Genomic DNA, 57,509 nt, shown 5'->3' with positions numbered 1-57,509 from the left:
TAATAATTAACTCATTCGAACACAACGAATTAAAAAAATGACCTATTACCAACGCACATCACGCTAGGTGTGTGTAGCAGACATCCATTCCCGTGGATGGAAGCAGTTGGTTATGCTAGAAAGAGCGTATGGTGGATGCCTTGGCACTAAGAGCCGATGAAAGACGTGATAAGCTGCGAAAAGCTTCGGGGAGGAGCAAATATCCTACGATCCGGAGATATCTGAATGGGGAAACCCGGCGGAGCAACCCTCCGTCATCTTAACGCGAATCCATAACGTTAAGAAGGGAACCCGGTGAACTGAAACATCTAAGTAGCCGGAGGAAGAGAAAGAAACATCGATTCTGTGAGTAGCGGCGAGCGAAAGCGGAAGAGCCCAAACCGACCTGCGTGCAGGTCGGGGTTCGGACTGCAAAATTGACGAGCGAGTCTAATGGAAAGGTTTTGGGAAAGCCTGCCAGAGAGGGTGAAAGCCCCGTACATGAAAGACGAGTGAGCATGGCAGTATCCAGAGTACCACGAGACACGAGAAACCTTGTGGGAATGAGCGGGGACCACCCCGTAAGGCTAAATACTCCTTAGTGACCGATAGCGCATAGTACTGTGAAGGAAAGGTGAAAAGGACCCCGGGAGGGGAGTGAAAGAGAACCTGAAACCATATGTTTACAAGCTGTGGAAGAGCTTTACATGCTCAACCGCGTACTTTTTGTAGAACGGTCCGGCGAGTTGCGCTGGCTGGCGAGGTTAAGGACTGAAGGTCCGGAGCCGAAGGGAAACCAAGTCTGAATAGGGCGAATATAGTCAGTCGGAGCAGACCCGAAACCGGGTGATCTACCCATGTCCAGGTTGAAGTTGCCGTAAAAGGCAATGGAGGACCGAACGCACATCCGTTGAAAAGGGTGGCGATGAGGTGTGGGTAGGGGAGAAATTCCAATCGAACCCGGAGATAGCTGGTTCTCCTCGAAATAGCTTTAGGGCTAGCCTCATACGAGTCTTGCGGAGGTAGAGCACTGAATTTCCTAGGGGGCGTCAAAGCTTACCGAAGAATATCAAACTCCGAATGCCGCGTAGATGATGTATGGGAGTCAGACTATACGAGATAAGTTGGATAGTCGAAAGGGAAAGAGCCCAGACCACCGGCTAAGGTCCCAAAATGTGTGTTAAGTGGAAAAGGATGTGGGATTTCGAAGACAACCAGGATGTTGGCTTAGAAGCAGCCATACATTAAAAGAGTGCGTAATAGCTCACTGGTCGAGAGGTCCTGCGCCGAAAATGTCCGGGGCTGAAACACACTACCGAAGCCGTGGAATCATCGCAAGATGATTGGTAGAGGAGCATTCTTAAAGAGAAGAAGCTGTACCGGAAGGAGCAGTGGATTTTTAAGAAGAGAGAATGCCGGAATGAGTAGCGAGAGGAAGGTGAGAATCCTTCCGGCCGAATATCTAAGGTTTCCAGAGTAAAGCTGATCTGCTCTGGGTAAGTCGGGGCCTAAGGCGAGGTCGAAAGACGTAGTCGATGGATAACAGGTTGAAATTCCTGTACTATGATATGACAGAACTGTGGGGACACGTGTGGAAAGCGGAAGCCGGGAATGGAAAGACCGGTGCAAGCAAGGTAGGAGACTGGTTGGCAAATCCGCCAGTCAATCTGAAGATGTGATGCGTACTGAAATATAAGTAAGGAAGTCCGTGAGCCATGCGTCAAGAAAAGCCGCTATTGTTCATATCGTACCCGTACCGTAAACCGACACAGGTGGATGAGGAGAGAATCCTAAGGCCGACGGGAGAAGCATTGTTAAGGAACTCGGCAAAATGACTCCGTAACTTCGGGAGAAGGAGTGCCAGTGAGAGCTGGCCGCAGAGAATTGGCCCAAGCAACTGTTTAGCAAAAACACAGGTCTATGCAAAACCGAAAGGTGAAGTATATGGGCTGACGCCTGCCCGGTGCTGGAAGGTTAAGGGGAGAGGTTAGCAGTAATGCGAAGCTTTGAACTTAAGCCCCAGTAAACGGCGGCCGTAACTATAACGGTCCTAAGGTAGCGAAATTCCTTGTCGGGTAAGTTCCGACCCGCACGAAAGGCGTAATGATTTGGGCACTGTCTCGACAATGCACCCGGTGAAATTGAAATACCAGTGAAGATGCTGGTTACCTGCGCCAGGACGGAAAGACCCCATGGAGCTTTACTCCAGCTTGATACTGGGATTCGATATTGCATGTACAGGATAGGTGGGAGACTAGGAAGCGGTGACGCCAGTTGCCGCAGAGTCGCTGTTGGGATACCACCCTTGCAGTATTGGATTTCTAACCAGCAGCCGTGAACCGGCTGGGGGACAATGTCAGGTGGGGAGTTTGACTGGGGCGGTCGCCTCCGAAAGGGTATCGGAGGCGCTCAAAGGTTCCCTCAGAATGGTTGGAAACCATTCGAAGAGTGCAAAGGCAGAAGGGAGCTTGACTGCGACACCGACGGGTGGAGCAGGTACGAAAGTAGGACTTAGTGATCCGGTGGTATAAAGTGGGATTGCCATCGCTCAACGGATAAAAGCTACCCTGGGGATAACAGGCTTATCACTCCCAAGAGTTCACATCGACGGAGTGGTTTGGCACCTCGATGTCGGCTCATCGCATCCTGGGGCTGGAGTAGGTCCCAAGGGTTGGGCTGTTCGCCCATTAAAGCGGTACGCGAGCTGGGTTCAGAACGTCGTGAGACAGTTCGGTCCCTATCCGGCGTGGGCGTAGGATATTTGAGAGGAGCTGACCTTAGTACGAGAGGACCGGGTTGGACTGGCCGCTGGTGAATCTGTTGTTCTACCAAGAGCATGGCAGAGTAGCCAAGCCGGGAAGGGATAAACGCTGAAGGCATCTAAGCGTGAAGCCCCCCTCAAGATGAGATATCCCATAACGTCAAGTTAGTAAGACCCCTTGAAGACGACAAGGTAGATAGGACAGAGGTGGAAGTGCAGTAATGTATGCAGCTGACTGTTACTAATCGGTCGAGGGCATAACCAAAAGGTGATAGGAACAAGAAGGATGAAGAGAAAGCTTATCAAAGTGGATTGTATGTGATTTTGAAGGTACATAATATTTGGCCCGGTGGCTCAGTTGGTTAGAGCGCCGCCCTGTCACGGCGGAGGTCGAGGGTTCGAGTCCCTTCCGGGTCGTTTGTATCATTTGATACATAGAATTTAATATCTCATGGGATCATAGCTCAGCTGGGAGAGCATCTGCCTTACAAGCAGAGGGTCATAGGTTCGAGCCCTATTGGTCCCATTTATTATTGAAGTAGTAATAAACTTCGCCGATGTGGCTCAATTGGCAGAGCAGCTGATTTGTAATCAGCAGGTTATCGGTTCGAGTCCGATCATCGGCTTTTTGGATGGATTCCCGAGTGGCCAAAGGGGGCAGACTGTAAATCTGTTGGCACCGCCTTCGAAGGTTCGAATCCTTCTCCATCCATTAGGAATATAAATTCCGAAAGATAATGTATATTTTATAAATATATGCATATAATTAATTAGATATTGACGCGGGGTGGAGCAGTCTGGAAGCTCGTCGGGCTCATAACCCGAAGGTCGTAGGTTCAAATCCTGCCCCCGCAATTTTTTCTGCCCAGATAGCTCAGTCGGTAGAGCAGAGGACTGAAAATCCTCGTGTCGCTGGTTCGATTCCGGCTCTGGGCATTGCTACTGAAAGGTAGTACAAGTTAATAGTTGTGGAGCATTAGCTCAGTCGGTAGAGCACTTGACTTTTAATCAAGTTGTCCGGGGTTCGAATCCCCGATGCTTCATTTATTTTAACATTTAAGAGATTTCTTAGATGTTTTTTTATATAAAAAATTGCGTTCTATGCAATAAAAAAAGAGATAAGCTATCTCTTTTTTTATTGTCCATCTTTTGTTAATTTACAAAGAAGAATTCCACCTGTACTGTTTCCTAAGATCATGACAATCAAAGGTAAGAAGTATTTTGTTGGAGTACTAACAAGTCCAAGATAAAACATATTTGCAATACAGTGTTCAAATCCGGCTAGAATAAAAACAGATACACATAGAAAAACCGCGAGTGTTCCAAGGATATTTGGCTGTTTTTTAAATGTTGCAACTGCAATGAACATTAGCATTCCGCAGAAAACCGCAAGAAGAAATAAACTTATGTAGGTATCTGAGAGTTTGTTATCCACAATTGGTATGGCTTTTTCCACTAACCGATCATTAAGACGGGTCTGTTTGATAAGGAATGCCATGATATTTACGCCAATTGCATTGCCGATCAGAGTAATGAGAATTTCAATGTAGTTGTTTTTTCCGAGATAGCCAATCTTTCCGGTAAATAGGTTCAATTCTAGATTGATGATCGTGAAGAGACCTAATCCAAACAGAAAAGAAGCGGCGATCGAATTATCCATATTGAGATATACGGTACATCCAATCCCGATTAAAACTCCTGCAACAATTGCCTTTTTTAATGCGTTTAAGTGTTTCATAATTCCCCCTATATTCTTTTGTAATAAATTCCAGCGTTTAGTATATCATAGATTTGAACAGGTTTGTAGAAAAAATAACAAAAATATAAAATTCTTGCCTGTTAAGGCAACGAAGGAAGGGAGTTTAATTAGTAATTGACATCGCTATCACCAACATGTATAATATTTGGTGATAAAAATTTATGAGATTACGGAATAGGAGGAGAATAGATATGTCAAAGAGAGAAGACATTAAGAAAGTACTTATTATTGGTTCAGGTCCTATTATTATTGGGCAGGCGTGTGAATTTGATTATTCGGGTACACAGGCATGTAAAGCTCTTAGAAATTTAGGTTATGAAATCGTACTCGTGAACTCGAATCCGGCTACTATTATGACAGATCCGGAGACAGCTGATGTTACTTATATTGAACCTCTCAATGTTGAAAGACTTGAGCAGATTATCGCAAAAGAAAGACCAGATGCATTACTACCAAACCTTGGAGGACAATCGGGTCTTAATTTATGCTCGGAATTAGCTGAGGCGGGAGTTCTTGAAAAATATAATGTAGAAGTAATCGGTGTTCAGGTAGATGCGATTGAGCGTGGTGAAGACCGTATTGAATTTAAAAAGACTATGGACAGTCTTGGAATTGAGATGGCAAGAAGTGAGGTTGCATATTCGGTAGATGAGGCGCTTGCAATCGCAGATAAATTAGGTTATCCGGTAGTACTTCGTCCGGCGTACACAATGGGTGGAGCAGGAGGCGGTCTTGTATATAATGTAGAAGAATTAAAGACTGTATGTGCAAGAGGTCTTCAGGCGAGTCTGGTAGGCCAGGTACTTGTTGAAGAATCTATTTTAGGTTGGGAAGAGTTAGAGCTTGAGGTGGTTCGTGACTCTGAAGGTAATATGATTACAGTATGTTTCATTGAAAATATTGACCCGCTTGGTGTCCATACAGGTGACTCATTCTGTTCAGCTCCTATGCTTACAATCTCAGAAGAAGTACAGAAACGTTTGCAGGAAAAATCTCATAAAGTTGTAGATTCTGTTAAGGTAATCGGTGGATGTAATGTACAGTGGGCGCATGATCCAAAAACAGACAGAGATATCATTATCGAAATTAACCCAAGAACATCGCGTTCGTCGGCACTTGCTTCTAAAGCGACAGGTTTCCCGATTGCTTTGGTATCAGCAATGCTGGCAACAGGGCTTACATTGAAAGATATTCCATGTGGAAAATATGGAACATTGGATAAGTATGTTCCGGATGGAGATTACGTTGTAATCAAATTTGCTCGTTGGGCATTTGAAAAATTCAAAGGTGTAGAGGACAAACTTGGTACTCAGATGCGCGCCGTAGGTGAAGTTATGAGTATTGGTAAGACATATAAGGAAGCATTCCAGAAAGCAATCCGAAGCCTTGAGACAGGTCGCTATGGACTTGGACATGCAAAAGATTTTGATACAAAATCAAAAGAAGAATTGTTGAAAATGTTGATTACACCGACTAGCGAACGTCATTTTATTATGTATGAGGCACTTCGCAAAGGTGCAACTGTGGATGAAATTCATGAATTGACAAAAGTAAAACACTGGTTCATTGAACAAATGAAAGAACTTGTGGAAGAAGAAGAAGCTCTTTTAGCTTATAAAGGAAATCTTCCTTCCGATGAAGCTTTAACTGCAGCGAAAAAAGACGGTTTTTCAGATAAATATTTGAGCCAGATTTTGGAAGTAGATGAAGCCGATATCAGAGAAAAGAGAATCGAGATTGGTGTAGAGGAAGCTTGGGAAGGCGTACATGTAAGTGCTACGAAAGACAATGCTTACTACTATTCAACATACAATGCAGAAGATAAGAATCCGGTAAGTGAAGAAAAACCGAAGATTATGATTCTTGGCGGTGGACCAAACAGAATCGGACAAGGTATTGAGTTCGATTACTGCTGTGTACACGCTTCTCTTGCACTTAGAAAACTTGGATTTGAAACAATTATTGTAAACTGTAATCCAGAAACAGTTTCTACAGATTACGATACATCTGACAAGTTGTATTTTGAACCACTTACATTGGAAGATGTACTTAGTATTTATAAGAAAGAAAAACCGGTTGGAGTAATCGCGCAATTTGGTGGACAGACTCCATTGAATCTTGCTGCTGATCTTGAGAAAAACGGTGTGAAGATTCTTGGAACAGCTCCTTCTGTAATTGATCTTGCAGAGGATAGAGATTTATTCCGTGAAATGATGGAAAAATTAGATATTCCGATGCCGGAATCAGGAATGGCTGTTAATGTAGAGGAAGCATTGGAAATTGCTGAGAAGATTGGTTATCCGGTTATGGTTCGTCCGTCATACGTACTTGGTGGACGTGGAATGGAAGTTGTATACGATGCAGAAAGCATGGTTGGATACATGAATGCTGCAGTTGGTGTGACACCGGATCGTCCGATTTTGATCGACCGTTTCTTAGGACACGCAACAGAGTGTGAGGCGGATGCAATCAGCGACGGAACACATGCATTTGTGCCGGCTGTAATGGAACACATTGAGCTCGCGGGAGTTCATTCAGGGGACTCTGCTTGTATCATTCCGTCAAAATATATTTCTGAGGAAAACGTAAAAACAATTAAAGAATATACAAGAAGAATTGCAGAAGAAATGCATGTAAAAGGTCTTATGAACATGCAGTATGCAATTGAAAACGGAAAAGTATATGTTCTTGAGGCGAACCCAAGAGCATCTAGAACTGTGCCGCTTGTATCAAAAGTATGTAATGTCAGAATGGTGCCTCTTGCAATTGATATTGTGACAAGTGAATTGACAGGAAGAAAATCTCCGGTACCGGAATTGAAAGAACAGGATATTCCTTACTATGGAGTAAAAGAAGCTGTATTTCCATTTAATATGTTCCAGGAAGTAGACCCTGTACTTGGACCTGAGATGCGTTCAACAGGTGAAGTACTTGGACTCTCAAGATTTTACGGAGAAGCATTCTTTAAAGCACAGGAAGCAACACAGACAAAACTTCCGTTGGAAGGAACTGTGTTGATTACGGTAAATGACAAAGATAAAGATGAAGTAGTTGATCTGGCGAGAGACTTCGCGGATACAGGATTCAAGATTCTTGCATCTAAGCATACAGGAAAATTGATTCAGGATGCCGGAATCGAAGTAGAGATTGTGAATAAACTGCAGGAAGGAAGACCAAATATCCTTGACCTGATCACAAACGGAAAGATTGATTTAATCGTTAATACTCCGATTGGAAAAGACAGAAATGTAGATGATAGTTATTTACGTAAAGCTGCAATTAAGAAAAAAGTGCCGTATATGACAACAATGGCAGCAGCGAAAGCAACTGTAAGTGGTATTCAATCATTGAAGAAACCGGGCTGCGGTGAAGTGAAATCATTGCAAGAACTTCACAGTGAGATTAAAGATAAATAAAATATGTTAAAATAAAACTCTGATTTTTGTTGTGGTAAAAGTCAGGGTTTTATTTTTTAGTAGTCTCCTTTTTTACAATTATTTAAAAAAGTGTTTACAGAAACAAGATAGAAAAACAAAGAGTTAAGGAGTATTTTTTATATATCAGATAAAAATATAGTTAAAAAAGTATGAGGAGACAAAAATGAAGAAAAGAAGCAGACAACTGGCAGTTTTGGGAATTATCGGACTGCTGGCAGTTCAAGGGGGAAGTATAGAAACTAAAGCAGCAAAACAGTTAGCACCATCAAGTGTGAAAGCTCCGACATTGACAATTACAGAAATTCTTCCTGACAGTTCTAATGTAGAGGGAGCCGATGCATATGAATTTGTGGAAATCTGTAACAATGCAAACAAAAGTATTAATTTGAAAGACTATCGTTTGTCATATACATATCCGGATACGGGAGTGCAGACTGTATGGTGGGAAACTGCAGAAGATAAAATTCTCGAACCAGGTGAAACTCTTATATTTTGGATTAAAAATGGTTCCAACGATGGTCTGACACTTTCGGATTTTAATAGTAAATTTGGTGTCAGTTTAACAGAGGATCAATTGATTGACATCTCTGTTGGAGGAATGGCAAATAGTGGAAAAAGAGGCTTGTGCCTTACGACTAATGTAGGCGATATGGTAGATAATGTGGTGTATAATGATAATAATGCAGATAATACAACAGCAGATAAATCTATTACTTTCCAGAATCAGTATGTAAATGATGTCTTTACAACAGCAATGACTTCTGACGAGGAAACACCTACTCCTGGCACAATTACAGATAAAGAAAAAGCGATGTACCAGGCATCGATAACAGCACCGGTGAAACAACCGGCAGTAACAGATTATACAGAAACGACATTTAATAATGAAACAGATTCTTTGGCATTTTCAGTGGAAGCTATTTCTGAAGAGTCTACAGTTAAAACAGTCACATTATATATGAAAGACAGTAATCAGTCAGATTATAAGAGTTATAATTTGACACGAAGAAGTGCGGGGGAAAATCGCTTTGAAAGGATATTGAGTAATGTTGATCTTTTAAATAAAAAGAGTTTTTCGTATTATTTTGAAGTGAGCGATGGATATTCTGTCATTACAACGGAAGAAAAGACCGTTAATAATACAGACAGTGAAATGTCTCAAGGGTTAAACCTGAAGAACGGTGATGTCATTACAGACAAACAGCAGATTATAGCAAATGGTTCGCAGCTGCTTATAGATGGAACTGACTATTCAAGTAAGGCTCAGAAATCTATTAGCGGCAGCGGAAAAATTGCTTTTGAAGCTACAGACACGGATGTATTCTTCAAAAACGCAGTGGCAGTAGACGGAGATGTGGTAGGAGTATTCAATGAGGGAACGTATAGTAATGTTGCAACTTATGTATACGATATAAATGCGGACAAGTTTGACGCAGAGAAGAAAACAATTACTGTGGAATTCCATGCGGGAAATAAAGCAAACGTATTAGAGCATAATATTGAAAATAACGATGACTTTACGCTTCGCAATATTCGTATGATTTTGCCGAATGGAAAAACACTGACACCAGTCTCTTATGAAGCCAAGAAAGGTTTAGGTGAAGTGGAGCATGACAATTTGGATCAAGTTCCAAAAGTAAATGTTAATATTCCGTCACAGGAATCCAATATCTCAATGGGAGACGGTGCTTCAAAATATGAAATTCTATATGCAAATTTCCAACTAGAGGATAGTGACTTTGAAGCTATGCGCTATCTTTGGGATACAACAGAAACCACGGATGGAGAGCATACCGTATCCAATGGAGATGAGCAGGTATCGGTAACAGTAGACAATACCGCACCGGAGATTACAAGCAATATTGAGGAGGGAAAGCAATATCACAATGGAACAATAGAGGTTACAAGTAAGGATGCAATTAGCGAGAGCGTTTCAACAGTAGTAACACTTGACGGTAAAACAATTTCTGTTCCGTATGATTTCCGTGCATTGGAAATGGTGGCAGGTGAACATACGATTCAAATTACAGCAAGAGATCAGGTGGGAAACAGTGCACAAAAGGAAATTCATTTTACTACACCGGAAGAATCTGCAAGTCTTGAGGAAAATGTATCACCGGAAAATGGAATGACTGTAAATAGGGCACCGGTTCTTTCTGTGACACCAAAAGACGAAGCAGGGGATGAAATGACTGTTACCTTCAAGAAAGGTGAAAAATATGAGCTGGGAGATACCAATATTGTACAGGACAGTGGTGTAAGTGCAGAGAGTGGAAGCATTGAAAAGGCATTTGAGGAAAATACAGGAAATGGATTTCCTTACGACAGTTTCCAAATACAGCTTGATGAAGAGGCAAATGAAAACACAGTCATTACAGCTCAATGGTCAGGAGAATCAAATAATACCAAGACATTTATGTATGTGTATAACACAGAATCAGAAGAATGGGAGAAGGTAGATGCAAAGCAGACAACAGAAGGTGATAAGATGACACTGGCAGGAGAAGTTGTCTTGAAGAATCATATTGTAGACGGAAAAGTCAGAGTGATTGTGCAAAATGGAGAAGGATACACACCACCACAAAATGGTGATATTCCAGAGATAGCTTCTTATGCAATGAACGAAACTCCGGATAATGTGGAAACACATAATCAAAACGATACTCCACGCGAAGACTATGATTTTACCTTTGCGGTAGAGAGTGATACACAGTATTATAATGAAGATTATGATGGAAATACTGATCAGTCTAATGACGGACAATATCAGCATCAGATGAATATTCATAATTGGCTGCTTGGCAACAGACAGAGAATGAACATTCAGTATTTGTTCCATGATGGAGACATCATTGATGATGAGCCGAATATACAAGAATGGGAACAGGCAGACGCGGCTTATAAAAAATTAGATGTGGCTAAATTCCCGTATGGAGTTCTTGCGGGAAATCACGATGTGGGACACTTAAATGGAGATTATTCAAACTATACACAGTACTTTGGAGAAAATCGTTATTTATCAAATCCATGGTACGGTGGAAGTTACAAAAATAACCGTGGTCATTATGATTTGATTTCTGTAGACGGAATTGACTTTATTATGCTTTACATGGGCTGGGGTATCGGAGATGAAGAAATACAGTGGATGAACGATGTGTTGGCACAATATCCGGAAAGGAAAGCGATATTGAATTTCCATGAATATTTGCTAGCAAGCGGTGGACTTGGCGAGGAACCACAGCGAATCTACGATGAAGTTGTCTCGAAAAATGAAAATGTCTGCATGGTTCTTTCCGGACATTATCATAATGCGAAGACAAGAATTGATACATTTACAAATGCAGATGGAAGTACAAGAAAAGTGTACAATATGCTGTTTGATTATCAGGGACTTATGGAAGGAGGAGCCGGATATATAAGACTGATGCATTTTGATGTAGAGGGACAGCGTATGATTGTAAGAACATTTACCCCTTCTTACGGTGGATCAGATTTTAGCAATTATGGAGATTACGATGCAAAACCATCAGAAACACCAAATCCCGGAAATGAGTTTTCTGTAGAAAATGCTAATTTAAATGATGCAGAAAGCTTTGAAGTGCCATTTTCTGAACTTGGAATTGTTCCAAAAGTGAAAACATTGGAGACAGATGATTTTAAAGTAAATGTGTATAAGGAAGATGTTATAGGAAGTGTAAACCATGTTGAAAGTGGAACAACAGCATCCTATGAGTGGAAAGATGCACAAGAGGGTATCAATGGCTGGTATGCTGAAGTTACAGATGAAAACGGAGGTTTGTCCAGAACGAATGTTTATTATGTAAATGTGCAAACAGATACAGAAAAGCCAGTGCTAACGGTTCCGGAAAAAACAGTTTTAAAAGAAGGCGATACTTTCGATGAAATGGGAGGTGTTACTGCGAAAGATAATGTAGATGGTGATATCACTCATAAGATTATCGTAACAGGAAAAGTGAATACCAGCGTAGCGGGCACATATGAGCTTGTCTATGAAGTAACTGATGCAGCAGGAAATAAAGCACAGGTTACAAGGGAGATTATAGTAGAAACAAAAAGTGCTGCAGATTTAAATTCACAAGACACAAATAAATCGGAGGGAAGCAACAACCATGTTTCAACAACACCAAATGCTGATATAAAGAGTCAAAGTAGTGTTAAAACCAGTGATAAATCGAATATTAAGACGCCATTGCTTTTCACAGTTTTCTCTTTAGTAATTGGAGGCGTGTTTGTAACCGGAATAAAAAGAAGAAAATAGTAGCAATTATAAAATATCTGTATTTCATTTTGTTTGAATTTGTGTTATAGTATTTCAAGAATCAAACGATTGAAAATATTATGATAAATATGAAAAGCATAAATAAAGAAATGAGCTGCATCCTGTGATGTGGCTCATTTTAGTAGGGAGCTGAACATGAAGACAATTTACAATTATCTGAACGAATATAGTGAGAGTGATTTCTATGGAATGCATATGCCGGGGCACAAAAGAAATGAAAAAATGATGGAGAATGATCTGCCTTATAAAATTGATATTACCGAAATAGATGGGTTTGATGATCTCCACCACGCAGACGGGATCATTCGGGAGGCGCAGGAACGTGCAGCGAGATTATATGGTGCAGATGAGACACATTTTCTTGTAAATGGAAGTACGGTTGGAATTCTGAGTGCGATTATGGGAGTGACTGACAAAGGAGACCAGATTCTTGTAGCCCGTAATTGCCACAAATCTGTGTATCATGCCATTTATTTAAATGAGCTGGAACCGGTGTATGTCTATCCGGAATACGATGAGAAAACAGGATTAAACGGGGAAGTAAAAGCAGATGAGATTGCGTTGTTATTGGAAAAAAATCCAAATATCAAGGCAGTTATGATTGTATCACCGACATATGACGGTGTGGTATCTGATGTGAAAAAGATTGCAGAAGTGGCACATGCACATGAGATTCCGTTGATTGTGGATGAGGCACATGGAGCACATTTTGGATTTGATCCGTATTTTCCGAAAAATGCGAATGAAAATGGTGCAGACATTGTCATACATAGTGTGCACAAGACACTTCCATCGCTCACACAGACCGCATTGCTTCATATCAATGGAACGTTTGTAAATAGAGAAAAAGTGAGGATGTATCTACACATGTTACAATCCAGCAGTCCGTCGTATGTATTGATGGCAAGCATAGATGAATGTATGGAATTGATTGAAAAAAAAGGTGAGGATATCTTTTCGGCTTATGTGGATAACTTGCAAAAAATGCGGGAAGAGTTGGGAAAACTTTCTTGTTTGAGGCTTGTCGAGACTTCACATTATGACTGCTCTAAATTTGTGATTTCAGTGAGAAATACAAATATTTCAAGCAGAGACCTTGAAAAAATATTGCGTAGGAAGTATCATTTGCAGATGGAGATGACCTCGGGAGACTATGTGCTTGGAATGACGGCAGTAGGAGACACGAAAGAAGGATTGGAAAGATTTACACAGGCATTGTTAGAAATTGATTGCTCCTTGTCTGCCATGAACAAACAACGAGTGTGGAGAGAACTTCCGAGAACGAGACTTTGTGCAAAAAGTTCTGACGTACTGCATAAAAAGTGCGGAAAACTTTGTGGATGGAAAGAGAGTATCGGAAAAATTTCGATGGAATATGCGTATTTGTATCCACCCGGAATCCCGATTATTGTGCCGGGAGAGCAGATTACGGAGGATGTGATTGCATATTTGGAAATGTATGAGCAGTTAGGATTTTCGATTGAAGGTCTGGAAGTGGATAAACAGATAAAGGTGTGGATAAATGAGTAAGATTTTTTATTTTATGGGGAAAAGTGCCTCCGGGAAAGATACAATTTTTAAACAGATCAAAGAGAGGATGCCAAATCTTAAGACAATTGTAATCTATACAACACGTCCGATTCGGGAAGGTGAGCAGGAGGGTGTGGAATATTATTTTGTCGATGAAAAAAGATTGGCTGAGCTCGAAGCACAAGGAAAAGTAATCGAGCTTCGCGCATACAATACGGTACACGGAGTGTGGAAATATTTTACGGTGGATGACGGACAGTTTGACGGAGATGAGAATTACATTGCAATCGGGACTTTAGAGTCATATGCAAAGATGCTCGCATATATGGGGACGGACTCATTGGTACCTATATACATTGATGTTGACGATGGAGTGCGATTGTTAAGGGCGGTAGAACGAGAAAGAAAACAGAAAGAGCCAAAATACGAAGAACTGTGCAGGAGATTCCTTGCAGATGCAGAGGATTTCTCTGAGGAAAACTTACAAAGAATGGGGATAACTCACCATTATTTTAATGACAATATGGAAAACTGCATCCAAGAAATTATGCTATGTATTCACCAAGAATTATGATATAATGTTCACGTAAGCAAAGCGATGGCAAGGTTGCACGTCGAGTGAAACTGTATAAGAAAGTGCGTAATAGAAAGGTAATAATATGAGCGGATTTAAAGATGTTGTAGGACACAAAGACATAATTCAATATATACAAAATGCCGTAGAGCAGGATAAAGTATCTCATGCATATATCTTAAATGGCGCAAAAGGCTCTGGAAAAAAGATGCTTGCAAAATTATTTGCAATGACTCTGCAATGTGAGAACAGCCAGTCAGAACCTTGTGGTGAGTGTCGTTCCTGCAGGCAGGCAGATAGCGGGAATCAGCCGGATATCATTACGATACAGCATGAAAAGCCGGGGTCAATCAGTGTAGATGATATACGAGAGCAGCTCAATGGTGACATTATGATCAAGCCATACAGCAACCGCTATAAGATATACATTATTCCGGAAGCGGATCTGTTGACTGTGCAGGCGCAGAATGCACTGCTAAAAACGATTGAAGAGCCACCGGAATATGCCATTATTTTTCTGCTGACAGAGAATGCAGACAGTTTGCTGCCGACAATTCGTTCAAGATGTGTCATGTTGAAATTGAGGAATATTAAGGATACTTTGATTAAAAAGTATTTGATGGAGCAACTGCATATTCCGGATTATCAGGCAGATATCTGTGCCGCATTTGCACAGGGAAACATGGGGCGTGCCATTATGCTGGCAACGTCAGAACACTTTAATGAGATTAAAGAAGAAGCAGTTCAGTTGTTAAAATATATTGATGAGATGGAACTGAACGAGATTGTCAGTGCGATAAAAGAGATTAATAAATATAAATTAGAAGTGACAGATTATCTGGATCTGCTTACTGTCTGGTACCGGGATGTTCTGCTTTATAAGGCAACAAAAGAAGCAGGAAAAGTTGTATTTGGTGACCAATTGACTTACATCAAGGAGAAGGCAAGCAAAAGTTCTTATGAGGGAATTGAGATTATTCTGGACAGTATCGAAAAGGCGAAAACACGCCTGAAAGCGAATGTAAACTTTGATCTGGTAATGGAATTATTGTTGCTTACGATAAAGGAGAACTAGAATATGACAAGAGTAATCGGAGTAAGATTTCGTCCGGCAGGAAAGATTTATTATTTTGCACCAGGTAAATTTCACATCAGACAGGGTGATAAAGTAATTGTGGAGACAGCAAGAGGCATAGAGTTTGGAACTGTTGTGACAGGACCGAAAGAAGTGAAGGACGAAGAGGTCATGCAGCCGCTAAAATCGGTAATTCGAATTGCCACAGAGGAAGACAAAAGAGCGGAAGAAAAGAACCGAGAGAAAGAAAAAGAGGCATTTGAAATTTGTCTGGAAAAAATAAGAAAACACAATCTGGATATGAAGCTGATCAATGCCGAATATACATTTGACAATAATAAAGTGCTGTTTTATTTTACTGCAGACGGAAGAATTGATTTTCGTGAGCTTGTAAAAGATTTGGCAGCAGTATTTCGTACAAGAATTGAGCTGCGTCAGATTGGTGTGCGTGATGAGACAAAGATTCGGGGCGGAATCGGAATTTGCGGACGTCCGCTTTGTTGTCACACATATTTATCAGAGTTTGCACCGGTATCAATCAAGATGGCAAAAGAACAGAACCTTTCTTTGAATCCGACGAAAATTTCCGGTGTGTGTGGAAGGCTGATGTGTTGTCTGACCAATGAGGAAGAGACGTATGAAGAATTGAACAGCCGTCTTCCGGCAATCGGGGACACAGTTACAACGAATGAGGGCTTGAAAGGAGAAGTACAGAGTGTCAGTGTGCTTCGCCAGCTTGTAAAAGTAGTTGTGACGTTAGAAAATGATGAGAAAGAGATTCGCGAGTACAAAGTGGATGAGCTGAAATTCAGACCGCGAAAGAGAAAAAATGATGTGAGACTTTCCAAAGAAGAGATGAAGGAACTTGCAGCATTGGAGAAGAATGAAGGAGCGTCAAAATTAGATGATAACTAATCTGAAATCAGACGAACGTCTGGATGACTTACAGATTAACGGGTATGAGATCATACAGCATCCGGGGAAATTCTGTTTTGGAATGGATGCCGTATTACTTGCCAATTTTGCCCGTGTAAAACAGAAAGAATGTGCGCTGGATCTTGGAACAGGAACAGGGATCATTCCCATTTTACTTACGGCAAAGACCGAAGGGATGCATTTTACCGGACTGGAGATACAGGAAGAAAGTGCTGACATGGCAAGAAGAAGCGTAGCCCATAATCATTTGGAAGAGAAAGTTGACATTGTGACGGGAGATATCAAAGAGGCAGCCGAATTATTCGGACCAGCCTCTTTTGACGTCATAACAACAAATCCGCCATATATGATTGGACATCACGGTATTGAGAATCCGTCGGATGCAAAGGCAATTGCAAGGCATGAGGTGCTTTGTGATTTGAATGATATTTTGCGGGAAAGCGCAAGAATTTTAAAGCCGAGAGGTCGATTTTATATGGTGCACAGACCGTTTCGATTGGCGGAAATCCTGTCAAAGATGATACAGGTAGGAATTGAGCCAAAACGTATGAGAATGGTACATCCATTTGTACATAAGGAACCGAATATGGTGCTGATTGAAGGAATGCGTGGGGCGAATTCACGTATGCGCGTGGAGCCGCCATTGATTGTCTATAAAGAGCAGGGCGTATATTCAGAAGAATTGCTTTCGGAGTATGCGATGAAATAAGAAGGAGGCACAAATATGTCAGGAAAGCTGTATTTGTGTGCGACACCGATTGGAAATCTCGAAGATATGACATATCGTGTTGTGCGTACATTGGGTGAGGTGGATTTGATCGCAGCGGAGGATACGAGAAATAGCATAAAGCTTTTGAATCATTTTGGAATTAAGACTCCGATGACAAGTTATCACGAATATAATAAGATAGAAAAAGGTAAAAAGCTCATTGAGAAGCTGAAAGATGGGATGCAGATTGCACTTGTGACGGATGCAGGAACACCGGGGGTATCAGATCCGGGGGAAGAGCTTGTGAAGATGTGCTATGAGGAAGGGATTGAAGTCACATCTCTGCCTGGAGCAGCAGCATGTATTACGGCATTGACGTTGTCGGGACTTTCGACAAGAAGATTTGCGTTTGAGGCATTTCTGCCGACAGATAAAAAAGAAAAGCAGTCTGTATTGAACGAACTTGTAAATGAGACACGGACAATGATTTTGTATGAGGCGCCGCATAGACTTGTTCGTACACTGCGGGAACTGTTGGAGAGACTTGGAAACCGAAGAATTACGGTGTGCCGGGAATTGACCAAAAAGCACGAGACTGCATTTGCAACAACAATTGAGGAAGCACTTGCATATTATGAGGCAAATGAGCCAAAGGGTGAGTGTGTGCTTGTCATTGAAGGAAAAAGCCGCGAGGAACTTCGTCAGGAAGAAGTTGCAAAGTGGGAAGAGATGAGTATAGAGGAGCATATGGACTTCTATTTGGATCAAGGTATGGATAAGAAAGAGGCAATGAAAAAAGTGGCAAAAGATCGGGGAATCGGGAAACGGGATGTGTATCAGATGCTTATTTCGTAAGATTCGTCGACTTGACGAGACAACTGAAAAAAATTTGTTCAACTTTGGCATAGACCCTAATTGGCTTTTTTTATATACTTTAGAAAGAGTTAGAAAACGAAAGCTTTTAGGAGGAAGATTGAAATGGCAAGTTTATCATTGAAACATATTAATAAAGTTTATCCAAATGGATTTGAAGCAGTAAAAGATTTCAACCTTGAAATTGAAGATAAAGAATTTATCATCTTTGTAGGACCATCAGGATGTGGTAAATCTACAACACTTCGTATGATTGCAGGATTGGAAGATATTTCTTCTGGAGAATTAAGAATTGGAGATAAGTTAGTAAATGACGTAGAGCCAAAAGACAGAGATATTGCGATGGTATTCCAGAACTATGCGTTATACCCACATATGACAGTATATGACAACATGGCATTTGGTTTGAAATTAAGAAAAGTGCCAAAAGATGAGATTGACAAGATGGTTCGTGAAGCAGCTAAGATTCTTGACTTGGAAGCATTATTAGATCGTAAACCAAAAGCATTATCAGGTGGACAAAGACAGCGTGTTGCTATGGGACGTGCTATCGTTCGTAATCCAAAAGTATTTCTTATGGATGAGCCTTTATCAAACCTGGATGCAAAATTAAGAGGACAGATGCGTATCGAGATTTCTAAATTACACCAGAGATTAGGTACAACGATCATCTACGTTACACATGACCAGACAGAGGCTATGACACTTGGAACAAGAATCGTAGTTATGAGTGGCGGTATTGTTCAACAGGTAGATACACCACAGGTATTATACGATACACCATGTAACTTATTCGTAGCAGGATTCATTGGATCACCACAGATGAACTTCGTAGATGCAGTATGTAAGGTAAAAGGAGATAAAGTTTATCTTCAAGCAGGACCTTCTGCAATTGAACTTCCACCAGCAAAAGCGAAAAAACTCATTGAAGGAGGATATGATGGAAAGACAGTTGTACTTGGTATTCGTCCGGAAGATGTACATGATGAGCAGATGTTTATTGAAGCTTCACCAAATACAGTAATCGAAGCTACAATCCGTGTATACGAGATGCTTGGTGCTGAAGTTTACTTATACTTCGATTACGAAGGAACAAGTATGACAGCAAGAGTAAACCCAAGAACAACAGCAAGAACAGGCGATACAGTGAAATTTGCATTAGATGCAGAAAAAATTCACGTATTCGATAAAGAAACAGAAAAAACAATCACAAACTAGTGAGAATGAAGTTTTAGGGCAAGGTGGAAATCCTTGCCCTTTTTGTGCGATAAGGAGTGACTATGGAAAAGAAAGTAATTCAGAAAAATCTTATCAGGGATTGTCTCCCGACGGTGTTTTCACTGATGCTGTCAGGACTTTATTCCGTAATGGACGGATTATTTGTAGGACGGGCAGCGGGAGATACCGGACTTGCAGCAGTTAACCTTGCATGGCCGCTTGTTGCAGTGATTACTGCAACAGGGATAGGGATTGGAAGTGGCGGCAGTGTTTTGTTTTCGAATTTAGCTGGAAAAGATGAGAAACAAGAAAGTGAAAAAACGTATCATCTGACGGTGTGTCTGCTTGTGGGAGTCGGAATTTTATTAAGTGTAATATTGTTTTTGACGTATCCGATCTTATTACAGCTTCTTGGTGCAAGAGGAGAGGTACTGATGCAGGCTGAGGCCTATGTGCAGATTATTATTTTAGGATGTGTTTTTCAGATCATCGGTTCAGGAATGATACCGTTGCTTCGAAACAGAGGGATGGCAGTCAGCGCTATGGTGAGTATGGTCACAGGGATGTTCGTAAATCTTGCATTGAATTATGTATTCATTTTTAAAGTGGGACTGGGAATTCGGGGAGCTGCTCTTGGCACGATTGCAGCGCAGATATCCGTGATTTTTATTTGCATTTACTTAATTTATATCAAAGGAAAAACAAAGGTACAGTTGGTTTGGAACTGGAAAAGAAGTGTGAAAATTTTTCAGATTGGGGTGTCTGCATTTGGACTGTCTCTGGCACCGTCGATTGTGCTGATTTTTACAAATCTGCAGTGCCTGAAATACGGTGGTGATGCAGCGGTTGCGTGTTATGCAGTGATTTCTTATATTGTATTTCCGGTGCAGTCGATGCTGGTAGGTGTGGGAGATGGTTCTCAGCCGCTTATGAGCTTTTACTGTGGCGCAGGAAAACGAGAGGAACTTGCGTATATTAAAAGAGTAGCGTCAGCAAGTGTCATTGTTTTAGGAGTAGTTATGCTTGCAGTTGTCGTGTCAGTATCGGATTTCTTTCCGGCTATTTTTGGAATGTCAAAGCAGTCAGAGCAGTTTTTTCATGTGGGAATGAGAATTAGTGCGGTGTCGTTTTTGTTTACCGGACTTGCAAAATTTCATATATCTTATTTAAATGCAACATTGAAAGTAAAGCCGGCTATGGCGTTGATCTATGGGGAGACATTGATTGTGGCACCGATATTTCTATTTTTATTGCCGGCTGTGTTCGGGATTATCGGAATTTGGTGGTCGCTTGCGGCGACGCAGGTTATGATGCTTTTGTTGTATCAAATTGTAAAAGAATTAAAAATTACAGTTGACAGAACCAAAAAAGTTGACTATAGTATTTTATAGATAAAAGGGAGTAACTAGCGTTACTAAACGTTTACGATGTCGTCAATACGATGAATTTCATCCGTATCGTAATGAAATAGTGAGACTTTTATTGCATAATTAACGTGCAATAAAGGTCTCTTTTTATTCTCTTTTGTAATTTTTTATAAAAAGGGTGAAAATGTAAACAATAGAGACTAGGTAGTGCACGGAAGAATGGAGGATTTTGGAATGAAAAATTATTATCAGCTCTCACAAAATGAAGTGAGGCGGGAAGTCAATGGAAAAGAAGAGGCATTGACTTCAAGTGAAGTGCAGCAGAACCAGGAAAAGTATGGTCTGAATGAACTTGTAGAAGGAAAAAAGAAAAGTACGATTCAGATATTTCTGGAGCAGTTCAAGGATTTCCTTGTCATTATTTTGATTGTTGCAGCAGTCGTATCGGGGATACTTGGAGATGCAGAGAGTGCAATTGTTATTTTGATCGTAATTACGATTAACGCAATTCTTGGAACGGTTCAGACAGTAAAGGCAGAACAGTCGTTGAATAGTCTGAAAGAATTATCGGCGCCACTTGCGAAGGTACTCCGTGATGGCAATGTGATTCAGATTCCGTCAAAAGAGGTAACAATCGGTGACGAAGTTTTTCTGGAAGCAGGAGATTATGTTCCGGCTGATGGACGTATTTTGACAAATGCGAGTTTGAAAATTGACGAAAGTGCACTGACAGGAGAAAGTCTTGCGGTAGAAAAGTCAGAAGATACGATTACTGGCGAAGTGCCATTAGGTGACCAAACCAATATGGTATTCTCAGGAAGTTTTGTGACATATGGACGTGGTTCTTTCCTTGTAACAGCTATTGGAATGGATACAGAGGTAGGTAAGATTGCTACACTTTTGAAGACGACATCTGAAAAGAAAACACCTCTTCAGATGAACTTAGATGAATTTGGAAAGAAATTATCAATTGTAATTTTAATTTTCTGTGGCATTTTGTTTGGTGTAAATGTATTTCAGGGAGTCAACATCGGAGATTCCTTTATGTTTGCAGTAGCGCTGGCTGTTGCAGCGATTCCGGAAGCACTCAGTTCTATCGTGACGATCGTGCTGTCATTTGGAACACAGAAGATGGCAAAAGAGCATGCAATTATCCGTAAATTACAGGCAGTGGAAGGTCTTGGAAGCGTGTCTATCATCTGTTCAGATAAGACAGGAACACTGACTCAGAACCGTATGACTGTCGAAGACTACTATGTAAATGGAAAACGAATTCCGGCGGCAGAGATTGACCGTCAGGCACTTGGACAAAAAGAACTTTTAAGATATAGTATTTTATGTAATGACTCTACAAATGTAGATGGTGTGGAAATTGGGGATCCGACAGAGACAGCCCTGATTAATCTAGGAACAAAGCTTGGAGCAGAAGCAGGTTATGTAAGGGGAAAATTCCCTCGTACAAGTGAGATTCCGTTTGACAGTGACAGAAAATTAATGTCTACAGCACATGTGCTGGAGAATGGACCGGTTATGGTGACCAAAGGTGCGGTGGATGTACTTTTAAATCGTGTTACAAAGATTCAAAAGGGAACAGAAGTCTGTCAGATTACACAGGAAGATAAAGAAGCGATTGAAAATCAGAATCAGGAATTTTCAAGAAGTGGTTTGCGAGTACTTGCGTTTGCATATAAACCGATTCAAAAAGATCAGGTGCTGCAGTTAGAAGATGAGGATGACTTGATCTTTGTGGGATTGATTTCGATGATGGATCCGCCGCGAGAGGAGTCTAAGGCAGCGGTTGCAGATTGTATCCGTGCGGGAATCAAGCCTATTATGATTACGGGAGACCATAAAGTAACAGCGGCAGCTATCGCAAAACGAATTGGTATTTTGAAAGATGAGTCAGAAGCGTGTGAAGGCTCTGTGATTGATAATATGTCTGATGAAGAATTGATGGATTTTGTAGATGGAATTTCCGTATATGCGAGAGTTTCTCCGGAACATAAGATTCGCATCGTGCGTGCATGGCAGAATAAAGGAAATATTGTTGCGATGACAGGTGACGGTGTAAATGATGCCCCGGCATTGAAGCAGGCGGATATCGGTGTTGCGATGGGAATTACAGGAAGTGAAGTATCGAAAGACGCAGCGGCAATGGTATTGACAGACGATAATTTTGCAACTATCATCAAAGCAGTTGAAAACGGAAGAAATGTATATAAAAACATTAAGGGGTCTATTCAGTTCCTGCTGTCAGGTAACTTTGGTGGAATTCTTGCAGTATTATATGCTTCGCTGGCAGGACTTCCGGTTCCGTTTGCACCGGTACATCTGTTGTTTATCAACTTGTTGACAGACAGTCTCCCGGCAATCGCACTTGGATTGGAGCCGCATACGAAGACTGTCATGGATGAGAAACCGCGTCCAATGAATGAATCGATTTTGACAAAAGACTTTTTGATTAAGGTTGGAACAGAAGGTTTCTGTATTGGTCTGATGACAATGTTAGCATTTTTGATTGGTTACCGTGGCGGTGATGCAGTGCTTGCAAGTACGATGGCATTTGGTACATTATGTACAGGAAGACTTGTACATGGATTTAACTGTAAATCAGACAGACCGATGATGTTCAGTAAAAAATTGTGGAATAATATTTACCTGATTGGTGCATTTTTGATTGGCTTTGTATTGATTACAAGTGTATTGACAATTCCGGCATTACAGAATGTATTTAAGGTTGTTCCGTTGAATGTGACACAATTATTTACTGTTTATGGTCTTGCACTTTTGAATCTTCCGGTGATTCAGCTTCTGAAATGGATTCGTAAAAGACGATAGGAAGGCGAGTAAATGAATTTGGATAAGGAAACGATTAAGAAAATAAGAGGATTGATTGTTTTTACAGCAATTATACTGATTGGACTATGGAACTACGAAGTAGTGCTAGATGGTCTTGGGTTTATCGGCAGAGTAATTTTTCCGTTTGTACTTGGTGGTGCGATTGCATTTGTACTCAATGTGCCAATGCATTTCATTGAGGAAAAGTTTTTCGGAAGCAAGAAAATGAAAAAAAATAAATGGGCAAATAAATTTGCCAGACCTGTAAGCTTTCTGGTTACGATTTTGTTTGTACTTGGAATCATTGGAATCGTTGTGTTTGTCGTAGCGCCGGCGCTGGGAGATACGGCGATGAATCTTGGAAGAAATATTCAGGCGTTTATTCCGCAAGTACAGGAGTGGGCGGAAAACATTTTTCAGGATAATAAGGAAATCGTGAAGTGGATTGGCAGTATGGAGTTCAAGTGGGATGAGATGATTAAAAGCGGTATTGATTTCTTTAAAAATGGTGCCGGAAGCGTGCTTGGATCTACATTTGAGGCTGCAAAAAGTATCGTAAGTGGTGTCACGACATTCTTTATCGCTTTTGTATTTTCTTGTTATATTCTGCTTCAGAAAGAAAAGCTAAACATTCAGGTTCGCAAGGTAATGTACGCATTTATGCCAAAGGACTGGACAGAGATTTTGCTCGCACTTAGCTCACTGACGTATAAGACTTTTTCTAATTTCTTAACCGGACAGTGTGTTGAGGCAATTATTCTTGGAAGTATGTTTTTTGTGACGATGACAATTTTTGGAATGCCATATGCACTGTTGATTGGAATCCTGATTTCATTTACGGCACTAATTCCGATTTTTGGAGCATTTATCGGATGTGTAATCGGAGCACTTTTGATTTTTATGGTGAACCCGATGCAGGCATTGATCTTCGTGGTAATGTTTCTTGTATTACAGCAGATCGAAGGAAATTTGATTTATCCGCATGTCGTTGGAAATTCTGTGGGGCTGCCGTCTATCTGGGTGCTTGTTGCAGTCAGTATCGGAGCGAGCCTGATGGGCATTGTCGGAATGTTGATTTTTATTCCGATTGCTTCGGTGGTTTATACATTGTTTCGTGGAATTGTACATCGGAGATTGAAAGAAAAAGAGATAGAAGTTTAAATTGGGGACGTAGTAAAATTTAATTTTACTACGTCCCCAATTGAGTATTGTGGTGTCCCAAAACGAAAATAGCCCTGTCCCTTTTTGACAAGTTAAAAAAAATTTATTAAAATAAATTTGTAGTTTTTTGAAAAATTTTTAGAGGTAAAATAATAAAATGGAAAAAGATTTTCAAAAGTATGAGTATAAAGTAAATGACAACAAAGCCCGAATTACAGGAGCTTTTTGGAATAGTATGGCTATAGAAGTACCAGAAAAAATTGATGGATTTGAGGTGACGGAGATAGGAGATTATGCATTTTCGCAACCAATCGGGGACGTAGTAAAATTAAATTTTACTACGTCCCCGATTGAAGAAATCATCCTTCCAAACTCTATTAAAAAAATTGGGCGATATGCATTTTACAATTGCCGCGATTTAAGGAGAATACAATTTTACAATACGTTGAAAGATATCGGTGCGGGAGCATTTACGGGGTGTCACAAGGTGAGGGAGATTGATGTGACTTTTGTGGAGAATGAGAGGTCTTGTCTGCGTGAGCTTTTGATGGAACTTCCAGAGGAGCAGACAATTTTTTATCACAGTAAACAGGGGGAAGCGAAACTGATATTCCCAGAGTTTTTTGAGGAGGCGGTCGAAAATACGCCTGCGAGGATTTTGGAGACACACACGCATGGCAGTGGTATGATGTACCGGAATTGTTTTGTTCGGCAAGAACTTCAGTTTCATCTGTACGATGAGCGGTTTGAATGGGCAAAAGGAAGGGAATATGAAGATACGTTATTTCGGCTTGTGTTCGGAAGGCTTTTATATCCGTATCAGTTAAGTGAGAAGGCAAAGAAAAAATATATAAGCTTTTTGAAGGAGCACATTGAAACATGCATAAAATGGGCAGCGGAAGAGATGCGGGAGAAAGAATGTAAATTTTTGGCAGAGCATTGTATTTCAGAGCAAAAGACGCTGGAGTATTTAATCGAGCAGGTTAATAAAAAAAACAGAGTGGAACTTACAAGCTATCTGATGGAGTTAAGGCGTCAGAAATTTCAAGCGAAAAGGAAGATATTTGAACTATGAACCCGATTCAAAAACAACAGCAAAAAGAACTGGAGAAAATCGAGATTTGCATAGATATTTTGAAAAATGCACGGAATGAGCTATATTTGTCCATGCGCTTTTTTGATGTGATTTTAAGTGGATTTGAGTTTCTGCCGGACACGAAGATTTCCGGTATTGGGACGGATGGATTTACAGTTTATTTTTATCCAGACTATCTGATTGGGCTGTACCAGAGGACGCCGGTGCAAGTAAACCGTGCGTATCTTCATATGATTTTTCACTGTCTTTTCGGGCATTTGAAACAGCCGGACCATGCGGATGAACAGTATTGGAATCTAGCTTGTGATATTGTTGTGGAGTCAATCATAGATGAACTCAATGAGCACAGTGTCCGCAAATATGTGCCTCCATATCGAAAGGGAGTTTACCAAAAATTGAGAGAAAAGATGGAAGTGTTGACGCCAAAAGGGGTGTACCGGGAATTGCTGGGGATGCATTTAGAAGAAGAGCATTGTGGAAAAATGCAGGAAGAATTTTTTGTGGATGATCATGTTTTGTGGAACGAGAATGTGCCCCCTGAAAAATGCGTGGAGCGGGAGAAAAAGTGGAAAGAGCAAAATGAGAAATTGCAGACGGAGATGGAGACATTTTCAAAGGAGGCTTCTGAGAATGCGGAAAATATTTTAAATCAAGTACAGATTGAAAATCGTAACCGATATGACTATCGAAAGTTTTTGGAAAAGTTTGCGATTTTAAAAGAGGAAATGCAGGTGGATCAGGATAGCTTTGATTATATTTTTTATAATTACGGAATGGAAATGTACGGGAATATGCCGTTGATTGAGCCACAGGAAACAAAAGAATTGCGTAAAATTGAAGATTTTGTCATTGCGATTGACACATCGATGTCTTGTAAAGAAGAGTTAATAAAAAAATTTCTGGAGGAAACGTTCAATATTTTGGGTAAATCAGAAAGTTTCTTTCGAAAAATAAATGTACATGTCATTCAGTGCGATGATAAAGTACAGTCGGATGTAGTGATTACAAATCGGCAGGAATTGGATGAATATATGGAGCATTTTGAGGTAAAAGGATTTGGAGGGACGGATTTTCGTCCGGTGTTTGGATATGTCAACCAATTGCTAAAGGCGAAAGCATTTCACAGATTAAAAGGGTTAATTTATTTTACGGATGGGTATGGAACATTTCCGGAAAAGCGTCCAAACTATGAGGTTGCATTTGTATTTCTAAAAGAAGATTATCGGGATGTAGATGTGCCGGTTTGGGCGATAAAACTGATTATAGAACCGGAAGAGTTGGAGGAAAAAAGAATAGAATGAATATAAAGAGAGCAAAACAGGAAATAAAACATGCAATAGAGGCATATTTGTTGAAGGATGAAGAAGGAAATTATGAGATTCCATCGCAGAGACAGCGGCCGATTTTTCTGATTGGGGCGCCGGGAATTGGAAAAACGCAGATCATGGAGCAGATTTCTAAAGAGTGTGAAATTGGTCTTGTCGCATATACAATTACGCACCATACGAGACAGAGCGCTATCGGGCTTCCGTTTATCTCAACGCACATATATGATGGAAATGAATATTCAGTGACGGAATATACAATGAGCGAAATTGTTGCATCGGTGTACAATAAAATTGAAGAAAGTGGCCTCAAAGAAGGAATTTTGTTTATCGACGAGATCAACTGTGTTTCGGAGACATTGGCGCCGGCGATGCTTCAGTTCCTTCAATATAAAACATTTGGAAATCATGCCATTCCGGAAGGGTGGATTATTGTGGCTGCGGGAAACCCACCAGAATATAACAAATCAGTGCGTGAGTTTGACGTGGTGACTATGGATCGTGTGAAGAAAATTGAGGTGGAGCCGGATTTTTCGGTTTGGAAAGAATATGCGTATGTGCAGGATATTCATCCGGCGGTGATTTCTTATCTGACAACGAGAGTGGCATATTTCTATCAGATGGAGACAACTGTGGATGGAATGTTGTTTGCAACTCCGCGAGGATGGGAGGATTTATCACGTCTGATTCAGGTATATGAAAAACTCGAAATCACAGTAGACTGGGAGGTTGTAGTGCAGTATATTCAGTATCCGAAGATAGCAAAAGATTTTGCAAATTATTTGGAGCTTTATTATAAATATCAGGCAGATTACCAGATTGAACAGGTGATGCAGGGAAAAATCGATCCGATTCTTGTGAAAAAAGTCGGACATGCATCGTTTGATGAAAAGTTAAGTGTTGTAAGTCTTGTACTTGCAAAGACAGTAGAGGCATTTCGACAGACATACAAGAAAGAAGCGAGCATCACGGTTCTGTTTGAAAAACTGAAGGGCTATAAAAGTGGGTCACTATCTCTGAAACAGATTTGCGAGGAGATGGAGCAGACATTGAATTCAAAGAAAAAAGCAAAAATACTAAATCGTGAAGAAGGGTATGCGTTGAAGCAGACAATTGAGAAATTGGAGCAATATGAAAAGTTACTAAAAGAAGCAGGAAATCCGGAACATGAAGCGGCATTTGAACTTGTGAAAAAGGAATTTGCCAAAGAAAATGAGGCGTATCAAAAAGAACTGGATGCGGCAGGACAAATGTTGGAGTATGGATTTGATTTTATGGAGATTGCATTTGGTAATAGTCAGGAGATGACCGTGTTTGTGACAGAGCTCAACACTAATTTTTACAGCGTACAGTTTTTGCAAAATTATGAGTGCAAGCGTTATTATCAATATAACAAGAATCTGCTATTTGATGAGAAGAGAAAGAATATACTGAACCGGATTGATAATTTGGTTACAGCTCACACATCAGTCAATAGCAAATGAGTTCATGTTTACATGAGGATTCATTTACTGCGAATGGCGTGGTGTGAACAGGAACATAAGTTGAAAACCTCCTGCATACATTTTATAAAAAATAAATGTGGTGAAATGATGCTAAATTACCTTTGGGCAGGTATGATTGTAATTGGAATTTTGTTTGGAGCATTTAACGGAAAGATGCCGGAAATTACGAATGCGGCATTGGATTCTTCTAAGGAGGCAGTGACGCTTTGTATTACGATGATGGGAGTGATGTCTTTTTGGGTCGGTTTGATGGAAATAGCAACAAAGGCAGGAATCATTAAGGCAGCATCGAGAAAAATCCAGCCGATTGTGCGGATTTTGTTCCCTGATATTCCAAGAGGGCATAAAGCGAATGAACATATTACAACAAATATGATTGCTAATTTTCTGGGACTTGGCTGGGCAGCGACACCGGCAGGATTAATGGCGATGAAGAGCCTTCAGGAAATCAATCCGAATCGGGATAAGACAATTGCAAGCCGGGATATGTGTACATTTTTAATCCTGAATATTTCCTCATTACAGTTGATACCGATTAATATTATCGCATATCGCAGCCAATATGGAAGTGTGAACCCGGCTGGGATTGTAGGTGCTGGGATTGTGGCGACAACGATCAGTACGGCTGTGGGTGTGGTGTTTGCGGTGGTGATGGGAAAAAGGCGAAGAGTTTGAAAATTTTAAGAAATGTTTTGAGCGTAAAAGTTGTATGTTTACAATACGCTCAATAAGTGGTATGAAATGAATAAAACTAAACCCAATATTATTTTATGAAAAGGGAGACAGAAGCAGATACAAATGTTATAATGAAGAAAAATTATAGTGAAAGGGGAAGCATGAGCGGATTTGCTCATAGAAGATTACGATGAAGAATTTATTGATTTTAGGTGCTGGCGGATTTGGTCATATGATTCAGGAGACGGCAAAAATACTTGGATATGAAGAGGTTGTCTTTTTAGATGATGCTGTTATAGGAACAGATATTATAGGGAAATGCTGTGATTACAAAGCATTTCTGGAAAAGTATGACACTGCAGTGGCAGGTCTTGGGGATAATGGAATGCGTCTGTATTGGACAGAACAATTGATGGAGGCTGGATACAATGTTCCGGCAATTATTCATCCGTCTGCAGTAGTAAGCCCGAGTGCAAAGATTGGCGAGGGAAGTTTTATTATGCAGAATGCGGTAGTGAATACAAATACTGTGATTGAGCATGGTGTTTTGGTAAACAGTGGCGCTGTAGTGGATCATGATTCTTTTGTGGGATGCGGCGCACATATCGGTCTTGGAAGTGTGGTAAAGGCGAACTGTACAATTGAGTCAAAGAGAAAAGTAGAAGAGGGCGAAGTTGTATTTTCGACTAGAAGAAAGATAGATGGAGTAGGCAAGAACAGAAATCTTGAAGATGCATTGTATGCGTTTGGTTTTGGAACACAGTGCAGCTATGTAAAGCCATTTGGTGAAGGACATATCAATGAGACATATGCAGTATATATGCCGGTAGATGGAGAAGATGAGTTGTGTTATATTTTGCAGAGAGTAAATAACAATGTATTCAAAGATCCTGCCGGAGTTATGGAAAATATTTTCCGTGTGACTGAGTATTTGAGAAATGTGATTCGAGAAGAAGGCGGTGATCCGGATAGGGAGACACTTGCTGCGATTAAGACAAAGAATGGGTGTACATATTTTGAGGATAACGAGGGACAACCTTGGAGAAGCTATCATTTCATCCATGACTCGGTATGTTTCCAGTTTGTGGAGAAACCGGAACAGTTCTATCAGTCAGGAAACAGTTTCGGGCATTTCTTAAAACAGCTTGGCAATTATCCGGCGTCTGAGTTGAATGAGACAATCCCGGATTTCCACAATACGGTAAAACGATTTGAGGCATTCCAGATGTCGTTAAAGCGTGATATTAAGAACAGAGCAGCTTCCTGCAAGAAAGAAATTGAGTTTGCATTAAACAGAAAAGAGGACTGTGGAGTGCTTGTAAAACAGCAGGAAGAGGGAACACTTCCGTTGCGTGTTACACATAATGATACAAAATTAAATAATATTTTATTTGATGCCAAGACTGGAAAAGGACTTTGTATTATCGATTTAGATACAATTATGCCTGGTCTTGCGGCAAATGACTTCGGAGATTCGATTCGCTTTGGTGCTGCCACAGCGGCGGAAGATGAGAAGGATCTGGATTTGGTTCACTTTGATATTTCTCTGTATGACACATATGTAAAAGGCTATTTGGAAGGTACTGGTGATGTGTTGACACAGGAAGAAAAAGAAAGCTTGCCTTGGGGGGCAAGACTGATGACATTAGAGTGTGGAATCCGTTTCCTGACAGATTATCTTCAGGGAGACACTTACTTTAAAACAGCGTATCTGGAACACAATCTGGTTCGCGCCCGCACACAGTTCAAACTGGTGGACGAGATGGAACAGCAGTTTGATAAAATGCAGGAAATCATTCAAAAATATTGTTAAAACATTCAAAAGGGGACGTAGTAAAATTCAATTTTACTACGTCCCCTTTAAGAAATTCTTAATAACCTAATTCTTCGCCAACTAAGATAACTTTGATTCTTCCGGTGTGTCTGGAGTGTCTTGTAATGACAACCTGACAGCACATACAGTCAGGAGAATTGCAGTTGCCACAATGTCCGACTGCGCCACAAGGAGTTCTTGTTCCGAGACGAGCGGCATTTGCAGGGGAAGCGATGTTTCTGACGCGGGCAACTCCGGATTCTACATCTGTGACTACTTTGTTCATCCCGACAATGAGGATGACGTGCTCCGGACCGTGAATGAGACAGGCAACGCGGTTACCGTTACCGTCGATATTGATTAACTCTCCGTCAATCGTAACGGCGTTGGAACTCATCAAAAAATAATCTGCCATCGCATTTTTAAAATACATCTCTTTTTTCTCTTCCGGAGTCTTTGCAGTATTCCGGTCAATTAAAGTCAAAGAAGAATTCTTGATTGTATCTAAAATTCCGATTTCGTTCAATGTCTCAGAACCGCCAAAACCGACGGTATTGCCATCTTTCATCATTTCCATTGCCAATGAAACTGCTTGATTTCGATCATCACAATAGAAAGCCTCGATATTTCTTTGGGAAAAATTTTTGATCATGGTATCTGCAAGTTTTTTGTAAGCTTGTTGTTTTGCACCCATAAAATAACACCTCCTAATTTTCTAAATACTATTTTAGTGCAATAAAAAGGGAAAATCAATGGAGAAAAATATTGCGATTCTAAGCTGAATTGTCTAAAATGGGGAGAGATAAGACAAAATAATGGAGAAAAAATATGAAATACGATTATTTGATTGTGGGAGCAGGACTTTTTGGTGCAGTTTTCGCACATGAAGCAAAGAAAAGTGGAAAAAAATGCCTTGTGATTGAAAAACGAAATCACATTGCCGGAAATATTTATTGTGAAGAAATAGAAGGAATTCAGGTGCACAAGTATGGAGCACATATTTTCCACACGTCCAATAAAGAGGTGTGGGATTATATCAATCAGTTTGCAGAATTTAATCATTATATCAATTCGCCGATTGCTGTTTACAAAGATGAACTTTATAATTTGCCGTTTAATATGAATACATTCAGCAAAATGTGGGGGATCAAAACGCCACAGGAGGCGAAAGAAAAGATTGCGCAGCAGGTGGCTGAGACGGGAATTACAGAGCCAAAGAATCTAGAAGAGCAGGGACTGTCTCTTGTCGGAAAAGATGTGTTTGAAAAACTGGTAAAGGGGTACACCGAAAAACAGTGGGGAAGAGAGTGTAAGGAACTTCCGGCATTTATTATTCGCCGTTTGCCGGTGCGTTTTACCTATGACAACAATTATTTTAATGACCGTTTTCAGGGAATTCCCATTGGCGGATACACAAGAATCGTGGAAAAGATGCTGGATGGGATCCCGGTGAAGACCGATACGGACTATTTTTCCTTTATCAAGGAAAATCCGGACATTGCAGAAAAGACTGTGTTCACAGGCATGATTGATGAGTATTTTTCCTATCAGTTGGGGGCGCTTCAGTATCGTTCGGTAAGATTTGAGACAGAAGTATTGAATACGGACAACTATCAGGGAAATGCAGTTGTGAATTATACGGAAAGAGAGGTTCCGTATACGCGTATTATCGAGCACAAGCATTTTGAATTTGGAATGCAGGAAAAAACGGTTATTTCAAGAGAGTATTCGCTGGAATGGAAAGTGGGAATGGAACCGTATTATCCGGTAAATGATGAGCAGAACAATCGGCTGTTTGAGCAGTATCAGGAGCTTGCAAAGAAGGAGAGGAATGTGATATTTGGAGGGCGTTTGGGAAGCTACAAATATTATGATATGGATAAGGTGATTGAAGCTGCGCTCAATTTGTGCAGAGAAGAACTAACGAGGGGGGGAATTATTGATGGAAAGGGATATGACAGTAGGAAATCCTGCAAAAGTGATTTTTAATTTTACAGTTCCAATCTTTTTAGGGAATGTATTTCAGCAGTTTTACAGTATGGCGGATACGATCATAGTTGGAAAGTTTGTTGGAACAAAAGCATTGGCGGCAGTCGGATCGACGGGAACGATTATGTTTCTGATCATTACAAGTCTGATTGGACTGACTGCCGGTTTTACGGTGATGACTGCGCAAAGATTTGGTGCGGGAGATATGAAAGGGATGCGAAAGACGGTTGCGATGGCAGCAGTGCTGTCGGCGGTGATTTCGGTTGTGATTACGATTATAAGTATGCTGGGAATGCATAAGCTTTTGGCATTCATGAATACACCGTCTGATATTTTTGCAGATGCCTATGAATACATTATGATTATCTGTGCCGGGATTGTGGCACAGGTGCTTTATAATCTGCTGTCAAGTATTTTGCGGGCACTTGGAAACAGTAAGGTGCCGTTGTATTTTCTGATTTTGGCAGCACTGCTTAATATTGTCTTGGATTTGGTATTTATTATCGTGTTTCATATGGGAGCTGCGGGAGCTGCGTATGCGACTGTTATTTCACAAGGAGTATCAGGAATTCTTTGCCTTGTGTATATTATAAAGGCAGTTCCGGTGCTTAAGATGCATCGTGAGGACTGGACAATGGATTGGAAAATGGCAAGAATTCAGTTGAGTATAGGACTTCCTATGGCATTTCAGTATTCAATCACGGCGATTGGAACAATGATGGTACAGTCTGCGTTGAACGTGCTCGGCTCTACAATGGTAGCTGCATTTACAGCAGCAAGTAAGATTGAGCAGTTGGTGTCACAGGCATTCGTTGCTATGGGGACGACGCTTGCCACCTATTCCGCACAAAATGTGGGAGCAGGAAAAATCAAACGTATTCGAGATGGATTTAAGTCAGCAACATTGATTTCATTTGCATATGCAATCATGACAGGAGTTTTGATTGCTACGGTTGGGAAATACCTGACGGTATTGTTTTTGTCCGGAGATTTGACAAATATCCTTGGTTCCGTAGACGTTTATCTAAAATGTGCAGGTGTATTCTTTATCCCTTTGGCAGTGGTCAATTTATATCGAAACGGAATTCAGGGTATGGGATTTGGTTTACTTCCGATGATGGCGGGAATTGCGGAGCTTGTGGGAAGAGGTGTGACAGCAATTGTTGCTTCACGATATAAAAGCTATTTTGGAATCTGTATGGCGAGTCCCATAGCTTGGATTTTGGCATCGTTATTGCTGATTGCGATGTATTTTTACATAATAAAGAAGAAACTATAAGAAGAAAAGCGGGAACGGAAGTTGTATTATTTATTGATAATTTGAGGGATTTTCTCAGAGAAGGTGATTGATTTAGTATGTTTAGCTAATGAAGTACATATATTTTATAGATTACGAAAACAGGAGTAATTTATGAAGCTTCTTTTATATTTATCAGATTTTATTGTTCCGGTTACTATTTTAGGAATTGTTGCTTATGGTGTATTTAATAAAGTGAATGTATATGATGACTTTATCAAGGGAGCAAAAAGCGGATTTTTTACAGTGATTAAAATTATGCCGACGTTAATCGGACTTATGGTGGCAGTCGGAATATTGAGAGCTTCCGGCTTCTTGGATTTTTTGTCAGAAATAATCGGGAAAATGACGGCATATGTTGGATTTCCATCACAGTTGGTTCCGCTTGCGATTGTGAGAATGTTTTCTTCCTCGGCGGCAACGGGATTGGTACTAGATATATTTAAAGAATATGGCACGGATTCCAGAATTGGTTTGATTGCTTCGATTATGATGAGCTGTACAGAGACAATATTTTACACGATGAGCGTATATTTTATGGCGGCGAAAGTGCGAAAGACCAGATATACACTTGCCGGGGCACTTGCTGCAACGCTGGCTGGGATTATGGCAAGTGTATGGCTGGCAACTAATTGAGGATATGGAGGAGTTAATGGTTTACAGAAATCATTAACTCCTCCATTTTTTTCTTTGTTATATGTTATAATGCAACTATGTAAAATTTGGATGAAAATAACAAAGATGCAGGAGGTTCAATATGAGAGATTATACGTTAGCGCAACAATACGCCCTTGTGGGATTAAATGGACTTGAAAGTATTCACATGGACATGGCGAAAAGTGCTGTAATTCGAGCAATTGCAATGGCCCAGTCTTTGGAACGTTTTTTATCGGAAGATGAGACGGCGGAACAATTGTAGGGGGATGAATCGTTATTAAAATATGAGCCATACACGCATTTCTAAAAATACAATGTACAAACTGCTGAAAAAAACAAATGATATTCGTCAAATTATTCGCGGATTGCGGATTGTATCTCAAAATCAAAGTTGTATAATAAGTCGAACGAAAAATGAGGAAAGGGAGTGAATAGATACGGAAAATTTAGGAACGCAATTATTAGAAGAATTAAACTGCGAGACAGCATTTACTATTCCGATTTTCGGAGGTATTCCTATTTCAGAATCGGTTGTAGTTACCTGGATTATTATGGCAGTCGTCACGTTGCTATGTATCTGCCTCGTTAGGAATCTGTCGGTCGAACGTGTAAGTAAAAAACAGCTTATTTTAGAGACGGCAGTTGGCGGAATGAACCACTTTTTTGAAGAGATTATTGGAAAAGAGGGAAAGAGATACATTCCGTATTTGATGTCAGTTGGCATTTATATTGGAATTGCTAACTTGATAGGGCTTCTAGGATTTAAGCCGCCGACAAAGGATATGAATGTGACTGCAGCGCTTGCAATTATGAGTATTATTTTAATTGAGTACGCAGGGTTTCATCAGAAAGGGTTAAAGAAATGGGTAAAGAGCTTTGCGGAGCCGATGCCTATTATCGCACCAATCAATGTCCTTGAGATATTTATCAAGCCATTGTCATTGTGCATGCGTCTTTTCGGAAATGTTTTGGGAGCATTTGTAGTAATGGAATTGATCAAGATTATCATGCCGGCTTTACTGCCGATTCCATTCAGTTTTTACTTCGACATTTTCGATGGATTGATTCAGGCGTATGTGTTTGTATTTTTAACATCACTATTTATAAAAGAAGCACTAGAATAATTACAAAAAGAGAAGAAAAGGAGAAATTATTATGTCAACAACATTAATCGCAATTGGAGCAGGTATTGCAGTTTTAACAGGTATTGGAGCAGGTATCGGTATTGGTATCGCAACATCAAAAGCAGTGGATGCAATCGCAAGACAGCCGGAAGCAGAGAGCAAGATCAGTAAATCACTCTTACTTGGATGTGCCTTAGCCGAAGCAACAGCTATTTACGGTTTCGTTATCGCATTATTAATCATCTTATTCTTAAAATAATTTTTATAGTTCACGTATCAGACAACGGTGTGAATATTAACAAATAATATACAGGAAGGCAGGTTATCAGGATGCTTAGTTTAAGTGTTTCAAACCTTGTTATCACCATTATTAACATATTGGTACTGTATTTGCTGCTGAGAAAGTTTTTGTACAAGCCGGTTATGGGAATCATTGAGAAAAGAGATGAAATGATCAAAACTCAGCTTGAAACTGCAAAAAAGACGGAACAGGATGCTATGCAGTTGAAAGCTCAGTATGAGAATTCGTTGAATGATGCACATGACGAATCTTTGAGAATTGTGGAAAATTCAAAGGCAAGAGCACAGGAAGAATATTCAAGAATTGTCAAAGAGGCAGATGAGCAGGCTGGAAAAATCATTGACAATGCGAGAAAGACTGTGGAATTAGACAGAGAAAAAGCAGTGCGCGGCATGGAAAAAGAAGTTGCCAATCTTGCACTTGTGGCAGTTTCAAAAATGCTTGGAGAGCAGAAAAATGCGGCGGCAAATCAGGCACTATACGGACAATTTTTATCCCAGGTAGGTGAGCAAAATGACGCAAACGGCAATTAATTATGCGAAAGTTCTTTATGAGTTAGGAATTGACAAAACGATCATAGAAGAGACAGAAGAAGCTTTCAAGAAAGTGCCAAAGCTTAGAACCTCCCTGATGAGTCCGATTATTCCAATTCAGGTAAAACACAGCATTATAGAAAAAGTATTTCAAAAGGAAATCAAAAATTTCCTGAAAATTTTATGCGACTACCATAGCGTAGAAGTAATTGAAGATATATTTTCCGCATACAAAGAGTACTATAACGAACAGAACGGAATTTTACCGGCAGTTCTTACGTATGTGGATTGCCCTAGTGAACAGCAGTTAGAGCAAATGAAAACATTTTTATGTAAAAAGTATCATGTAAAAGAAGTAGAGTGGCAGCTTGAACAGGATGATAAGCTGCTCGGAGGATTTATTTTGCATGTGAAAGACTATGAATATGACTGGAGTCTGCGTGGCCGTATGAACCAGTTAAGATTGATCTGGAGGTGAAAGTGTGAGCTCAATTAGTTCAGAAGAAATTATTTCTATTTTGAAAAGCGAGATAGAAAATTATGAGTTAGAAACAAAAGACCAGGAGGTCGGAACTGTTATCTGGATCAGTGACGGAATTACAACTGTTTACGGAATTGACCATGCAATGTATGGAGAGATTGTTATCTTTGAAACAGGCGTAAAAGGTATGGTTCAGGATATCAGAAGAAATGAGATCGGTGTCATTTTACTTGGAAAAGACACAGGAATCAAAGAAGGTACAAAGGTAACAAGAACAGGAAAGAAAGCCGGAATTCCGGTTGGAGATGCATACTTAGGAAGAGTTGTGGATGCTCTGGGAGCACCAATTGATGGAAAAGGAGATATTCCTTCTGACGGATACCGTCCGATTGAACAAGAGGCACCTGGAATTATTGATCGTAAATCAGTCAGTGTTCCGCTTGAGACAGGAATCCTGGCAATTGACTCTATGTTCCCGATTGGACGCGGACAGAGAGAGTTGATTATCGGTGACAGACAGACAGGTAAGACATCTATTGCAACAGATACGATCATCAACCAAAAAGGAAAAGATGTTATCTGTATTTATGTTGCAATCGGACAGAAAGCATCTACAATTGCAAAAATTGTATCAACTCTTACAAAAAATGATGCCATGGATTATTCGATTGTTGTATCTGCGACAGCGAGTGATTCTGCACCGTTACAATATATTGCACCGTACTCAGGAACAGCGCTTGCAGAGTATTTTATGCACAAAGGGAAAGATGTGCTGATTGTGTACGATGATTTATCAAAACATGCAGTTGCATATCGTGCATTATCGTTGTTATTGGAACGTTCTCCTGGACGTGAGGCATATCCTGGAGATGTATTTTACTTGCATTCAAGATTGTTGGAACGTTCCAGCAGATTGAGTGATGAGCTTGGTGGTGGTTCGATTACCGCACTTCCGATTATTGAGACACAGGCAGGAGATGTTTCTGCGTATATTCCTACTAACGTAATTTCTATTACAGACGGACAGATTTTCCTTGAGAGTGATCTGTTTTTTGCAGGTATGAGACCGGCGGTCAATGTAGGTCTTTCTGTATCCCGTGTAGGTGGTGCAGCACAGACAAAGGCAATGAAAAAAGTTGCCGGAAGTATCCGTATCGACCTTGCACAGTTCCGTGAGATGGAAGTATTTACACAGTTTAGTTCGGATTTGGATGCAGCGACAAAAGAGCAGTTGCAATATGGTAAAGGTTTGATGGAACTGTTAAAACAGCCACTGTGCCATCCAATGAGTTTACATGAACAGGTTATCACGTTGTGCGTGGCAACACATAAAGTATTGGTTGATGTAGAGATTTCAAAAATCAAAGATTTCCAGAAGGATATGCTGAATTTCTTTGAAATAGAACATGCAGAGATTGTAAATGAAATTGAAGAAAAGAAAGTATTGTCCGACGAATTAATTGATAAAATTGTAGAGTTAGCAAAAGAATTCAAGAGCAGGTGTTAGTATGGCAAATACAAGAGAGCTGCAAAGCAGAATGAAAAGTATAAAAGATACGATGAAGATCACAAGTGCTATGCATATGATTGCCTCTTCTAATTTACAGAAAGCGAAAAAGAATTTGGAAGAGACAGAGCCGTATTTTTATACATTGCAAATCATGATTGCCGGTATTCTTGGACATATGCAGGGTGGGATCGAACATCAGTATTTTGATGAGCGCCCGGAGATAAAAGAAGCTGACAGAAAGAAAGGCTATATTGTGGTAACGGCAGATAAAGGTCTTGCAGGAGGATATAACCATAATGTTATCAAACTGGCTCAGGAGTTTTTGGATAAGCCGGGACATAATGAGTTGTTTGTGCTGGGACAGCTTGGAAGAAGTTATTTTGAAAAGAAAAATGTGGATGTAGATACTTCTTTTAAATACACAGTGCAAAAGCCAACGATGCACCGCGCAAGAGTGATTGCTGAGAAGATGTTAGATTTATTCAATCGAAAAGAATTGGATGAGGTGCATATTATTTATACAAGAATGGAGAATGCGGTGGAGATGGTGGCTGAGACAAAGCAGCTGCTTCCACTTCAGTCAGGAGCATTTTGTGAGGTCCCGGCGGGAATTCAGCTGGATGAGATTCCGATGCTTCCGACACCAAAGGATGTATTGGATTGTATCATTCCGAATTATGTGACTGGATTTATTTACGGATCACTTGTTGAGTCGTTCTGTAGTGAACAGAATTCAAGAATGATGGCAATGGATGGTGCCACAAAGAGTGCAAAAGAAATTTTGCGTAATCTGAATATCGAATTTAACCGAGTGAGACAGGCTGCCATTACGCAGGAGATCACAGAGGTAATCAGTGGTGCAAAAGCACAGAAAAAGAAGAAAGCAAAATAACAGAAGGGAGGTTGCAAACGCATGAATAAAGGGAAAATCGTACAGGTTATGGGACCTGTCGTTGACGTGGAATTTGAAAATAATGATATTCCATATATCAAAGATGCGTTGGAAGTAGATAACAATGGGAAACGCTGCGTGATGGAAGTTGCACAGCACATTGGAAATAATACAGTACGTTGTATCATGCTGAATGCCAGTGAAGGATTGAGCAGAGATATGGAAGTAACTGCAACCGGATCAGGGATTAAAGTACCTGTAGGAGATAAGACATTGGGGCGTTTATTTAACGTTCTTGGAGATACAATTGATGGCGGTGAGTCTTTGGAGAATGAAGAGCATTGGGTAATTCACAGAGAGGCTCCTACATTTGAAGAACAAAGTCCTGTAGTAGAGATTTTGGAGACAGGTATCAAAGTTATCGACCTTTTGGCTCCATATGCAAAAGGTGGTAAGATTGGTCTGTTCGGTGGTGCCGGTGTAGGTAAGACCGTGTTGATTCAGGAATTGATTCGTAATATCGCAACAGAGCATGGAGGATATTCTATCTTTACTGGAGTAGGAGAACGTTCCAGAGAAGGAAATGACTTGTGGTCGGAGATGAAAGAGTCAGGGGTTCTTGACAAGACTGCTTTGGTATTCGGTCAGATGAATGAGCCGCCTGGATCGCGTATGCGTGTGGCTGAGACAGGGCTTACCATGGCAGAATATTTCCGTGATGAACAACATCAGAACGTATTGTTGTTTATTGATAATATTTTCCGTTTCGTACAAGCTGGTTCAGAAGTTTCCGCGCTTCTTGGACGTATGCCTTCAGCAGTAGGATATCAGCCGACTCTTGCAAATGAAGTCGGTGAACTGCAAGAACGAATCGCGTCTACAAAAAATGGTTCTGTAACATCTGTACAGGCTGTTTATGTGCCGGCTGATGACTTGACTGACCCGGCTCCGGCGACAACATTTGCCCACTTGGATGCGACAACTGTATTGTCAAGAAAGATTGTAGAACAGGGAATTTACCCGGCGGTAGATCCGCTCGAATCAAACTCTCGTATTCTGGAAGCAGATGTTGTGGGAGAAGAACACTATGAAGTAGCAAGAAATGTACAGGCTATCTTGCAGAAATATAAAGAGCTTCAGGATATCATTTCCATCTTAGGTATGGAAGAGTTATCAGAAGAAGATAAGACAACTGTTTACCGGGCAAGAAAGGTACAGAGATTTTTATCTCAGCCATTCTTTGTAGCGGAAAACTTTACAGGAATTCCGGGAAGATATGTTCCATTAAAAGAGACAATCCGCGGATTTAAAGCAATCATTGATGGTGAGATGGATCAGTATCCGGAAGCTGCATTTTTTAATGTCGGTACAATTGATGATGTGATTGAAAAAGCAAAGTCAATGGAACATTAAAAGGAGCTGAGTGTTATGGAAACTACATTTAGTATCAGATTAATTGCCAGTGACCATCTCTTTTATGATGGTCCGTGTACCGGAGTGATTATTCCGGCACTGGATGGACAGCGGGAAGTGCTGGCACATCATGAGAGTGTGATCATGGCAATTGATTGCGGAGAATTGAAGATTAAGATGCCAGATGGGACATGGCAGATTGCGATTGTCGGAAGCGGGTTTGCACGAGTATCTCACGGACGAGTTTATGTGCTTGTAGATACAGCAGAACGCCCGGAAGAGATTGACGTAAAAAGAGCACAGGAAGCAAAAGAGCGTGCAGAAGAACAACTCAGACAGAAACAAAGCATACAGGAATACCATATTTCTTCTGCATCCTTGGCACGTGCAATGTCAAGATTGAGCGCATCCGGTAAGAGCGGGAATATAAATTTATAACAATTGGGGACGTAGTAAAATTGAATTTTACTACGTCCCTTTTTTGCACTTTGCCCTGTCCCTTTTTGAGCTTTACTACGTCCCCAATTAATATTCATCCACGCAAATTGGTCCGGCTAATTCTTCTCGTGAGACATACAGACTCATATCTTCGTGGATATCCAGGCACCATTTCACGAGCGTCAGACATCGGTGTTCGATTTCGATACAGGTGATACACCGTGGGTGCACGCAGCTTCCGGTATTAAAATAAGGGGAATCTTTTGTGCCGAGCATCGGGCGGTGGGTATGTCCTGTAATGAGGATACGATTTTCGTTTTTTGCCCATCGGGTAAGTCGTTCTTCGATTTTCTGCTTTCTTGTGTGATTGCGTGCGGCACTGGTTGGATTGGAAAAACCGATTTGTTCCAGTGGACCCCAGACATAACGTACAAGAAAACGAGCTGTTTTCCAAAGGGTGCTGTTAAAAAAATCAGCTTGGTGTCCGTGAGTGAGATAAATGTCTTTTTTATGATTTTTATCCCAGAGAATAATCCCAGATTGAAACGTAATACCTGGAAATAACGGAAGGTAACATTGGGTTGCATCGCAATAATAAATCTTACATTTCAAGGTGGCAAAAGAGGAATTCTGTTTTACAATATCGTGGTTGCCGTAGATCAAATACAGCCGTTTTTGATAGTAGAACTGGGACAGAAGCCAAAAAACATTGCTGTGTATTTCAAGGATCCGGTTAAAGGATCGGTTTTCCCAAAGTTCATCCCCATCGCCCAATTCAATATAGGTAAAATTATTTTGGTAATAGTGTTGTAAGGCTGCAAAATATAAATGCTGGTTTTTTAGAAAATTATCATTGGAAGTGCCAACTCCCCGATGGCAGTCACTGAACAGAACATACTTAGAATTGTCACTGAGAGGGAGCTTTAATGCCCCCTCAAATGCTTTTGAAATTCTTGTTTCATATCCCATAATTATTGCCTCCTACAGCCACAACGGCGAATATATTTTCGTTTGTAGCCACGAACATACATTGTCTTTCGAAATGCAAACGGAAGAAAATAGTAAAGATAGAGAAGCCGATCTAAAGAAAGACAAAATGGTCGAGTAGCAAATAAAAAGAGCCAACAAAACATGCGGTTTTTCCATTGAGAGAACCAGGCAGCTAATTTTTGCAGACAATTTTTATGGCGGCAAAGAGGTTTCATGTCAAAAGTCAATGTCAGTCCGCAGATGGTGAGGTCGCATCGACAGTAAGACTGTTTTAGGAGCCCTTCGATAAATGCATTCATCATTGCACAGTCTGGAAAGGTGATGGAGGCATTCAGGGAGAGCTGTTTTGGCCATGAAAATAACCCCATAGAAAATCCGGTGAGCCACCAATGAACGCAGGTCAGCCGAAAAACACATTTCCCATCTCGCATCAGCTCCATTGACATTTTTAACATATCCGAATCGTCGACCGCCTGGAATAATGTGGTGTCAAGCTGTTGTTGCGAGACAATGTGGTCTGCATAGTATACGCCGATTTCCCCTCCGGTGTTGATTCCGTATTGTCCTTTCCAGAGCTGAATCATCCAGGTTTTATCGTTGTAGTCAAAGTAGACCGGAAGATAGTCGAACACCATATTAAAATGCACAGCACCTCGGTTATAAAGTGACTGATATCCCATTTTGCGCTGCCAGGCATCACGCGTGGAAGTAAAAATGTCCTGATCAGCCAGATAGGAAAATCCCATCGGTTCAATGATAGCATTTAGCAAATTACATTTTTCTTCCAGTGTCATACAGCAGATTTTACGTATAATACATTTTTTTCGAGAGTGATTGATTACAAAGAAAAACAGTAATATGATGATGAAAATACTAAAAAGGATATACATAAATTCCCTTTCTTTCATAATGGTATTGCTATATTGTATGCAGATCACAACCATTTTTCCACTACATCAAACGGAGCGGGACCAATATCCAATATCGATTTATGGAATTTTTTTTGTGAGAACTTTTCTTTCTTCTTTTTGAGTGACGCTTTTTTCAAATCTAAAATTTCTACATATCCTACATAATATTTTAAATAATTGGCAGGATCAGAGATAATCAACTCATAAATTTCTCGAATTGGCTTCTCATCTTTGATTCCGTAAGAAGTAAAAAACTGAGTGGTCTGCGCAAGACTCCAATTGTCGTAGTGAATACCGATGTCGGCAGCCGCATAAAGCCCGAGGAGGACAGAGCTGTTTTTTTGCAGCAGCGTGGCGTACGGTTTTTCCAAAGAACTCAGATAATAGGAGCACATTTCAGCGTAGGTCGCCCAGCCTTCCACGTAACCGCTGAAATTTAAAAGATTTCGGAGTGGGTCCGGATTGGTATTGGCATAGTAGGTAGTCTGATAGAGATGTCCCGGATAGCCTTCGTGTGCCAGTGTCGTAAACAGGCGAATATCTTCCATAGTATGAGCCTGATTGATATAGATGATATTTTCGGAAGTATTGTCGATGGAAGGTATCATGTAAAATGCCGGACTTAAGTATGGTTCCAATGCGTCTGGGACATATTTAATCCGCGTGGTGACATTTGCAGGTTTTGGAAATGCATCAGTAATATTTTGCTCCAAATCCTGTATGATAGCAGACGGCGGAACGTCGTAAGTGACGGAAGTTTCCCGAGAGAGAGTTGGATTTTTGGCGGCAACTGTCTGCATATCAATGAGGTCGGAGCTAATCTGAGCATAGATTCGTTTTTGAATTTCTTCTACCGTATGCGGAGAACCTGTGTCACGGGAAACAAGATAAGCATAGTAATCTTTTCCATTTGGCAAATTGCAGAGACCTTTCGTATTTTTACCAGAGCCTTTGAGCTTAGTGAGTGCAGACACAAGGTGCTCGTAGGCGGGCAAAATCGAAGAAGAGAGAAGTTCATGATTTTGGCTGATATAACTTTGTTTTTGTTCCGCTGTCACATTTTCCAGTGCAGAGAGCCGTTCTTCAAACGTGGATAGTAGATAGTTAGAATCGCCCATAGCAAGAAATGCGTTGCATTGTTCCAAAATGGAGTCGACGGTGTAATCTGCCATGAACAATCCGGTATCCGATTTTTTCTGTTCAAACTGAATCAGGGAATCAAAGTATTGCGGTGTCGTCTTAAGGAGGGCTAAATAGGTTTCGATATCTTTTGCAGAAAAAAATTGATACTCAGCGAGCAGAACTGGAAGTTGTGCCTGAATGCCGGTGACCGGACTGAGTGGTTCTTCGTAGAGACTGTACGGAATCCCTTTTTTTGCAGTATCCAGATAAGAAGAAAGGACATCGTATGTGATTTGATTTTCTTTCGACAGAGTATCATAGGAAAATTTATCGAGTACTGCACTACAGTTTTCAAGAGCTGCGTAGGAAGCGGTTTCATCTATATCGAAGGAACCATATGTAATCGGAATTTCTTTGATACCGTAGGATTCTGGATTTTGCAAGGTATAGTGCAGACCGATTGTTGTGGAAACGACATCTTGCTCAAACAGATTTCGGGTAAAATTTTGAAATGCAGTATTCGCATTTGTCGGAATGGAGGGAGAAGAACAACTGGTGAGAAGGATGGTGATAGCGAGAAAAAATGAAATAAGAGATACGTAATATTTTTTCTGTTTCATAAAAGACTCCAGAGCGTTTTTAGTATCTTATGTGGGATGCGGGGAATGTATGACAGCAGGAAGTGGCGTGTTTTCGGCATTTGCAACTGCCGGTTGACACATTTTCAAGGGGAGTTGGTAGATTGCAACTGGAAAATGGATTAGAGTTGTGGTATAAATTCAATATAGGAGGAGAGATAATATGATTTTAGCGGAAAAGATTATGGAGCTGAGAAAGAAAAATGGTTGGTCTCAGGAGGAACTTGCTGAGAAGATTCACGTGTCGAGGCAGTCTGTGTCGAAGTGGGAGAGCAGCGCTTCTATTCCGGACCTGAGTAAAATTCTGCTGCTGAGTCAAGTGTTTGGCGTGAGTACGGATTATCTGTTGAGAGACGATATAGAAGAAACACAAAAGGCAGAAATTTTTGTAGAGGAGACGGTGGAGAAAGCGGCAGGCGGTGAAACCATTTATAAAATTTCTCTGGAAGAGTCGAAGGAATATATAAAGGATAGACGGTGTGCGGCAAAGAGAATCGGAGTGGGGGTTGTTTTGTGTATTTTGAGTCCGGTGATATTAATTTATTTGGCAAGTATGGTGGAATACGGAAAGATCGGAATCAGTGAAGATGTGGCAGGAGGCATAGGAATTGCTGCATTAATTTTGTTGGTGATTCCGGCAGTCGCTCTTTTTATCACAACCGGAATGAAAATGGAAAAATACCAGTATATTGATACAGAAATCATTGAGTTGGAATACGGCGTTACCGGAATTATCAAAGAGAAAAAACAAGGGTATTCGGAACGTTATACAATGGGAATTGTAATTGGTGTCAGTCTATGCATCATATCAATTCTTCCACTTATTGTGATGGGGGCGTTTGGACTTCCGGATCACCTGTTAGTGACAGGAATTGTTTTTTTATTTATGATTGTTGCTGTTGCGGTCTATCTTTTGATTCAGGTGTGCATGGTCAGAGAGACATACGACAGATTGCTGCAGGAAGGAGAATATACGGCGAAAGCCAAAAAGATAGACAGGAAAACAGAAAAATGGGCTGCCATCTATTGGCCACTGGTGACGGCAGTGTATCTTGGATATAGTTTGTATACATTTGACTGGGGAAGAAGTTGGATCATATGGCCTGTCGCAGCAGTATTCTCAACGGTGCTGAAAGCGATATTCGGGGAAAGTGAAGAGATGTAAAATAAATAATGGAATTATTTAAAAAGAAAAATATTATTTTGAAAACCACTAAAAATCGCAAGAAATATTTGCGTAATGTGCCGCTGGACAAAATTAATGTATTTTGCTAATATATACATGTAAATTAGATTGTTACTCTTTGAGGCATTACTAATAGTACCTGTTTAGTGAAAATGAGGTGTTTAGTGTCTTGAGGAGTTTTTTTATTGGAGAGAGATGCAAGTAATTAACAAATTAAACAATAATTTTGCCATTTGTATCGATGGTGAGGGGAAAGAACTGATTGCTGTCGGTAAAGGTATTGGATTTCCCAAAACTCCATATGAGGTTGAAGACCTGAACTTGATCACACGGACATTTTACGATATTGACCCAAAGTATATTGAACTTTTCAAGGATATTCCGGAAAAAGTGGTTCATTTTACAGCGAAACTTGTGGAGATTGCAAAAAATGAGCTGGGGTATGAGATGAACCCGAATTTGGTCGTGACGATGTCCGATCACATTCACTTTAGTATTCAGAGGGCACAGAAAAATATCGATGTACAGATGCCATTGATTTATGAAGTGGAGCAGACATTTCCGGCGGAGGCACGCATTGGAAAATATGCAGTGAAGCAGATAGAACGCAGATTCAATGTTCGGTTAGATCCGAATGAAGCTTCGGGAATTGCAATGAATTTTGTAAATGCCCGATATGATACAAGGCTTAAGACGGATGTGGCTGATCAGTTGAAGAAGCAATATCAGGAGATTCTGGAAGACACGATCAGTATCGTGGAAGATGAGATAGGAATTGTGATTGACAGAGATTCATTTAATTTTGCGCGTTATTCCTCGCATCTGATGTATCTGCTAGACCGGATTGCAGGAAACAAGATGCTTTATTCAGACAATGGAATCATGTATCAGAGCATGAAAGATGAGTTTCCGGGGATTGCGGTATGTGTCGAATTGCTGGAACGATATTTTAAAAGAAAATGTGGTATTATACTTTCAAAAGAAGAAAAATTATATCTGATTCTGCATATTAACAGGATATGTACGAGAGAAGGATTGTAACCATTTGGGCATTACCTTCCATGGCAGAGATGGCGTATAGCGGCTCTGTTGTGGGAGGTTTTTGTTTTCTCGGGGCAGGTGCACATGAATCGAGAAGATAATTTTAGAAAACGTAGTAACGATAAGGAGAAAAAATTATGGCAGAGAAAAACAGACAGATTGCAGAGGCAGTCGTAAAAGCAGTTGGTGGCACTGCGAATATTACGTCGGTGACACATTGCATGACCAGATTAAGATTTGTTCTGAAGGACAAAAGTATTCCAAACAAAAAAGAGGTAGAAAAGATTCCGGGTGTTATGGGAGTCAATATTGCGGGGGGACAGTATCAGGTGATTATCGGAAATTCCGTTGGAAATGTCTACAAGGAAGTAGTAGCTGCAACCGGTATTTCTGATACAGCGGTCGGAGGCGATGCAGCAGAGCATATAGAAAAAGTTAATCCGATTGTTGCGGCGCTGGACTTTATTGCAGGGTGTATGACACCGCTGTTCACAGCGATTATTGCAGGCGGTCTTGTGAAGGTACTGCTCGTCATTTTCGGTCCGACACTTTTGAATGTGATGCAGACGACAAGTGACACCTATATTTTGATGAATGCACTTGGAGACGCTCCGTTTTATTGCTTGCCGGTGATAGTGCGACATATTTGTTTGGTGTGATACCGGTAGTACATGGAAGTTATTCGTCTTCGATTATTCCGGCAATGTTATCAACACTGCTTTTAAAATATGTGGAGAAACTTGTTGATCGAATCACACCGGAGTGGTCAAAAAGCTTTTTGAAACCGCTTTTGATTGTAATGATTGTAACTCCGATTACCCTCTGTGCAATCGCACCGCTTGGATTAATCATAGGAAATGGTCTGCAATCCGTAATCAACGGAATTTATGGATTTGCACCATGGCTTGCGATGATGCTGTTTGCCGGATTTATGCCGTTTATCGTAATGACCGGAATGCACTGGGCATTCGTGCCGGCGTCTATGCTTGGAATTTCCGGTGTGGGATATGATTTGATGTTGCTTCCGGCAATGTTGTGCAGCAACACTGCTCAGGCGGGAGCTACATTTGGAGCGGCATTTAAGACAAAAGATAAAGAAACGAAAAAGATGGCATTTCCGGCGGCTGTATCTGCACTGCTTGCAGGGGTAACAGAACCGGCAATGTATGGAGTTACTCTAAAGTTGAAAAAGCCTATGGTTGCAGCGTGTATTTCCGGTGGAATCGGTGGATTGATCGTAGGAATTTTACAGGTAAAATCTTATGCATTTGTGACTCCGTCCATGACATCTTTGGTACAGTTCATTTCTCCGGATGGAGGGAAAAACTTTTTATATGCGGTAATCATTTTTGCAGTGACGCTCGTACTTTCTTTTGTCCTCTCCTTTATTCTCACAAAGGGTGAGGCAGAGGAGGAAGCTGCAGAAGAAACAGAATTACAGAAGAGTGCAGCTGTTCTTACCGGAAAAGTAGAAATCGAAGCGCCGGTAAAAGGAAAAGTATATGCACCTTTTGATGGAGTGTGTGAAAATCTGTTTGATACATTACATGCAATCGGAATCACATCCGACAATGGAATCGAGATGTTGATTCATGTAGGACTCGAAACGGTAGCTTTGAAAGGAGAGCCATTCAAGGCACATACCGGAAATGGGGAGCATTTTAAAAAGGGAGCGCTTCTGTTGGAATTTGATATAGATGCTATTCAAAAAGCCGGATGCGAGATTCAGACTCCGGTGATCATCACCAATGCGGAAGAGCTCGGTGGAGTAACAGTAGAAAATGAAAGACTTGTGATAGGAGGATAAGAAGATGGGATTTTCTGAAAAATTTTTGTGGGGCGGCGCTACAGCTGCCAATCAGTGTGAAGGTGCATGGAACGAAGATGGAAAAGGTGTGTCAGTTTCTGATATTTGTACAGGAGGAAAATTTGGACAGAGCAAGCGAATTACTCCGGTGCTGGAGGAGGGGACATTTTATCCGAGTCACGAGGGGATTCGTCACTATGAAAAGTTCCGAGAGGACATCGAACTATTTGCGGAAATGGGATTCAAATGCTATCGTTTTTCAATTGCATGGACAAGAATTTTCCCAAACGGCGACGAGAAAGAGCCAAACGAGGCAGGTTTAAGACACTATGAGGAAGTGATTGATGAATGTCTGAAATACGGAATTGAACCGATCATTACTATCTCGCATTATGAAGTACCATTTGGATTGACGAAGAAATGTAATGCATGGGTGAGCAGAGAAATGATCGATTATTATCTCAATTATTGCCGCGCAATTTTCGAGCGTTATAAAGGGAAGGTAAAATACTGGCTTACATTTAATGAGATCAACAGCTCTGTGGCACCGATGGGAGCGCTTTTGAATCAGGGAATCTTAAATGATTTGGAAAATCCTACGGTGTTCATGGAACAGCCGGACATTCCGCAGCAGAGATTTCAGGGACTTCATCACATGTTCGTTGCATCTGCACTTGCCGTGAAAATGGCGCATGAGATTGATCCGGAATATAAAGTCGGAAATATGATGATTTACGCGGCGAGTTATCCGCTGACATGCAATCCAAAGGATGTTCTTGTCTGCCAGAAATACAATCGTCTTTACAATTATTACTGCGCAGATGTGCAGGCATACGGAGCATATCCGGCATATGCAGATTCTCTTCTGAAAGAGATGGGAGTTGTGTTGGAGAAAGAAGCAGGAGATGAAGAAATCTTAAAGAACGGAACAGTAGATTTTATCACATTTTCTTATTATATGTCTTCTTGCCAGACGGCAGACTCAAAAGAAAAGAGCGGGGAGGGAAATATCCTCGGAGGAGTTTTAAATCCATATCTGAAAGCCTCAGACTGGGGATGGCAAATTGATCCGGAAGGACTGCGTTATGCGTTGAATGACTTAAGTGACAGATATCATTTACCACTGATGGTTGTAGAAAACGGATTGGGGGCAAAAGACGTACTGGAGGAGGACCAAACAGTAAATGACGACTACCGCATCGATTATCTCAGACAGCATATTGAACAGATGAAGCTTGCGGTGGAAGATGGAGTGGATCTGATGGGATACACACCGTGGGGCTGCATTGACCTTGTATCTGCATCTACCGGAGAATATGCAAAACGTTACGGAATGATTTATGTGAGAAGATATGATGACGGAACAGGAGACTTTGCACGCCTGAAGAAAAAATCATTTTACTGGTATCAGCAGGTGATCAAAACAAACGGAGGAGAATTGTAATCAGATTGGAAAAAGAGATGCATTGTGTCGGTGCATCTCTTTTGGTCAAAAATATTGTAATCTGGGACTTATCGTGCTATGATTAATTCTACAAATCAAACATTCTATATTTTCTAAAATTCCGTGGCGTTCGTCACAAGAAATCCGATTTGTATTTTATGAAAAAGTTATAGTTTATTCTGTATTAAAAAGGTAGGTGGCGCCTATGAAAGTATGCTCTTTTCATTGATTCATAGATTTGTATTTGATAAAATGTAAAGGAGGAAAACATTTGGTAGAACATAAGATAAATAAGAAGTATAAAGACAGGGTATTCCGAGTTATTTTCCATGAGAAAAAGGATTTGCTGGAGCTTTACAATGCGATCAATGACAGCAATTATACGAATCCCGATGATTTAACTATCACAACGATTGAAGACGTGGTCTATATGGGGATGAAAAATGATCTGTCCTTTATCATTGGTGATGTGATGAATCTTTATGAACATCAGAGCTCGTTCAGTCCCAACTTACCGTTGCGTGGCTTATTCTATTTTTCATCGTTGTATCGGGAGTACATTGAGCCGGTGAAATATCGATTGTATTCTACATCGCCACTACATATTCCGTTCCCACAGTATATTGTATTTTACAATGGAACAAAAAAGGAGCCGGAACGTCAGGAGTTGAAGTTGAGTGATTTGTTTATTGAGGACAAAGGGGAAATGAATCCAGCACTGGAATGTACAGCAGTTGTGCTTAATATTAATTTGGGGAAGAATCGAGAATTGATGGAAAAGTGTAAGCAATTGAGAGAATATGCAGAGTTTATCGCAATAATCCGCAAGTATCTTGCAGAGGGGATGCAGTTTGAAAAGTCAGTGGAGATTGCAGTGGATAATTGTATTAAAAATGGAATTCTTGCAGATGTACTTCAAAAAAATCGAGCGGAGGTCGTAGATATGATTTTGACAGAATATGACGAAGAAGAATTTCGAAAAGCCTTGAGGGAAGACTTACTAAATGAGGGATTGGCTGAAGGGATTAAAGCAACAATTCGTATTTGCATGAAATGTAATATTTCTAAAGACCAGGCAAGGAAGAATTTGATGGAAGAATTCTCATTGTCACAAGAAGAAATAGAAAAGTACTTGGATAAGTATTGGAAGTAGAGTGATGTGTGACTACAGTTCACTCCACGCCATTTACTATTGACTGATGTGCGAACTGTAATAAAAAAGAAAAATGGGAATCTTGACACCGAGAAAATCCTGTGATACGATTTTCACATGTGAAATAACATTAAAAACAGGAAACGCAATGATGGAAAGAGTAGATATTTCAGACATTTACAGAGAAGTCTCATGAAGCTGAGAAGAGACGATGAAAGAGATATCGAAGATGGCTCCTGAGCGGTGTGCCAAGCTGAAAGATTTTAGTGAAGCACAAAGGGATCGCCCTTTACAGCGACAGAGTATGGTGTATGAGCATACTTGATAAGGTTTATACTGTGAAGTATAAGCGAAGAGAAGTGGTAACACGGTATCAGACCCGTCTTCTTAACTTTTGTTGGGAAGATGGGTTTCATTTTTTATACAAAAAGGAGTAGGAACATGGACAAGAAGAAATTTTATATGACGACAGCGATTGCCTACACATCGGGCAAGCCGCATATTGGAAACACATATGAATTTGTACTTGCAGATGCGATTGCAAGATACAAGAGAAGTCAGGGATATGATGTATTTTTCCAGACAGGAACTGACGAACACGGACAGAAAATTGAGTTGAAGGCGGAGGAAGCAGGCGTTTCACCAAAGGAATTTGTGGATAAAGTTGCCGGGGAAGTAAAGGCGATTGCCGATATGATGAATACTTCTTATGACAAATTCATTCGTACAACAGATGATTACCATGAGAAACAAGTTCAGAAGATTTTCAAAAGATTATATGAACAAGGTGATATTTACAAAGGACACTACGAAGGAATGTACTGTACACCTTGTGAGTCATTTTTCACAGAATCTCAGTTAGTAGACGGGAAATGTCCGGACTGTGGACGCGAGGTGCAACCAGCACAGGAGGAAGCATATTTCTTCAAAATGAGCAAATATGCGGACAGACTGATTGAGCACATTAACACGCATCCGGAATTTATTCAGCCGGTTTCCCGTAAAAATGAGATGATGAACAATTTCTTATTGCCGGGGCTTCAGGATCTTTGTGTATCGAGAACTTCATTTAAATGGGGAATTCCGGTAGACTTTGACCCAAAACATGTTGTATATGTATGGCTTGATGCGCTGACAAACTACATCACTGGTATTGGTTATGACTGTGACGGCGAGAGCACAGAACAGTTCAAAAAAGACTGGCCTGCTGACTTGCATTTGATTGGAAAAGATATCATTCGTTTCCATACAATTTACTGGCCGATTTTCTTGATGGCATTGGATTTGCCATTGCCGAAACAGATTTTCGGACATCCATGGCTTTTGCAGGGTGACGGAAAGATGAGTAAATCGAAAGGAAATGTAATCTACGCAGACGAGCTTGTGAATATGTTCGGTGTGGATGCTGTCCGTTACTTTGTGCTGCATGAGATGCCATTCGAAAATGATGGTGTAATCACATGGGAGCTGATGGTAGAGCGTATGAACTCTGATCTTGCAAATACACTTGGAAATCTTGTGAACAGAACAGTTTCCATGACAAATAAATATTTTGGCGGAAGCGTGACTGACAAGGGAGTAGCAGGGGATGTAGATGCAGACTTGAAGGCGGTTGTAGACGGCACTCCGGCAGCTGTCGAGGAGAAGATGGACAAACTTCGTGTGGCAGATGCGATCACAGAGATTTTCAATCTCTTCAAACGTTGCAACAAATACATTGATGAGACAATGCCTTGGGTACTTGCAAAAGATGAAGCGCAGAAAGATCGTCTTGAGACAGTGCTTTATAACTTGATTGACAGCATTTCTAAGGGAGCAGAATTATTGTCATCCTTTATGCCGGAGACAGCTGAAAAGATTCTTGCTCAGTTGAACGGCGGAAATGTAACAGATAAGCCGGAGATCTTATTCCAGAGACTTGATTTGGAAGAAGTGATAAAAAAAGTGGAAGAGCTTCATCCACCGGTAGAGGAAGAAAAAGAAGAGGAAGGAATTGATATCGAAGCAAAAGAAGAGATCACATTTGACGATTTCATGAAGATGCAGTTCCAGGTTGGAGAGATTATCGCTTGTGAGGAAGTAAAAAAATCGAAAAAATTACTTTGCTCGCAGGTGAAAATCGGAAGTCAGGTAAAACAGATTGTGTCAGGTATCAAAGGACATTATACAGCAGAAGAAATGGTTGGAAAAAAAGTTATGGTACTTGTGAATTTGAAGCCTGCAAAACTTGCAGGGGTTCTGTCAGAAGGTATGCTTTTGTGTGCAGAAGATGCAGAAGGTAACCTTGCGCTGATGACACCGGAAAAAACAATGCCGGCAGGCGCGGAAATTTGTTAAAATTAGTTCACGTAAAAGTCAAAAAGGGACAGGGCAAAATTCAATTGGGGACGTAGTAAAATTGAATTTTACTACGTCCCCAAAGTTGAAAGGAGAACAGAAAAATGAATAAAATCAGAATTGGTATTGTAGGTTATGGAAATATAGGACGTGGTGTGGAGCTTGCAATTGAGCGTAACGATGATATGGAGCTTGTGGCGGTTGTGACACGCCGTAATCCGGAGGATGTAAACATTCTCACGGAAGGTGTGAAAAAGGTGCATTTAGATGATGTACTTTCTCTGAAAGGAGAAGTGGATGTGATGATTCTGTGCGGGGGCTCTGCGACAGATCTCCCAGTTATGGGTCCACAGATTGCAAAGAACTTTAATATTATTGACAGTTTTGACACACACGCAAAGATTCCGGAATACTTTGCAAATGTAGATGCAGCAGCAAAAGAGGGAAATCATATTGGGATTATCTCTGTTGGCTGGGATCCGGGAATGTTTTCGCTGAACCGTATTTACGCAGAGTCTATTTTAGTACAGGGAAGCACTTACACATTCTGGGGAAAAGGTGTAAGTCAGGGACATTCTGATGCGATCCGTCGTGTAGAAGGAGTAAAAAACGGAATCCAGTATACAGTACCGATTGAAGCGGCAGTTGAAGAAGTAAGAAGTGGAAGTGAGCCGGAGCTTACGACAAGACAGAAGCATTTGCGTGAATGCTATGTTGTAGCGGAAGAAGGTGCGGACAAGGCACAGATTGAAAAAGCAATCAAGGAAATGCCAAACTATTTTGCAGATTATGACACAACAGTGACATTTATCACAGAAGAAGAATTAAAGGAAAATCACAGCAAAATGCCTCACGGTGGTTTTGTGATCCGCACAGGAGAGACAGGAAGAGAAGGAAATAAACATGTGATTGAGTATTCTTTGAAACTGGATTCAAATCCGGAGTTTACTTCAAGTGTTTTAGTTGCTTATGCAAGAGCGGCATACAGACTTTCCGCAAATGGTGAATGTGGGGCGAAGACAGTATTTGATATTGCGCCGGCATTATTGTCACAGAAGACTCCGGAACAGTTAAGAAAAGAGATTTTATAAGATGGAAGCAATGATATTTGAAAGCCATGCGCATTATGATGATGAGCAGTTTGAGGAAGACAGAACAGAGCTTTTAAATTCTATGCAGGAAAATGGCATTGGCACGATTATTAATGTCGGTGCCACTTTTCAATCCTGCACAGAAGTGGTACAATTGGCACAAGAGTATCCATTTATCTATGCGGCAGTAGGTGTGCATCCGGATGAAGTAGGAATACTGGATGAGGAAAAATTTGCATATTTGAGAGAACAGTGCAAGAGAGATAAGGTTGTGGCAGTTGGAGAAATTGGACTTGACTATTATTGGGATAACGAATCTCATGAGATACAGAAAAAATGGTTCCAAAGGCAGCTTGAACTGGCGCGGGAATTCAACCTTCCGGTCATCATTCACAGCAGAGATGCGGCGGCGGACACGCTTGAGATGATGCAGCAGCATGCAAAAGGACTTCGCGGTGTAATTCATTGCTTTTCGTATTCAAAAGAGATGGCGCAGGAATATGTGAAGATGGGATTTCACATCGGTGTCGGAGGTGTTGTCACATTTAAGAATAGCAAGAAACTCAAAGAAGTTGTGGCAGATATACCGATGGAAAAGATTCTGCTGGAGACGGATTCGCCGTATCTTGCACCGGCTCCGAATCGAGGAAAACGCAATTCTTCTCTGAATATTCCTTATATCGCTCAGGAGATCGCGCAGCTCAAAGGAATCAGCTACGATGAAGTTGTTAGCCGCACAGAGAAAAATGGAAGAGATTTATTTAGAATTTGAGGTAAATATATGACAAAGCCAACATTAGGCAATCCGCAAAATACAATTGAAATATTACAAAAATACGATTTTTCATTTCAGAAAAAGTTTGGACAGAATTTTTTGATCGACACACATGTGTTGGATAAAATCATCAGTTCAGCAGAGATTACGAAGGATGACTTTGTGCTGGAGATCGGACCGGGAATCGGGACGATGACACAGTATCTCGCATGTGCTGCAAGACAGGTTGTGGCGGTGGAGATCGACAAAGCATTGATTCCGATCTTGGAGGATACGTTGCAGGCATACGACAATGTGACTGTGATCAATGACGATGTGCTGAAAGTGGATATTCCAAAACTTGCAAAGGAATATAATGACAACAAGCCGATCAAAGTGGTAGCAAATCTGCCGTATTATATTACGACACCGATTATTATGGGCTTGTTTGAAAGCCATGTACCGATTGAAAGTATTACTGTCATGGTGCAAAAAGAGGTGGCAGATCGGATGCAGGTGGGACCGGGGACCAAAGATTACGGGGCACTTTCCCTCGCTGTGCAGTATTACGCAGAACCATATATTGTTGCGAATGTGCCGCCGAATTGTTTTATGCCAAGACCAAAGGTTGGTTCGGCAGTCATTCGTCTGACACGTCATAAAGAACCGCCGGTACAAGTTGAAAATGAAAAATTAATGTTCCAGATTATCCGTGCTTCTTTTAACCAGAGAAGAAAAACACTTGCCAACGGACTGAATAATTCGCCGGAGATTCATCTTCCGAAAGAAGTGATCACAACTGCGATCGAAAGTCTTGGAAAAGGTCCGAGTGTGAGAGGTGAAGCTTTGACATTGCAGGAATTTGCAGTGCTTAGTGATAGAATTAATCAGCAGCTATAAACTTCACAAAGGAGGGATTCATATGCGTTATGAAATCAAAGGGGAGACATTACCGGTTGTCATCTGTTATTTGGAATCCGGTGAAAAAATGATCACAGAGCGTGGATCAATGTCGTGGATGTCACCGAATATGGAGATGCAGACGACATCAAACGGAGGTATCGGAAAAGTATTTGGAAGAGCATTTTCAGGAGAAGCTTTATTTCAAAATACTTACACAGCACAGGGCGGAAATGGAATGATCGCATTTGCTTCAAGCTTTCCGGGTTCTATCAAGGCATTTCAGGTATCACCTGGAAATGAGATGATTTTCCAGAAAAGTGCGTTTCTTGCGGGAGAAGCAGGTGTGGAACTGTCGATTCATTTCCACAAAAAAGTGGCATCGGGATTGTTCGGTGGAGAAGGATTTATCTTGCAGAGGGTGTCTGGAATAGGAACGGTTTTTGCTGAGTTTGATGGTCATGTAGTGGAATATGAACTGCAGCCGGGACAGCAGATCGTAATTGATTCAGGACATCTTGCGGCGATGACACCAAGCTGCCAGATGGACATTCAGACAATCAGAGGAT

Annotated in this window: 45 protein-coding genes, 7 tRNA genes and 1 rRNA gene (1 of these 53 running past the window's edge); 48 read left to right on the top strand and 5 right to left on the bottom strand. The window is 40.7% G+C overall.

The window, feature by feature from the left end; genetic code table 11:
- The first annotated feature begins 108 nt into the window (after positions 1–108).
- The 8 genes from BQ5364_RS17170 (at position 109) to BQ5364_RS17135 (ending at position 3,783) form a co-directional block, all read left to right on the top strand.
- A 23S ribosomal RNA gene (locus BQ5364_RS17170) occupies positions 109–3,005 on the top strand.
- 78 nt (positions 3,006–3,083) lie between these two features.
- Positions 3,084–3,157 (top strand) — tRNA-Asp (locus BQ5364_RS17165).
- A 36-nt stretch (positions 3,158–3,193) separates the two neighbouring features.
- Positions 3,194–3,266, top strand: a tRNA-Val gene (locus BQ5364_RS17160).
- A 27-nt stretch (positions 3,267–3,293) separates the two neighbouring features.
- Positions 3,294–3,366, top strand: a tRNA-Thr gene (locus BQ5364_RS17155).
- A gap of 4 nt (positions 3,367–3,370) precedes the next feature.
- Positions 3,371–3,452, top strand: a tRNA-Tyr gene (locus BQ5364_RS17150).
- A gap of 69 nt (positions 3,453–3,521) precedes the next feature.
- Positions 3,522–3,595 (top strand) — tRNA-Met (locus BQ5364_RS17145).
- Between the two features lie 8 nt (positions 3,596–3,603).
- Positions 3,604–3,676 (top strand) — tRNA-Phe (locus BQ5364_RS17140).
- A 34-nt stretch (positions 3,677–3,710) separates the two neighbouring features.
- Positions 3,711–3,783: transfer RNA gene (locus tag BQ5364_RS17135), tRNA-Lys, on the top strand.
- 92 nt (positions 3,784–3,875) lie between these two features.
- On the opposite strand, the gene BQ5364_RS17130 is transcribed toward BQ5364_RS17135, so the two are convergent.
- Positions 3,876–4,478, bottom strand: a complete 603-nt coding sequence (locus BQ5364_RS17130) for a formate/nitrite transporter family protein (RefSeq protein ID WP_022249892.1) — start codon at positions 4,476–4,478, stop codon at positions 3,876–3,878.
- A gap of 212 nt (positions 4,479–4,690) precedes the next feature.
- Here BQ5364_RS17130 and carB point away from each other — a divergent pair, with 212 nt between their 5' ends.
- The 17 genes from carB to BQ5364_RS17045 all read left to right on the top strand — a co-directional run bounded on the left by carB (position 4,691) and on the right by BQ5364_RS17045 (position 30,931).
- Entirely contained in the window at positions 4,691–7,915 is a 3,225-nt protein-coding gene (gene carB, locus BQ5364_RS17125) for a carbamoyl-phosphate synthase large subunit (RefSeq protein WP_004614430.1), read from the top strand.
- A 184-nt stretch (positions 7,916–8,099) separates the two neighbouring features.
- Complete coding sequence (locus tag BQ5364_RS17120; protein WP_071144691.1) at positions 8,100–12,215, top strand: immunoglobulin-like domain-containing protein; 4,116 nt, start codon at positions 8,100–8,102, stop codon at positions 12,213–12,215.
- Between the two features lie 156 nt (positions 12,216–12,371).
- Positions 12,372–13,766: an aminotransferase class I/II-fold pyridoxal phosphate-dependent enzyme gene (locus BQ5364_RS17115; RefSeq protein WP_004614428.1), complete on the top strand. Its 1,395-nt coding sequence runs from the start codon at positions 12,372–12,374 to the stop codon at positions 13,764–13,766.
- On the top strand, positions 13,759–14,340 hold the full coding sequence (locus tag BQ5364_RS17110; RefSeq protein ID WP_004614427.1) for a nucleoside/nucleotide kinase family protein: 582 nt from the start codon (positions 13,759–13,761) through the stop codon (positions 14,338–14,340). Before BQ5364_RS17115 ends, BQ5364_RS17110 begins: the two co-directional genes overlap by 8 nt.
- Positions 14,341–14,425: 85 nt before the next feature.
- Complete coding sequence (gene holB, locus BQ5364_RS17105) at positions 14,426–15,415, top strand: DNA polymerase III subunit delta' (protein WP_022249890.1); 990 nt, start codon at positions 14,426–14,428, stop codon at positions 15,413–15,415.
- Positions 15,416–15,418: 3 nt separating this feature from the next.
- On the top strand, positions 15,419–16,330 hold the full coding sequence (locus tag BQ5364_RS17100) for a PSP1 domain-containing protein (protein WP_004614425.1): 912 nt from the start codon (positions 15,419–15,421) through the stop codon (positions 16,328–16,330).
- The gene (locus tag BQ5364_RS17095) at positions 16,320–17,060 is read left to right on the top strand and encodes a tRNA1(Val) (adenine(37)-N6)-methyltransferase (protein ID WP_004614424.1); all 741 of its coding nucleotides are present in this window, start codon (positions 16,320–16,322) and stop codon (positions 17,058–17,060) included. The genes BQ5364_RS17100 and BQ5364_RS17095 overlap by 11 nt, the downstream gene beginning before the upstream one ends.
- A 15-nt stretch (positions 17,061–17,075) precedes the next feature.
- Entirely contained in the window at positions 17,076–17,915 is an 840-nt protein-coding gene (rsmI, locus tag BQ5364_RS17090; protein ID WP_004614423.1) for a 16S rRNA (cytidine(1402)-2'-O)-methyltransferase, read from the top strand.
- A 123-nt stretch (positions 17,916–18,038) separates the two neighbouring features.
- Positions 18,039–19,151 carry an ABC transporter ATP-binding protein gene (locus BQ5364_RS17085; RefSeq protein ID WP_004614422.1) on the top strand — a complete coding sequence of 371 codons (1,113 nt, stop codon included), beginning with the start codon at positions 18,039–18,041 and terminating at the stop codon, positions 19,149–19,151.
- Positions 19,152–19,213: 62 nt separating this feature from the next.
- Positions 19,214–20,542, top strand: a complete 1,329-nt coding sequence (locus tag BQ5364_RS17080; RefSeq protein WP_004614421.1) for an MATE family efflux transporter — start codon at positions 19,214–19,216, stop codon at positions 20,540–20,542.
- 210 nt (positions 20,543–20,752) lie between these two features.
- Positions 20,753–23,356: a cation-translocating P-type ATPase gene (locus BQ5364_RS17075; RefSeq protein ID WP_044988022.1), complete on the top strand. Its 2,604-nt coding sequence runs from the start codon at positions 20,753–20,755 to the stop codon at positions 23,354–23,356.
- Positions 23,357–23,368: 12 nt separating this feature from the next.
- The gene (locus BQ5364_RS17070; RefSeq protein ID WP_071144690.1) at positions 23,369–24,517 is read left to right on the top strand and encodes an AI-2E family transporter; all 1,149 of its coding nucleotides are present in this window, start codon (positions 23,369–23,371) and stop codon (positions 24,515–24,517) included.
- A 157-nt stretch (positions 24,518–24,674) separates the two neighbouring features.
- A complete protein-coding gene (locus BQ5364_RS17065; RefSeq protein WP_071144689.1) occupies positions 24,675–25,592 on the top strand; it encodes a leucine-rich repeat domain-containing protein in 918 nt (305 codons plus the stop codon).
- Positions 25,589–26,914: a vWA domain-containing protein gene (locus tag BQ5364_RS17060; RefSeq protein ID WP_071144688.1), complete on the top strand. Its 1,326-nt coding sequence runs from the start codon at positions 25,589–25,591 to the stop codon at positions 26,912–26,914. Before BQ5364_RS17065 ends, BQ5364_RS17060 begins: the two co-directional genes overlap by 4 nt.
- A complete protein-coding gene (locus BQ5364_RS17055) occupies positions 26,911–28,422 on the top strand; it encodes an ATP-binding protein (protein ID WP_004614416.1) in 1,512 nt (503 codons plus the stop codon). Before BQ5364_RS17060 ends, BQ5364_RS17055 begins: the two co-directional genes overlap by 4 nt.
- Positions 28,423–28,530: 108 nt before the next feature.
- A complete protein-coding gene (locus tag BQ5364_RS17050; protein ID WP_044988038.1) occupies positions 28,531–29,118 on the top strand; it encodes a nucleoside recognition domain-containing protein in 588 nt (195 codons plus the stop codon).
- A gap of 190 nt (positions 29,119–29,308) precedes the next feature.
- The gene (locus tag BQ5364_RS17045) at positions 29,309–30,931 is read left to right on the top strand and encodes a phosphotransferase (protein ID WP_071144687.1); all 1,623 of its coding nucleotides are present in this window, start codon (positions 29,309–29,311) and stop codon (positions 30,929–30,931) included.
- A 58-nt stretch (positions 30,932–30,989) separates the two neighbouring features.
- Here the strand turns inward: BQ5364_RS17045 and BQ5364_RS17040 are convergent, their stop codons facing one another.
- The gene (locus BQ5364_RS17040; protein ID WP_071144686.1) at positions 30,990–31,625 is read right to left on the bottom strand and encodes a lactate utilization protein; all 636 of its coding nucleotides are present in this window, start codon (positions 31,623–31,625) and stop codon (positions 30,990–30,992) included.
- Between the two features lie 134 nt (positions 31,626–31,759).
- Here BQ5364_RS17040 and glf point away from each other — a divergent pair, with 134 nt between their 5' ends.
- From glf to atpC, 12 genes are all read left to right on the top strand, one after another.
- On the top strand, positions 31,760–32,920 hold the full coding sequence (gene glf / locus BQ5364_RS17035) for a UDP-galactopyranose mutase (RefSeq protein WP_022249880.1): 1,161 nt from the start codon (positions 31,760–31,762) through the stop codon (positions 32,918–32,920).
- Complete coding sequence (locus BQ5364_RS17030) at positions 32,874–34,199, top strand: MATE family efflux transporter (protein ID WP_071144685.1); 1,326 nt, start codon at positions 32,874–32,876, stop codon at positions 34,197–34,199. The genes glf and BQ5364_RS17030 overlap by 47 nt, the downstream gene beginning before the upstream one ends.
- 132 nt (positions 34,200–34,331) lie before the next feature.
- Positions 34,332–34,853, top strand: a complete 522-nt coding sequence (locus BQ5364_RS17025; protein WP_004614409.1) for a spore maturation protein — start codon at positions 34,332–34,334, stop codon at positions 34,851–34,853.
- A gap of 121 nt (positions 34,854–34,974) precedes the next feature.
- Entirely contained in the window at positions 34,975–35,136 is a 162-nt protein-coding gene (locus tag BQ5364_RS18015; protein WP_004614408.1) for a hypothetical protein, read from the top strand.
- 169 nt (positions 35,137–35,305) lie between these two features.
- Positions 35,306–35,998 carry a F0F1 ATP synthase subunit A gene (locus tag BQ5364_RS17020; RefSeq protein ID WP_044988017.1) on the top strand — a complete coding sequence of 231 codons (693 nt, stop codon included), beginning with the start codon at positions 35,306–35,308 and terminating at the stop codon, positions 35,996–35,998.
- Between the two features lie 31 nt (positions 35,999–36,029).
- Positions 36,030–36,257: an ATP synthase F0 subunit C gene (gene atpE, locus BQ5364_RS17015; protein ID WP_004614406.1), complete on the top strand. Its 228-nt coding sequence runs from the start codon at positions 36,030–36,032 to the stop codon at positions 36,255–36,257.
- Between the two features lie 71 nt (positions 36,258–36,328).
- Complete coding sequence (atpF, locus tag BQ5364_RS17010) at positions 36,329–36,832, top strand: F0F1 ATP synthase subunit B (RefSeq protein ID WP_004614405.1); 504 nt, start codon at positions 36,329–36,331, stop codon at positions 36,830–36,832.
- A complete protein-coding gene (atpH, locus tag BQ5364_RS17005) occupies positions 36,813–37,310 on the top strand; it encodes an ATP synthase F1 subunit delta (RefSeq protein WP_004614404.1) in 498 nt (165 codons plus the stop codon). Before atpF ends, atpH begins: the two co-directional genes overlap by 20 nt.
- 4 nt (positions 37,311–37,314) lie before the next feature.
- Entirely contained in the window at positions 37,315–38,820 is a 1,506-nt protein-coding gene (gene atpA, locus BQ5364_RS17000) for a F0F1 ATP synthase subunit alpha (RefSeq protein ID WP_004614403.1), read from the top strand.
- Between the two features lies 1 nt (position 38,821).
- Positions 38,822–39,715, top strand: a complete 894-nt coding sequence (gene atpG, locus BQ5364_RS16995; protein WP_004614402.1) for an ATP synthase F1 subunit gamma — start codon at positions 38,822–38,824, stop codon at positions 39,713–39,715.
- A 21-nt stretch (positions 39,716–39,736) separates the two neighbouring features.
- A complete protein-coding gene (atpD, locus tag BQ5364_RS16990; protein ID WP_071144684.1) occupies positions 39,737–41,128 on the top strand; it encodes a F0F1 ATP synthase subunit beta in 1,392 nt (463 codons plus the stop codon).
- A gap of 15 nt (positions 41,129–41,143) precedes the next feature.
- Positions 41,144–41,566 carry an ATP synthase F1 subunit epsilon gene (gene atpC / locus BQ5364_RS16985; RefSeq protein WP_071144683.1) on the top strand — a complete coding sequence of 141 codons (423 nt, stop codon included), beginning with the start codon at positions 41,144–41,146 and terminating at the stop codon, positions 41,564–41,566.
- A gap of 87 nt (positions 41,567–41,653) precedes the next feature.
- Here the strand turns inward: atpC and BQ5364_RS16980 are convergent, their stop codons facing one another.
- From BQ5364_RS16980 to BQ5364_RS16970, 3 genes are all read right to left on the bottom strand, one after another.
- On the bottom strand, positions 41,654–42,535 hold the full coding sequence (locus tag BQ5364_RS16980) for a metallophosphoesterase (RefSeq protein ID WP_004614399.1): 882 nt from the start codon (positions 42,533–42,535) through the stop codon (positions 41,654–41,656).
- A gap of 2 nt (positions 42,536–42,537) precedes the next feature.
- Positions 42,538–43,350, bottom strand: coding sequence for a DUF4474 domain-containing protein (locus BQ5364_RS16975; RefSeq protein ID WP_235837194.1), 813 nt, complete (start codon positions 43,348–43,350; stop codon positions 42,538–42,540).
- 140 nt (positions 43,351–43,490) lie between these two features.
- A complete protein-coding gene (locus BQ5364_RS16970) occupies positions 43,491–45,209 on the bottom strand; it encodes a DUF885 domain-containing protein (protein WP_022249876.1) in 1,719 nt (572 codons plus the stop codon).
- Between the two features lie 181 nt (positions 45,210–45,390).
- Between BQ5364_RS16970 and BQ5364_RS16965 the strand changes: the two genes are divergently transcribed.
- The 11 genes from BQ5364_RS16965 to BQ5364_RS16920 form a co-directional block, all read left to right on the top strand.
- Positions 45,391–46,392 carry a helix-turn-helix domain-containing protein gene (locus BQ5364_RS16965; RefSeq protein ID WP_071144682.1) on the top strand — a complete coding sequence of 334 codons (1,002 nt, stop codon included), beginning with the start codon at positions 45,391–45,393 and terminating at the stop codon, positions 46,390–46,392.
- Positions 46,393–46,608: 216 nt separating this feature from the next.
- Positions 46,609–47,454, top strand: coding sequence for a PRD domain-containing protein (locus BQ5364_RS16960; protein ID WP_004614395.1), 846 nt, complete (start codon positions 46,609–46,611; stop codon positions 47,452–47,454).
- Between the two features lie 137 nt (positions 47,455–47,591).
- Positions 47,592–48,113: a PTS transporter subunit EIIB gene (locus BQ5364_RS18400; protein WP_004614393.1), complete on the top strand. Its 522-nt coding sequence runs from the start codon at positions 47,592–47,594 to the stop codon at positions 48,111–48,113.
- Entirely contained in the window at positions 48,074–49,261 is a 1,188-nt protein-coding gene (locus tag BQ5364_RS16955) for a PTS glucose transporter subunit IIA (RefSeq protein WP_235837193.1), read from the top strand. Before BQ5364_RS18400 ends, BQ5364_RS16955 begins: the two co-directional genes overlap by 40 nt.
- A 4-nt stretch (positions 49,262–49,265) precedes the next feature.
- The gene (locus tag BQ5364_RS16950) at positions 49,266–50,705 is read left to right on the top strand and encodes a glycoside hydrolase family 1 protein (RefSeq protein ID WP_022249874.1); all 1,440 of its coding nucleotides are present in this window, start codon (positions 49,266–49,268) and stop codon (positions 50,703–50,705) included.
- 271 nt (positions 50,706–50,976) lie between these two features.
- Complete coding sequence (locus BQ5364_RS16945; RefSeq protein WP_022249873.1) at positions 50,977–51,858, top strand: hypothetical protein; 882 nt, start codon at positions 50,977–50,979, stop codon at positions 51,856–51,858.
- A 405-nt stretch (positions 51,859–52,263) separates the two neighbouring features.
- Positions 52,264–54,195 (top strand): methionine--tRNA ligase, encoded by a 1,932-nt coding sequence (gene metG / locus BQ5364_RS16940; protein WP_004614387.1) that lies wholly within the window; start codon positions 52,264–52,266, stop codon positions 54,193–54,195.
- A gap of 104 nt (positions 54,196–54,299) precedes the next feature.
- Positions 54,300–55,286, top strand: a complete 987-nt coding sequence (locus tag BQ5364_RS16935; protein ID WP_004614386.1) for a diaminopimelate dehydrogenase — start codon at positions 54,300–54,302, stop codon at positions 55,284–55,286.
- A gap of 10 nt (positions 55,287–55,296) precedes the next feature.
- Positions 55,297–56,058 carry a TatD family hydrolase gene (locus BQ5364_RS16930; protein ID WP_044988034.1) on the top strand — a complete coding sequence of 254 codons (762 nt, stop codon included), beginning with the start codon at positions 55,297–55,299 and terminating at the stop codon, positions 56,056–56,058.
- Positions 56,059–56,067: 9 nt separating this feature from the next.
- A complete protein-coding gene (gene rsmA, locus BQ5364_RS16925; protein ID WP_004614384.1) occupies positions 56,068–56,940 on the top strand; it encodes a 16S rRNA (adenine(1518)-N(6)/adenine(1519)-N(6))-dimethyltransferase RsmA in 873 nt (290 codons plus the stop codon).
- Between the two features lie 22 nt (positions 56,941–56,962).
- Positions 56,963–57,509: the 5' portion of a TIGR00266 family protein gene (locus BQ5364_RS16920; protein ID WP_044988012.1), read on the top strand. It continues 134 nt past the right edge of the window; 547 of the gene's 681 nt are visible here — the first part of the coding sequence; its start codon is at positions 56,963–56,965; its stop codon lies off the right edge, out of view.

Source organism: Coprococcus phoceensis (genome assembly GCF_900104635.1).
In the GTDB taxonomy this organism is placed as follows: Bacteria; Bacillota; Clostridia; order Lachnospirales; family Lachnospiraceae; genus Faecalimonas; species Faecalimonas phoceensis.
The sequence above is the reverse complement of the archived record's forward strand: the minus strand, read 5'-3'. Positions and strand labels throughout refer to the sequence as shown.

Bases quoted from the DNA above. Each gene is read 5' to 3' on its own strand.
- carB (WP_004614430.1), top strand. From the start codon at position 4,691: ATGTCAAAGAGAGAAGACATTAAGAAAGTACTTATTATTGGTTCAGGT.
- BQ5364_RS17060 (WP_071144688.1), top strand. From the start codon at position 25,589: ATGAACCCGATTCAAAAACAACAGCAAAAAGAACTGGAGAAAATCGAG.
- BQ5364_RS18015 (WP_004614408.1), top strand. From the start codon at position 34,975: ATGAGAGATTATACGTTAGCGCAACAATACGCCCTTGTGGGATTAAAT.
- BQ5364_RS17040 (WP_071144686.1), bottom strand. From the start codon at position 31,625: ATGGGTGCAAAACAACAAGCTTACAAAAAACTTGCAGATACCATGATC.
- BQ5364_RS17120 (WP_071144691.1), top strand. From the start codon at position 8,100: ATGAAGAAAAGAAGCAGACAACTGGCAGTTTTGGGAATTATCGGACTG.
- glf (WP_022249880.1), top strand. From the start codon at position 31,760: ATGAAATACGATTATTTGATTGTGGGAGCAGGACTTTTTGGTGCAGTT.
- BQ5364_RS17085 (WP_004614422.1), top strand. From the start codon at position 18,039: ATGGCAAGTTTATCATTGAAACATATTAATAAAGTTTATCCAAATGGA.
- atpD (WP_071144684.1), top strand. From the start codon at position 39,737: ATGAATAAAGGGAAAATCGTACAGGTTATGGGACCTGTCGTTGACGTG.
- holB (WP_022249890.1), top strand. From the start codon at position 14,426: ATGAGCGGATTTAAAGATGTTGTAGGACACAAAGACATAATTCAATAT.
- BQ5364_RS16960 (WP_004614395.1), top strand. From the start codon at position 46,609: ATGCAAGTAATTAACAAATTAAACAATAATTTTGCCATTTGTATCGAT.
- BQ5364_RS17070 (WP_071144690.1), top strand. From the start codon at position 23,369: ATGAATTTGGATAAGGAAACGATTAAGAAAATAAGAGGATTGATTGTT.
- atpH (WP_004614404.1), top strand. From the start codon at position 36,813: ATGACGCAAACGGCAATTAATTATGCGAAAGTTCTTTATGAGTTAGGA.
- BQ5364_RS17130 (WP_022249892.1), bottom strand. From the start codon at position 4,478: ATGAAACACTTAAACGCATTAAAAAAGGCAATTGTTGCAGGAGTTTTA.
- BQ5364_RS16965 (WP_071144682.1), top strand. From the start codon at position 45,391: ATGATTTTAGCGGAAAAGATTATGGAGCTGAGAAAGAAAAATGGTTGG.
- BQ5364_RS16930 (WP_044988034.1), top strand. From the start codon at position 55,297: ATGATATTTGAAAGCCATGCGCATTATGATGATGAGCAGTTTGAGGAA.
- BQ5364_RS16975 (WP_235837194.1), bottom strand. From the start codon at position 43,350: ATGACACTGGAAGAAAAATGTAATTTGCTAAATGCTATCATTGAACCG.
- BQ5364_RS17030 (WP_071144685.1), top strand. From the start codon at position 32,874: ATGGAAAGGGATATGACAGTAGGAAATCCTGCAAAAGTGATTTTTAAT.
- BQ5364_RS17025 (WP_004614409.1), top strand. From the start codon at position 34,332: ATGAAGCTTCTTTTATATTTATCAGATTTTATTGTTCCGGTTACTATT.
- atpF (WP_004614405.1), top strand. From the start codon at position 36,329: ATGCTTAGTTTAAGTGTTTCAAACCTTGTTATCACCATTATTAACATA.
- BQ5364_RS17045 (WP_071144687.1), top strand. From the start codon at position 29,309: ATGAAGAATTTATTGATTTTAGGTGCTGGCGGATTTGGTCATATGATT.
- BQ5364_RS16980 (WP_004614399.1), bottom strand. From the start codon at position 42,535: ATGGGATATGAAACAAGAATTTCAAAAGCATTTGAGGGGGCATTAAAG.
- atpE (WP_004614406.1), top strand. From the start codon at position 36,030: ATGTCAACAACATTAATCGCAATTGGAGCAGGTATTGCAGTTTTAACA.
- BQ5364_RS16935 (WP_004614386.1), top strand. From the start codon at position 54,300: ATGAATAAAATCAGAATTGGTATTGTAGGTTATGGAAATATAGGACGT.
- atpC (WP_071144683.1), top strand. From the start codon at position 41,144: ATGGAAACTACATTTAGTATCAGATTAATTGCCAGTGACCATCTCTTT.
- BQ5364_RS17095 (WP_004614424.1), top strand. From the start codon at position 16,320: ATGATAACTAATCTGAAATCAGACGAACGTCTGGATGACTTACAGATT.
- BQ5364_RS16950 (WP_022249874.1), top strand. From the start codon at position 49,266: ATGGGATTTTCTGAAAAATTTTTGTGGGGCGGCGCTACAGCTGCCAAT.
- BQ5364_RS17110 (WP_004614427.1), top strand. From the start codon at position 13,759: ATGAGTAAGATTTTTTATTTTATGGGGAAAAGTGCCTCCGGGAAAGAT.
- BQ5364_RS17115 (WP_004614428.1), top strand. From the start codon at position 12,372: ATGAAGACAATTTACAATTATCTGAACGAATATAGTGAGAGTGATTTC.
- rsmA (WP_004614384.1), top strand. From the start codon at position 56,068: ATGACAAAGCCAACATTAGGCAATCCGCAAAATACAATTGAAATATTA.
- BQ5364_RS17080 (WP_004614421.1), top strand. From the start codon at position 19,214: ATGGAAAAGAAAGTAATTCAGAAAAATCTTATCAGGGATTGTCTCCCG.
- BQ5364_RS18400 (WP_004614393.1), top strand. From the start codon at position 47,592: ATGGCAGAGAAAAACAGACAGATTGCAGAGGCAGTCGTAAAAGCAGTT.
- BQ5364_RS17050 (WP_044988038.1), top strand. From the start codon at position 28,531: ATGCTAAATTACCTTTGGGCAGGTATGATTGTAATTGGAATTTTGTTT.
- BQ5364_RS17075 (WP_044988022.1), top strand. From the start codon at position 20,753: ATGAAAAATTATTATCAGCTCTCACAAAATGAAGTGAGGCGGGAAGTC.
- BQ5364_RS16970 (WP_022249876.1), bottom strand. From the start codon at position 45,209: ATGAAACAGAAAAAATATTACGTATCTCTTATTTCATTTTTTCTCGCT.
- BQ5364_RS17055 (WP_004614416.1), top strand. From the start codon at position 26,911: ATGAATATAAAGAGAGCAAAACAGGAAATAAAACATGCAATAGAGGCA.
- atpG (WP_004614402.1), top strand. From the start codon at position 38,822: ATGGCAAATACAAGAGAGCTGCAAAGCAGAATGAAAAGTATAAAAGAT.
- BQ5364_RS17065 (WP_071144689.1), top strand. From the start codon at position 24,675: ATGGAAAAAGATTTTCAAAAGTATGAGTATAAAGTAAATGACAACAAA.
- BQ5364_RS17100 (WP_004614425.1), top strand. From the start codon at position 15,419: ATGACAAGAGTAATCGGAGTAAGATTTCGTCCGGCAGGAAAGATTTAT.
- metG (WP_004614387.1), top strand. From the start codon at position 52,264: ATGGGTTTCATTTTTTATACAAAAAGGAGTAGGAACATGGACAAGAAG.
- rsmI (WP_004614423.1), top strand. From the start codon at position 17,076: ATGTCAGGAAAGCTGTATTTGTGTGCGACACCGATTGGAAATCTCGAA.